This window comes from Streptomyces sp. NBC_01689 (assembly GCF_036250675.1).
Lineage (GTDB): Bacteria > Actinomycetota > Actinomycetes > Streptomycetales > Streptomycetaceae > Streptomyces.
This window is the reverse complement of the sequence record NZ_CP109592.1, coordinates 5,916,385-5,974,055: the sequence shown is the minus strand read 5'-3', so window position 1 is coordinate 5,974,055 and position 57,671 is coordinate 5,916,385. Positions and strand designations below refer to the sequence as shown.

Below are 57,671 nucleotides of genomic sequence, written 5' to 3'. Positions count from 1 at the left end.
GCTGGGCATCTTCCAGTTCCTGTGGGTGTGGAACGACATGCTGGTCGCGCTGGTGTTCTCCGACTCGGGCAGCCAGCCGATCACGGTCGCCCTGCAGACCCAGGTACGCCAGTTCGGCAACAACATCGACGTGCTGGCTCCCGGCGCGTTCATCTCGATGGTGATCCCGCTGGCCGTGTTCTTCGCGTTCCAGAGGCAGTTCGTGTCCGGCGTGATGGCGGGCGCGGTCAAGTAGCGCCGAAGCGGCGCGCCGAGGGGCGGACCGGGCACCGGTCCGCCCCTCGGCGTTCACCCGGTGTCCCCCGAATGCCACATCTGGCGTAACCAAGTCACCCCTTCGGCCGTTTCCGGGCAGTATGCCCGCGCCGACCCATGGATGTCCGTTGCCCAGGTTCAGTGTCATCGTCCCCGCGTACAAGGTTCAGGCGTACCTGCACGAATGCCTCGAATCCGTGCTGGAGCAGTCCTGTCCCGACCTCGAACTGATCGCCGTCGACGACTGTTCGCCCGACGCCTGCGGGGCGATCATCGACGAGTTCGCCGGCCGTGACACCCGCGTCCGTCCCCTGCACCTGCCGCGGAACGTGGGCCTGGGACCCGCCCGCAACGCGGGGCTCGCCGAGGCCACCGGCGACTACCTGGTCTTCCTGGACGGCGACGACACCCTCACCCCGGACGCGCTGCTCGCCATCGCCGACCGGCTGAAGGCGACCGGCGAACCGGACGTCCTGGTCTACGACTACGCGCGCACCTACTGGTCGGGCGAGGCGGTCCGCAACCAGTTCGCGGCGCTCCTCACCGAACAGGGTCCGGCACCCTTCAGGCTAGACGAGCGGCCGGGGCTGCTGAAGGTCCTGATGGTGGTGTGGAACAAGGCGTACCGGCGGGAGTTCGTCGAGCGCGCGGGCTTCAGCTTCCCGCCCGGGTACTACGAGGACACGCCGTGGACGTACCCGGTGCTGACCTCCGCCGGGACGATCGCCACCCTCGACCGGGTCTGCGTGCACTACCGCCAGCGCCGCCAGGGCAACATCCTCGGCACCAGCAGCCGCAAGCACTTCGACATCTTCGCCCAGTACGACCGGGTCTTCGCGCACCTCGACGCGCACCCGGAGCTGGAGCTCTGGCGCCCGGTCCTGTTCCGCCGCATGGTCGACCACCTCTCGACGGTGTTCACCAAGCGGGGCCGGCTGCCGCGCGGCACCCGCGCCGAGTTCCTGCGCGCGGCCCGCGCCCACTACCGCCGCCATCGCGCGCCGGGGGCCCCGGTCCCCCTCCGCACCCGGGTCCGGCACGGGCTGGTCCGGCTGGGCAACCACCGCACGTACCGGCTGCTGTCACTGGCCTCGCGCGTCCACAAGAAGACGCTGTGCCGCACCAAGGAGCTGCTGCGCCGGGTCCGCGGCGCGGCCCTCCAGTTCCACTACCGCGTGCAGCTCCGGCTCCCGCTGCGCGCCGACCGCGCCGTCTTCTCCAGCTACTGGGGGCGCGGTCACGGCTGCAACCCCGGCGCCCTGGAGTCCGCGTTCCGCGATCTCGCGCCGCACATCCGCACGGCGTGGATCGCGCATCCCGAGCACCACCACACCGTCCCGCCGTCGACGCGGCGGCTGCGCCCCGGCTCGGCCGGGTACTGGACGGCGCTGGCCCGCTCCAAGTACCTGGTCAACAACGTCAACTTCGACCGCAGGCTGGTCAAACGGCGCGGCCAGATCCTGATCCAGACCCAGCACGGCACCCCGCTCAAGCGCATGGGTCTCGATCTGCAGGACCGGCCGGCCGCCGCCCGCGGCACGGACTTCGCCGAGCTGCTGCGCAGCGCGGACAAGTGGGACTACTGCCTGTCCGGCAACCGGCACTCCACCCTGGTCTGGGAACGTGTCTTCCCGGCTGCCTTCACCACCCTGGAGTACGGCCTGCCCCGCAACGACGTCTTCCAGAAGGCGACTTCGGCGGACGTGGTGCGGCTGCGGGAGTCCCTGGGCATCCCCGAGGGCACCGTCGCGGTGCTGTACGCGCCGACGTTCCGCGACTACCGGCGCGCCCAGTGCCTCACCCTCGACCTGGAGCGCCTGCTGCGCCGGCTCGGCCCGCGCTTCGTCGTGCTGGCCCGCGCCCACCACGCGTTCGCCGGCCCTCTCACCGAGGGTCCCGGGAGCCGGCTCATCGACGTCTCCGACCATCCGAGCGTCGAGTCCCTCTGCCTCGCCTCGGACGCCCTGGTGACCGACTACTCGTCCCTGATGTTCGACTACGCGGTCCTCGACCGGCCGATCGTGATCCACGCGGACGACTGGGAGGCGTACGAGGCCTCCCGCGGCACCTACTTCGACGTGCGGGCCTTCCCGCCGGGCGAGGTCGCGGCGAGCGAGGACGAGCTGATCGACGTCTTCGCGAGCGGCCGTTGGCGCGACGCCCGTTCGGCGCGGCTGCGCGCCGCGTTCCGCGAGCGTTTCTGCCCGTACGAGGACGGGTCCGCCGCCGAGCGGGTGGTACGCCATGTCGTCCTGGGCGAGGCCGGCGGGCTGCCGCGGGCCGTCCCGCTCGCGGAGCGCCGCCCGGTCCCGTCGGCCACCAGGACCGACGCCGTGCCGCCGCACGCCACGGTGCCGGCACCGGGTTCCCCCGTCCCCGTCACCGAGACCCTCTGATCCGGAGCAGGCATGCCCTCCAGCCCCTCCCGGCCCACGCCGTCCCGGCCCGCCACCTGGCGTCCGGCCGGCCGGCCGGGGCGATGACCCCCCCCCGCCTCAGCACCCCCCTGGACCTCAGCGCCCTGTGAGAGAAAGAGCAGAATGCCCCGCTTCAGCATCATCGTCCCCACCCATGGAGTCGCCGGACGGCTGGCCCTCGCACTGGACTCGGTGCTCGGCCAGTCCTTCGGCGACTTCGAGCTGATCACGGTCTGCGACGCGCCGGACTCCCCGGCGGGCGAGCTGGTCGCCGGGTACGCCGCGCGGGACTCCCGGGTCGTCCCGGTGCACTCACCGCCGTCGGACGGGCTGAGCGGGGCACGCAACACCGGGATCGAGGCGGCGGCCGGCGCCTATCTGCTCTTCCTGGACGGGGACGACGTCCTGGTGCCGGGCGCGCTGGGGGTCCTGGACGGCGCGCTGCGCGAGGAGACCGATGTCGTGTACTTCGCGCACGAGCGGGTCCACTGGTGGGACGTCGAGACCAGCACGCCTCCGCTCCCGAGGACGCCCGACGGGGTCTTCGCGCCCGACCGGGCACCGCGGCTGACCGGTGTGCTGCTGCCGGCCTGGAGCGCGGCCTACCGGCGGGAGTTCGTGCGCGGGCACCGGCTCGTCTTCCCCCCGGGCCATTTCACGGATCTGGGCTGGGGCGGTCTGGTGAACGTCGCCGCCGAGCGGACGGCGGTGCTGCGCCCGGTCCTGGTCCGTCATCTGCTGCGCCGGCAGGGCAGCCGGCTGAACGAGCCGGGCGAGCACCAGTTCCACCTGCTCGACCAGGTCGACCTGGTACTGCGGCGGGCGGCCGGGCAAGGACTGTCCGAGGAACGGTCGAAGGCGCTGTTCGGCGACCTGTTCGCGGCGGTGCTGAAGTCGGCGGCCCACCCCAGACGGCTCCCGCTGAGCCGCCGCCGGGCCTTCTTCCGCCGTGCGGGCGGGCTCTACCGGCTCCACCGCCCGGCCGGATTCCGGCCCCCGGCGGGCCGGATCGGGGTGCAGCACCGGCTGCTGGCGGCCGGGGCGTACAGCGCGTTCCGGGCGCTGCGCGGTGTCAACCGGCGGCTGCCGCGCGTCTGGGCGAAGGTGTCGCGTCCCCGGCTGCTGCGCACCCGTACGCGGTACGCCGCGCAGCTGCGCCGCCCCCTGGACGAGAACCTCGCGGTGTACTGCGCCTACTGGGGGCGCGGCTACGCCTGCAACCCGGCCGCGATCCACGCCAAGGCCCGTGAACTCGCCCCGCACATCAAGGGGGTGTTCCTGGTGGAGGCGGACGCGGTGGACGGTCTGCCCTCGGGTGTGGACCACGCGGTGCTCGGCAGCGCCCGCTCGTGGGAGGTGCTGGCCCGCGCCAAGTACCTGATCAACAACGCCAATTTCGCGGACGGTGTCGTCAAGCGGCCCGGCAGTGTGCACCTGCAGACCCAGCACGGCACCCCGCTCAAGAAGATGGGCGTCGACCAGTCGACGTACCCGGTGGTGGCCGCGGCGACCGGCAGCTTCACCAAGCTGCTGACCCGGGTGGACCGCTGGGACTACAACCTCTCCTCCAACCGGCACTCCACGGAGATGTGGGAGCGGGCGTTCCCTGGCACGTACGAAGCCCTGGAGTACGGCTATCCACGCAACGACGTCTACTGCACGGCGACCGCCGAGGACGTGGCACGGGTGCGCGCGGAACTGGGCGTGCCCGAGGGCAGGACGGCCCTGCTCTACGCACCGACGCACCGGGACTACAGCACGGGGTTCGAGTCCCGGCTGGACCTGGAGGAGTTCTGCGAGGAGATCGGCGACTCCTTCGTCGTGCTGCTGCGCGCCCACTACTTCTACGACGGGGGCGGCCGCGCGGCCGGCGGGCGGATCATCGACGTGACCCGGCACCGCTCCTCGGAGGACGTCTGCCTGGCCGCCGACGCGCTGATCACGGACTACTCCTCGATCATGTTCGACTACGCCAACCTCGACCGTCCGATCGTCGTGTACGCGGACGACTGGGAGGTGTACCGGGAGACGCGGGGCGTCTACTTCGATCTGCTCCAGGCGCCGCCCGGGCAGGTGGCCGCCACCCCCGGGGAACTCGCCCGGGTGTTCCGGGACGGCTCCTACGCGGACGACTCCGCGCGTGCCCTGCGGACCGCCTTCCGGGAGCGGTTCTGTGCGTTCGACGACGGTCAGGCCGCCGAACGGGTCGTCCGCCGGGTGCTGCTGGGCCAGCCGCCCGAGGCGATCCCTCCGGTGATCCCGCTCGCCGAACGGCTTCCGGCCCCCGCCGCGTCCACCCTCGTAAGGAGCTGACGTGCCCCGCTTCAGCGTCATCGTCCCCGTCTTCAAGGTGCAGGGCTTTCTGCGCGAGTGCCTCGACTCGGTCCTGGAGCAGTCCTACACCGATCTGGAGGTGATCGCCGTCGACGACTGCTCCCCGGACGGCTGCGGCGCGATCCTCGACGAGTACGCGGCCCGCGACCCGCGTGTGCGGGTGCTGCACCTGCCGCAGAACGTGGGGCTCGGCCGCGCCCGGAACGCCGGAATGCCGTACGCCGAGGGGGAGTTCCTCCTCTTCCTGGACAGCGACGACACGCTCACGCCGGGCGCCCTGCGCGCCGTCGCCGACCGTCTCGACGAGACCACCGACCCCGGCCACGGCGGCCCGGACGTGCTCGTGTTCGACTACGCGCGCACCTACTGGTGGGGCGGGACCCGCCGCAACGCCCTCGCCCATGTGCTCGCCGAGGCGGGCGACGGCACCTTCCGCGCCGCCGAGCACCCGGAGATCCTCGAACTGCTGATGGTGGTGTGGAACAAGGTCTACCGCCGCGAGTTCGTCGCACGGGAGGGCTTCACCTTCCCGCCCGGCTACTACGAGGACACCCCCTGGACCTTCCCGGTCATGCTCAGCGCCGACCGGATCGCCACGCTCGACCGGATCTGTCTGAACTACCGGCAGCGGCGGCAGGGCAACATCCTGTCCACCACCAGCCGCAAGCACTTCGACATCCACGACCAGTACGAGCGGGTCTTCGCGTTCGTGGACTCCCGCCCGGAGCTGGCCCGCTGGCGCCCTTACCTGCACCGCAAGATGGGCGAGCACTGTCTCGACATCCTCGCCAAACCGGACCGCCTGCCCGCCTCCGACAAGGGCGAGTTCTTCGCGCGGACGGCCGCGCTCTTCCGTGAGCACCGCAGCGGTCCCGTGCCGCCCGAACTACGGGTCCTGACCGGCGGATACCCGCTCTACCGGGCCCGGCGGGGGGCCTCCCGCGCCGGCGGGGAACTGGCCCGGCGCGGACGGCAGGCCCGCTCGGCGGCGGTCGCCCGGACCAAGCGGGGCTGGTCCGCGGCGCACGGACTCCGGCCGCTGGACCCCGGGTTGGCGGTGTACTCGGCGTTCTCGCACCGCGGGGTGCTCGGCGACCCGGGCGCCGTCTACCGCGCGGCCCGTGAACTCGCCCCGCACATCCGGGGCGTGTGGGTGGTACGCCCGGACCAGGTGGGACAGCTGCCGCCCGGGATCGAGCACGTCGCACCGGACTCGCTCGACTACCGCCGGGTGACCGCGCGGGCGACGTACTTCGTGAACAACGTCAACTGGCCGGGGACGCTGACCAAGCGCGAGGGCAGCGTCCACATCCACACCCACCAGGGCACACCGCTGAAGTACATGGGAGCGGACCTGCTGGGCAAGCCAGGTGCCCGGCACGGCTTCGACGTGCCGCAGATGCTGCGCCGCGCGGACCGCTGGGACTTCAGCCTGGTCGCCAACCGTCACTCCGAACTGGTCTGGGACCGCGCCTACCCCTGCCACTTCACCTCGCTGCGCACCGGCAGTCCCCGCAACGACCTTCTCGTGCGGGCGCGGCCCGAGGACGGGCTGCCGGTCCGGGCGCGGCTCGGCATCCCGGCCGGCCACCGGGTGGTGCTGTACGCGCCGACGCGCCGCGACTACGTCAGGGGCGGCCACCTCGACCGTCTCGATCTCGCCCGGTTCGCCGAGGACCTGGGCGAGGGCCACACCCTCGTCGTACGGCTGCATCCCTCGCTGGCGGACGGCCCGGCGCGCGGGGCGGGTCTGTCCGAGCTGCACCGGCGCGGTGTGGTGGTCGACGCGACGGACGAACCGCACGTCGAGGAGCTGATGCTCGCCGCCGACGTACTGGTCACGGACTACTCGGCTCTGCTGTTCGACTACGCGAACCTGGACCGGCCGATCGTGGTCCACGCCGACGACTGGGGGGCGTACGCGGCGAGCCGGGGCACGTACTTCGACATCACGGCCGACGCGCCGGGTCATGTGACCCGCTCCTACCCGGACCTGGCCCGGCTGTTCGCGTCCGGGGCGTGGCAGGACGCGGAGTCGACGCGGCTGCGGGCCGGATTCCGGGCGCGGTTCTGCGCGTTCGACGACGGGCGGGCCGCCGAGCGGGTGGTGCGGACGCTGATGCTCGGTGAGGACGTCACCGGGCCGGCGGCCGCCGTCCAGGTGCCCGCGCAGGCCGGGCACGACGTGCTCACCTCGTCGTGAGCGCCCCGGGAGACGTTCTCCCGGGGGACGTTCGCCCGGGGGCCGGGCGGGCGCGGTTCCGGGTGCTCCTCCTGGCCGTCGTCTTCACGGTCCTGCAACTCGCGAACGTCACCGGCCGGGACAGCCCCGACAGCAAGAACTACCTCTCGTACGCGCTGAGCCTGGGCGGTGCGGGCAAGCACGAGGCGGCCTCGCTGACCATCGACTACGTCTGTGCCGGCAAGGCCTCCCTCGCCCGCCGTGCCCAGAGCGTCGACGTGCTGCGCTTCCACGCGCCGAGCCCCGCCCGGCGGGTCTTCGAGGAGTGCCGGCGCGAGCAGTGGCAGGGGGTGACGCAGCGGCTGCGGGCCGGGCAGACCTCGGGGCACACCGTGCCGTTCATGTCGGCGCGCTTCATGCGGATCTTCGAGGCGCGGCCCGGCTACCCGGCCCTGCTGGCGCCGTTCGTGAAGGTGCTCGGGGTGACGTGGGGGGTGTGGGCGTCGAGCGTCCTCGTCACCGCCGCCGGGGGTGTGCTCGCCTTCCTCGTACTGCGCACCCTGCGAGCCCCCGCGGTCGCGGCCCTGGCCGGACAGGCGCTCTTCTACGTCCTGCCGTGCGGCACGACCGCCATGCGCCCGATGACCGAGGGCCTGCTGCTGGATCTGACGCTGGCCGCGCTGTGGGGCTGCGCGCTGGCTCTGGAGGGCCGGGGGCGGGCCGGGACCCTGCTGGTCGGGGGCTCGCTGGCGGCGCTCTTCGCGGTGAAGCACTCGCAGGCGTTGTTCCTCGGGCTGTGCCTGGCGGGCGCGTGCGCGGTGACGGCCGTGCGGCGCGGCGGTCTGCGCCGGCCGCTGCGCGGCCTCACGCCGCCGTTCGCGGCGATCGGCGCGGTGGCGGCCGGTGCGGTCGTGGTCACGGTCCTCGCGGCGCGGGCGCTGCGCTACCCGTCCGAGTCGGAGAGTGCCCAGGACCTGCTCACGGGGCACTTCACCGTGCCGGACCGCGGCCGCCCGTGGCCGGAACTCCTGCACCTCGAAGCCGACTTCTGGGTGGAGTGGCTGCGCCGAGGGCTGTGGGAGCCGTTCGTCCTCGCGGCCCTGGCGGCCGGGGCCTGGGGGGTGGCGCGACGGCGTCCGGCGTTCGCCGTACTACTGGTCGCGGGCGCGCTCACCGGCGTCCTCAACCAGGCGGCGCATCCCGACATCACCATCTACGGGGACCGGCTGATCGTGCTGGTGTGGGTGCTGCCGGTGGTGGGACTCCCGCTGCTGCTGGAACCGGCCGTACGGCACCGGGCGCGGGGCCTGGAAACGGTGCCGGGTCCGCTGCGCACCGACGCCGGGGTCACCCCGTGAGATGAGCCCGGCGGGCGTCCGCGGACCTCGCGGGACGACCAAGCCCGGACACACCCGTGCCCCGCACCCCTCGCGGACGCGGGGCACGGGGCGGGACGACTCGGTGCGGTCCTACTCGACGACGAGCTCGACCGGGATGTTGCCGCGGGTCGCGTTGGAGTAGGGGCAGACCTGGTGGGCCTGCTCGACCAGCTTGCGGCCGGTGGCCTGGTCCACGGAGTCGGGAAGCTCGACGCGGAGCGTGACGGCGAGGCCGAAGCCCTCGCCCTGCTTGCCGATGCCGACCTCACCGGTCACCGAGGCCTCGCTGACGTCGACCTTGGCCGCACGGCCGACGAGACCGAGGGCGCTGGCGAAACAGGCGGCGTAGCCGGCGGCGAACAGCTGCTCCGGGTTGGTGCCCTGACCGCTGCCGCCCATCTCCACCGGCACGGCCAGCTGGAGGTCGAGCTTGCCGTCGGAGCTGACGGCGCGACCGTCACGGCCGTGGGTGGCGGTGGCGACAGCGGTGTAGAGCGTGTCCATGAAGACCATCCCTCTCAGGTGAATGTCCTGTCGGAGCGGCCGGTCCGGCCGCCTCACGAGGTCAATTAGAGCACACAACTTAATTGCACACAACTTAATGATGGGCGAGCGCTATCCTGGGGGTATGACCGCCATGCCGACCCCGCAGCCCCAGGCCCCGTCCGACGGGGACTACCTCCGTCTCGACCAGCAGATCTGCTTCTCCCTCAACGCGGCGTCGCGCGCCTTCGGCGGCGTCTACCGGGTGATCCTCAAGGACCTCGGGCTGACCTATCCGCAGTACCTCGTGATGCTGGTGCTGTGGGAGCACGGGGAGCTGCCCGTGAAGAAGGTCGGCGAACACCTGCGGCTCGACTCCGGGACGCTGTCGCCGCTCCTCAAACGGCTGGAGACGGCCGGCCTGGTACGGCGTGAGCGCAGCGCCCTCGACGAGCGCTCCGTGCACGTCCACCTCACGGACGAGGGAGTGGCCCTGCGCGCACGCGCCCTGCAGGTGCCCCGCCGGATCGCCGCCGCGACGGGTTTCCAGCTCGACGAGATCGTCGAACTGCAGTCCCGTCTTGACCGGTTGACGGCCGCGCTGGACCAGGCGGCCCGCGAGGAGGCACCGGACCCCGGCCCGGCCGGACACTGAGGACCGGTCACGGGCGCGCCGCGGGACGCCCACGGGACCCGTCGGGGACCCGCCGTGGGACGCCCACGGGACCCGCAGGGGACCCGACCCGCCACGGGACGCGCCGTGGGACGAGCCACGGGACCCCTCATGGGACCCGCCACCGGACCCGACGCGGGACGAGCCACGGAACCCGCCGTGGGGCCGGCCACCGGACCGCTCATGGGACCCGACGCCGGACCCGACGCGAGACGCGCTGCCGGACCCGACGCGGGACCCGGCGCGGGATGCGCTGCGGGACCAGCCACCGGACGAACCACCGGACCCGTCACGGGACACGCCACCGGGCCTCGTCACGAGCCGTCCCTCAGACCGGGCCGCGGACGGTCCGAGGGACGGCCGCGGGCAGGTGTTCCGCCGCCCGGTCGCCCACCGGCGGGTACGGATCGCCCACCGGCGGATACGGGTCGTCGATCCACGGGTCCGGGTCGTCCACCGGCTGGTCGTCCACCGGCTGGTCGTCCACCGGCAGGTCTCCCGCTCGCGGTTCCGCCACCCGCGGGTGGCGCACATACAGGCGCAGGGTGACACCCCGGCGCGTGAGTTGCTCGCGCAGGGTGAAGTCCTCGCCGATCACGGCGAGTTTGGCCCGCTCGGTCGGAGTGCGCGGGCGCCAGCCCGACCGCAGCGCGAACGGCGCGGCGACCACCCACACATGGTCGAGTCCGGCGAGCCGCCGACGCAGTTCGGCGGGACCCTCCTCCTCGCCGTACAACGTCCCGGAGGCCGTCGCCGAGGCCCGGAGCGCGACGTCCCGCGCCCCGCGGTAGCCGTCCGGATACGCCAGCGCGGACCGGCGTGCGAGCGAGGGCAGGAACAACACCGGGTCACCGGGGCGCAGTTCGCGTCCGACGGCGGCGGAGACGGCGGCGAGGTTGTCGGGGCGGCGGTCGGGCGTACGGTCCTGGTGCAGCAGCGGCAACTGGGCGGTGAGCGCGAGCGCGACCGCGAGGACCCCGGCGACGGCGGCCACCGGCACCCGCGCCCTCGTCCGCGCCCTCCAGGCGGCCCGCGGCACCGCCCACCGGTCCCACCGCCGGGCCACCGCCCGCGCCAGCCGGTCCGCCCCCGCCGCGGCCAGCAGCGGCGCGCCCGCCAGGGCGTAGAGGACGTACCGCTCGTCGTACAGCGGCCGGAAGCGGGAGACCGTGATCAGTACGGCCGGCGGAAGCACCATCAGCGGCGCGGCGACCGCCGCGAGGGTGATCTCCCCGCGCGGCACCGGCGTCAGCAGCCCGAGGACGGCGAGGACCAGGAAGGGCACGAAGACCGCCTGGGTCGGCCCGGCGAACGCCCGCAGCAGCCGGTCCACGCTCTCCCAGTCCGGCGCGGTCAGCCACGCGACCTGCCCGGACTGCCCGTGCGAGACCAGGACCAGCGGGGACAGCGCCAGCACCGCCCCTCCGGCCGCGCACCCCCAGCGCCACCAGACCCGGCGCGGCATCCGGGCCACGGCCAGCGTCGCGGCGTGCGCGAGCAGCAGGAGCACCGCGAACTCGTGCAGCAGACAGGTGACCGCGACCGTCGCGCCGTACCCCCACCACACCCCCGTACCCGCCGACCGCGCGCCCCTGACCAGGAGCAGCGTCGCCCCCGCCGCGCCCGCCGCGACCAGCGCGTACGACCGGCCCTCCTGCGCGAAGTGCCCGGCCAGCGGGGTGACGGCGTACAGCAGCCCGGCCCACAGGCCCACCCGTGGGCGGCACAGGCGGACACCGAGGGCGGCGACGAGGCCCGCGGCGGCCGCGGCGCCGCAGACCGAGGGCAGCCGGAGCGCGACCTCTCCGGGATCGGGGGCGAGGACGGCGTGCATGAAGAGGTAGTACAGGCCGTGCACCGCGTCCACGTGGTGCAGCAGATGCCAGATCTGCGGGACCGAGCGCCGCGCGACCTGGAAGGTGGCCGCCTCGTCGCGCCATATGCCGCCGCGGTCGAGCCCCCAGAGCCCGAGCGTGAGCATGACCAGCACGGGCAGCAGGACCGCCACCACCTCCGCGACGACCACCGGACGGCCGGCTCCGGACCGCTTCATCGACACCCTCACTGAGACCGATTTAGTACTATTAGCCAACCTTTATGGAGGGTTGACGGCGTATCGCCGTTCCCGAGGCATTCAGGAAGCTTACGATCCGGCATTGATGAGCGTTTACCTGAGCCCCCGACACCGCCTGCTCCCCCTCGCCCTGGTCTGGGTACTCACCCGTGCCCTGATGCTGTGGCTGCTCCAGCACGACGACCTCGCCGTGCTCGGCGGCGGCGGGGTCTCGCGCGAGGTGAGCCATCTGTACTTCCGCTGGTACGGCGTCCTGTCGCACGGCGCCTGTCCGGTGGGCGACCGGCTCTGGCAGTACCCGCCGGGCGCGGGCGCGGTCCTGCTCACGCCCGCGCTGCTGCCGGGCCTTACGTACGCGCAGGCCTTCGTCACCCTCACGCTCCTCGCGGACGCCGTGATCGCGCTGGCGCTCGTGCGCGCGGGCTCCCGGCCGGGCCGCAGCCTGCGGGGCGCGACCCTGTGGACGCTGGGCCTGCCGCTGCTGCTGCACGTGCCGCTCGCCCGTTACGACGTACAGGTCACGGCGTTCGCGGTGCTCTCCCTGCTGGCCCTGCCGCGCTCCCCGCGCGCGGGCGGCGTGCTCGCCGCGTGCGGCGCCCTGGTGAAGGTCTGGCCGGCCCTCGCCCTGCTGGGCACCCCGCGCGGCCGGACGACGCGGGAGGCCTGGACGGCGGCGGCGCTCACGGCGGCCGTCCTGCTCGCCGTCCTGACGGCGGCCTTCAGCGACCCCTTCGACTTCCTGCGCCAGCAGGGCGGCCGGGGCGTGCAGATCGAGTCGCTCGGTGGCACGCTCCTCGGCTTCGCGCGCCACGCGGGCTGGCAGGGCAGGGTGCGCTACCAGTACGGCGCGATGGAGTTCGTGGGCCCGTACGTCTCCACGGTCGCGGCGGCCTCGCTCGTCCTCACGCTCGCCTGCTTCGGGCTCCTGCTGCTGTGGCGGGTGCGCGCGCGGCGCTGGACGCTCGCCACCCCGAACGACGCGGCGCTCGCCGCCGTGCTGCTGTTCACGGTGACCAGCCGGGTGATCAGCCCCCAGTACATGGTGTGGCTGCTCGGCCTGTCCGCCGTCTGCCTGACCTCGCGTCACACCACCCAGCGCCCGGTGGCCGCGCTGATCCTGGCGGCGACCGCGGTCAGCTCCGTGGTCTACCCCGCCCTGTACGAGGAGGTCACCGGAAGCACCTGGACGGGCTGCCTGCTGATGCTCGTACGCAACGGACTGCTGGTCACGGCTGCCGCGCTGTCCCTCACCCGGCTGTGGCGTGCCGGTCTGCCCGCCGCGCCGCGGCCGGGGCCCGCCGCACCCGCCAGGGATCCACGGCCGGCTCCCGTCGTCTCCCCGACCGGGCACTGAAACACCTCTCCGCCCAAGCACTGCCGCCATTCCCACGATCCCGGCCGGAGAGCCCATGAAGCCCCAGCACGCGCAGGTCTGTGTCGTCGTCATCGGGTACAACGACGCCGCCCATGTGACGGACGCGGTGCGCTCGGCACTCGCCCAGGGCCCGGCCGTCCGGGAGGTGGTGGCGGTCGACGACCGGTCCACCGACGGGAGCGCCCGCCTGCTCGACCGCCTCGCCGCCGGCGAGCCGCGCCTGCGGGTCGTCCACCGCGGGGAGAACAGCGGGGGCTGCGGCAGCCCCCGCAACGACGGCGTCGACGCGGCGACCGCCCCGTACGTCATGTTCCTGGACAGCGACGACGTGCTGCCGCCCGGAGCGGTCGACGCGCTGCTCGGCGCGGCGCTGGAGCGGCGCGCCGAGGTCACGGCCGGCCTGTGCGTGCGCCGTGAGCTGCCCTCGGGCCGCGAGACCCCGTGGCAGCGCGCGCTCTACGCCGAACCGGCCCTGCTCCCGCACCCGTCCCGGCGTCCGCGCCTGGTCCACGACACCCTGTGCGTCAACAAGCTGTACCGCACCGACTTCCTGCGCGAGCACCGCGTCCGGTTCCCCGAGGGCCGCCACCCCTACGAGGACTTCGTGTTCACCGCGCGGGTGCTGGCCGCCGGGCCGCGCGTCGCGCTGATCCCCGACACGGTCTACGTCTGGCACGTACGGCGCGGCGCCGCACGGCTGTCGATCTCGCTCGACCGCGCCGACATCGACAACTGGCGGGCCAGGACGGAGGCCGGCCGCACCGCCCACGCGATCCTCCTCGACGCCGGCGAGAAGCGCCTCGCGCGCGCCGCCCGGGCCCGGTTCCTCGACCACGAACTACGCCTGTACGCCCGCGAGCTGGAGCTGCGCACCCCGGCGTACCGGCGTGCGTGGTGGGAGCTCACCCGTGCCCACCTCACGTCGTTCGACGCGGCCGACCTCACCGTCGACCCGACCGCGCCCGGCCGTCTGATCGCCCGGGTCGTCCTGGCCGCCCCCGGCCCCCGCGACCTCCCCCGGCTCAAGGAACTCGCCGCCCGCCCGGCCCGGCTGCGCCCGCCGTACGCGCGGGCCGCCGACGGCACACCCGTCTGGTCGCACGACCTCCCGCAGGTGACGCTCGACCACCTTCTGCTGCGCCCGGCGCGCGTGCTGCCCGCCGCCGTCGACGCCGAACTCCGGCCCCGCGCGCGTGCGGCCCTGCTGCGCCTCCGGCTGCACGACCTGTACGGCCGGATCGCACAGGCCGGACCGGCCTCGGCGGACGTCACCTTCTCGCACCGGGTGGAGGGGCGGACGGCCCCGAGCCTGCGGGTCGCCCTCGCGCCGGATCCCGACCGGAGCGGCTGGTCGGCCGAGACGCCGGTGAACCTGTCGGCACTGGGCCACGGCACCTGGGACCTGCGGCTGCGGCTCCACTTCCGCGACGGCACGCACCGTGACGTCAGCGCCCACGCGGTGGGCGGCCCAGGGCTGCTGCGCCGCCACGCGGTCCTGGACTCCCGGCACGGAGTGCTGCTGGTGCAGCCCTACCGCACCCACGCGGGGTCGCTGGCCCTGCGGCTGGCGCCCGGTTGGCGAGGAGTGACCGAGGTGGCGCGCCGTCGACTCGGCCGCCTGCTCCCGTAGAACCCGCCCTCGGCAGCCACCACCGTGCACTTTCCCCCGGACCCGGCCCGTCACCTTCCCCCGGCCCGTCACCTTCCCCCTCCGGCCCGCCCCGGTACCGGACGGGCCCGGGCGTCCGCGGTCGCCGGGCGGGGCCGGTCCGTCCTCAGCTCCCCGCCATGACCGCCCGCGGCGCCCCGGCGGACCGCGGGAAGGTGACGCCGGTCAGCTCCTCGGAGGCCTGCCACAGCCGGACCGCGGCGACCGGGTCGCTGGCCGCTGCCGACCGGCCGACGAGGGTCGGGCCGCCGCGCATCTCGGCGAACCCGTCCGGTCCGACGTAGCTGGCGCCGGGCAGGTCCTGTGTGGCCGCGTACAGCGTGGGCAGCGCCCCCGCCCTGTTGTCCTGGGCGATGAACCGGTTGCCCACCGCCATCAGGGCGCGGCGCACCGCGCTGGCGTCGTGGCCCTGGAGGCCGGTGGCGGCCCAGCCGGGGTGCGCGGCGAGCGCGCGGACCGACGATCCCTCCGCCGCGAGCCGGCTCTGCAGTTCCAGGGTGAAGAGCAGGTTGGCCAGCTTGGACTGGCCGTAGGCGGCGACGGGCGTGTACTCGCCCGCGAGGTTCAGGTTGTCGAAGTGCACGTGGTTGCCGGCGGGGAACCGGTGAGCGCCGGAGGACACCGTGACCACGCGGTCGGTGACGTACGGCAGCAGCAGGTTGGTCAGGGCGAAGTGCCCCAGATGGTTCGTCCCGAACTGCATCTCGAAGCCGTCCTTGGTGCTGGCCTCGGGGATGTTCATGACGCCCGCGTTGTTGATCAGGAGGTCGAGGTCGCCCCGCCAGGCCGCGGCGAACTCGCGGACGGAGGCGAGGTCCGCCAGGTCCAGCCGGCGCACCTCGACGCTGCCGTGGACGGTACGGGCGGCGGCCTCACCGCGCCGCGGGTCCCGTACGGCGAGGACCACATGGGCGCCCGCCCGCGCGAGGGCGTCGACCGTGGCGATGCCGAGCCCGCTGTTGGCGCCGGTGACGACGGCGGTGCGGCCGGTCTGGTCGCCGATGTCGCCCGCGCCCCACTTCTTCTTGCCCTGCTCGACAGCCGAGTCCTTGGTAGCCATGGCGCCCAATGTAGGCGTCGACAACAATGATGTCAACGACAACAATGATGGCGTTGCCAACAATGTAGTCGCCGGTCACATACCGGATAGACTGCCGCCCATGCAGACCCGCCCCCGCCCCTACCACCACGGAGACCTGCGCGCCGCGCTCCTCGCCCGCGCCGAGGAGACCCTCCGGGAGAAGGGCCCGGCCGCGCTCTCCCTGCGCGAGCTCGCCCGCGACCTGGGCGTCAGCCATGCCGCGCCCAGCCGCCACTTCAAGGACAAGCAGGCCCTGCTGGACGCGCTGGCCCTGACCGGCTTCGAGCGCCTGAGCAGCACCCTGGCCGCCTCGCAGGAGACGGCCGGCGAGTCCTTCGCCGACCGTCTCGGCGCCCTGGCCCGCAGCTACGTCGGCTTCGCCACCGCCAACGCGGAACTCCTCGACCTGATGTTCTCCACCAAGCACGACCCCGCGGCGTCCGACGCCCTCCTGAAGGCCTCCCAGGGCATGTCCGCACTCGCCACCGAACTCATCACCGAGGGCCGGCGCACCGGCGAGGTCCGTGACGCCCCGCTCGAAGCCATCGCCATACCGATGTTCAGCACCCTCCACGGCTTCGCCAGTCTCGCCGTCAGCAGCACCCTGCCCGCCGACACCCTCGACGCCAACCTCGACGACGTCATCGCCCACACGCTCCGCGGCTGCGCGCCCGACCGCCCCGCGCCACGCTGACCGGCCACCCCGGTCCCGGCCGTACGCTTCCGCGATGACGGAAACCCGTGAACTCCGCGCCCTGGGCTGCGTCCTGGGCTCCGCCGTGGGCGACGCGCTCGGCGCGCCCTTCGAGTTCGGCCCGGAGGGCGCGTTCTCGGCCCGCTTCCCGGAGCCCGGGTGCGGCGGGGAGATGTGCGGCGGCGGAGGGTGGGAGCCCGGTGAGGCGACCGACGACACCCAGATGGCCGTGCTGGTCGGGGAATCGCTGCTGGAGCGGGGCGGCCTCGAACTCCCGGACGTCTTCGGGAGGTTCCGGCGGTGGGCGGCCGCGGAACCCAAGGACATCGGGCTGCAGACCGAGGCCGTGCTGGAGAGCGGGGACCCCTGGGACCTCGCCGCCGCGGTGCACTTCCAGGTGAGCCGGCGAGGGGCGGGGAACGGTTCGCTGATGCGCGCCGCGACCTCCGCCGTCCACTTCGCGCGTCAGGGACGGGAGGCCACCATGGAGGCGGCCCGGCGCATCGCCGCGCTCACCCACGGCGACCGCGCGGCCTGGGAGGGCACGGCGGTCTTCCACGAGTTGGTCCGGGTCGCGCTGGACGGCGCCGACCCGCTCGCCGCCGTACCCCGCGCCGTACGGGCGGTGCACCCGGACCACCGGGACCGCTACGCCGCCGTTCTCGCCGAGGACTGGCATCCCGACCGGGCCACCGAGTTCAACGGCGCCGTGTGGCCGTGTCTGGGATCCGCGGTCTGGGCCCTGCGGAGCACGGACTCCTACGAGGGTGCCGTCCGCGCGGCCGTCGACCTCGGCGGGGACACGGACACCGTCGCCGCGGTCACGGGCGGCCTCGCGGGGGCCGTGTACGGAGCGGACGGCATCCCGGGACGGTGGATCGAGCCGCTGCACGTGCCGCTGCCGGGATTCGGCGGACGGGTCCTTCGTTCCCCCGAACTGGCGGCGCTCGCCCACCGGCTGACCGAGTGACACCGCCCGCGGCGCGGCCCCCGCGCGGTGGGCCGAGCCCCGCTACAGCGCCCGCAGCGCCGCCGCCGTCGACCGGGCCAGGATCGCCAGGTACCCCTTCGGCAGCTTGGGGTCGCGGACCACGACCGTGCGCCAGTACAGCGGCCCCGACATGAGGTCGAGGGCGAGTTCCAGGTCGATCCCCTCGTCCAGCTCGCCCCGCGCCGCAGCCGCCGCCACGATCCCGCTCGCCACTCCCTGCTGCCCCTCCCTCAGCGCCTTCTGCAGCGCCTCCGCGATGTCGGGGTTGCGCGCCGCCTCGGCCTGGAGGTCCGGGATGATCTGACCGGCGACGGGGTGGCGCAGCGCCCGCGAGGTGACCTCGTACAGCAGCCGCAGGTCGCCCTCCAGGGAACCCGTGTCGGGCGCGGGCAGCCCCTGCACCGCTATGGCGGAGACGAGGTCCAGGACGAGGTGCAGCTTCGAACGCCAGCGGCGGTACACGGCCGTCTTGCCGACGCCCGCGCGGCGCGCGATGCCCTCGATGGACATCCGGGCGAAACCGACGGCGGCGAGCTCCTCGAAGACGGCGCCCCGGATCGCCTCGGTCACGTCCTCCCGCAGCACGGCCGCGCCGGCCGGAGCTCTACGACGCGGAGCCTTCCCGGCAGCACTCTCCGCACCCCCGGCGGCACTCGTGGTGTCGGCGTTCGTCGTCATACCGACCAGCATAGGCCGTAGCGACGAAACGGTTGCGTTCCGACGCTCCAAAGCTCTACGCTCCCGTTGCGACGATACGGTCCCGTTCCGACGTAAGCCACTGGCAAAGACCTGGTGGGGAACACGTCAAGGACGGGACCGCGCATCCCACCCCCTGAGCGAAAGCAGCGGATGTGAGCCAGGTCCTCCACACACCGCCCCCGACGCCGGTCCCCCCGGCCGACGATCCCGCGGCGCTCGCCGCCCGGTACGGCCTCAGCGTCAGCGGCGCGCGGCCGACCCTGCGCGAGTACGTCCGTCAGCTGTGGGCGCGGCGCCACTTCATCACCGCCTTCGCCACCGCCAAGCTCACCGCCCAGTACAGCCAGGCGAAGCTCGGCCAGGTCTGGCAGGTGATGAACCCGCTCCTGAACGCGGCGGTCTACTACTTCATCTTCGGTGTGCTGCTCGGCTCCAAGAAGGGTGTGCCGGACTACATCCCGTTCCTGGTCACGGGCGTCTTCATCTGGACCTTCACCCAGAGCTCGATCATGGCGGGGACCCGGGCCATCTCCGGGAACCTCGGCCTGGTGCGCGCCCTGCACTTCCCGCGGGCCGCGCTGCCGGTCTCCTTCGCCCTCCAGCAGCTCCAGCAGCTGCTGTTCTCGATGGTCGCGCTGGTCGTCATCCTGCTCTGCTTCGGCGTTCCGGTGAGCGCGTCGTGGCTGCTCGCCGTGCCCGTCCTGGTGCTGCAGTTCACGTTCAACGCGGGTGTCGCGATGGTGATGGCGCGGATGGGCGCCAAGACCCCGGACATCGCGCAGCTCATGCCGTTCGTACTGCGTACCTGGATGTACGTCTCCGGCGTCATGTGGAGCATCGACAAGGTGCTCAGCAAGGACGATCTGCCCCGGTGGGTGATGGTCGCGCTGGAGAGCAACCCGGCCGCCGTCTACATCGACCTCATGCGCTACGCGCTGATCGACAGCTTCCACGCCCACCAGCTGCCCCCGCACGTGTGGGCGGTGGCGATCGGCTGGGCCGTGGTCGCCGGGGCCGGCGGCTTCATCTACTTCTGGAAGGCCGAGGAGACGTACGGACGTGGCTGACACCCTGACGAAGGAATCCGGGCTCCCGCAGGACGCGGCCCCCGCCGAGGCCCTCATCCCCACCGTCGTCGCCGACGGCGTCGACATCGTCTACCGGGTCAACGGCACCGGCGCCGGGCGCGGCTCGGCGACCGCCGCGCTCAACCGCATGCTGCGCCGCAAGCAGTCCGAGAAGGCCGCGGGCGTGCGCAAGGTGCACGCCGTCAAGAACGTCTCCTTCACCGCCTACCGCGGCGAGGCGATCGGCCTGATCGGGACCAACGGCTCCGGCAAGTCGACCCTGCTCAAGGCGGTCGCCGGCCTCCTCCCGGTGGAGAACGGCAAGATCTACACCGACGGCCAGCCCTCGCTGCTCGGCGTGAACGCCGCCCTGATGAGCGACCTCACAGGCGAGCGGAACGTCTACCTGGGCGGGCTCGCGATGGGCATGTCCCGCGAGCAGATCAAGGAGCGCTACCAGGAGATCGTCGACTTCTCGGGCATCAACGAGAAGGGCGACTTCATCACCCTGCCGATGCGGACCTACTCCTCCGGCATGGCGGCGCGGCTGCGCTTCTCCATCGCGGCGGCCAAGGACCACGACGTGCTGATGATCGACGAGGCGCTGGCCACCGGCGACCGCTCCTTCCAGAAGCGCTCCGAGCAGCGCATCCGCGAGCTGCGCAAGAGCGCGGGCACGGTGTTCCTGGTCAGCCACAACAACAAGTCGATCCGCGACACCTGCGACCGCGTCCTGTGGCTGGAACGCGGTGAGCTGCGGATGGACGGCCCGACCGAAGAGGTCCTCAAGGAGTACGAGAAGTTCACGGGCAAGTAGACGGCCCGGATCAGGGATTCGAGATTCGGGATTCGGCGGGGAGTCGTACACCGTCGGCCGCGGGGAGGACGCGGCCGGCGGCGGGCGGCTCCCCGCGGCCGTGCCCGGCCCGCGCCCCGGCCGCCCGGCCCTCAGCGCTCCAGAAACAGGAACAGCTCCTCCCACCTGCGGACGATCTCGTCGGTCGAGTAGCGCTGGATGTTGACGCGGGCCGCCTCCCCCATACGGTCGCGCAGCCGCTTGTCGGACATCAGGGTGTCGAGGCGGCGGGCGAGCTCCCCGGTGTTGCCCCGGGTGGCGAGCAGACCGTCCTCGCCGTCACGGACGATCTCGTGGACGCCGGGCGCGCAGTCGAAGGCGGCGCACGGCAGGGCGGTGGCCATGGCCTCCATGACGGCGAGCGGGAAGCCCTCGCCGCGTGAGGACAGCACGAAGACGGAGGCGCCGCGCAGCGCGCCCGGCACGTCCGTGGTCGCCCCCATCCACTCCACCGACGCGTCGAGCCCGAGGGACGTGCACTGCTTCCTGAGGATCTCCTCGTCCTCCCCGGAGCCGTAGATCCGCAGGCTCCAGTCGGGGTGGCGCGGCGCCACCTCGGCCCAGGTGTCGAGGAGCATGTCGATGCCCTTCTGGTCGGTCAGCCGGCCGACGCTGACGACGACGTTCGCGGTACGCGGCGAGGGCACCTCGGGCATGAACGGGAGGGGGTTCGGCATGAAGGACGCGTTGTCGAGGCCCTGCCGGATCCACAGGTCGGCGTCCTCACGGGTGAGCGTCAGCATCCGGTCCACGTTGCGGTAGTGCCGCCGTACCCGCCCGAAGCGCGAGGTCACCCGCGAGTAGGCGAAGGACTCGTGGCTCATGCCGATGACGGTCACACCGGCGGTGTCCGCCAGTTTCACCCACTCCATGGCCCACACCTGGGTGACGATCACCACGGCCCCGGGGCGCGCGGCCCGGAACAGCACGCTCAGCTTGGCGGCCTGCTCGCGCATCCCGGCCGCCCGTTCGGCCCGCAGCCTGCGCTCGGCCAGGTCGAGCCGTCCCCTGATGCCGCGCGCGGGGCCGACACGCGGCGGATGGACGTCGTACAACGTGAAGGTGGGGTAGGGGAGTTCGCCGAGTTCCTGGGCAACCTCGGGATCGGTGATGCCGATGACCTTCACCCGGTGGCCGCGTTCGGTGAACAGGCGGGCCATCTGGTGGGACCAGCTGGTCACTCCGCCCAGCTCGTCGACGCTGTTGGAGACGAAGAAGACGTCCCGTCGGGGGTCCGCGGTCACGTGCGCCTCCAGTGGGCGAAGAACTGGTCCACGACGCTCTGCGCGGCGTTCCCCCGGTCGAACTCGCTGAAGTCGGCGGCGAACCGCTCGCGCGGCGCCGCGTACCTCACCCGCTGGTCCTCCAGCGACCCGAGCACGGCGTAGAGCTCGTCCTCGGTGCGGACCACCGGCCCGGGAGCCCGTTCGAGCAGGTCGAAGTAGGTACCGCGGTTCTCGTGCACGTACTCGTCGTAGTCGTAGGTGAAGAAGAACATCGGGCGGTCGAGGAGGGAGTAGTCGAACATCACCGACGAGTAGTCGGTGATCAGGCCGTCGGCGAGGACCAGCAGCGGCGTCACGTCGTGGTGGTCCGTGACGTCGATGACGCGCCCGCGCACGGACGGCGGCAGCACGACGTGGTTGAGGTAGTGCGAGCGGACGAGCAGGACGTACCGGTCACCGAAGGCGTCGGCGAAGCGCTCCACGTCGAAGGGCAGCTCGAACCGCTTCCGCTTTCCGCCGCGTTGCCGGAAGGTCGGCGCGTAGAGCAGCACCTCCTTGTCGGCCGGGATGCCCAGTTCGGCTGCCAGCAAGACCTGTTCGCGTCGGCCGCCGGAGGCCTCCGCGCGACGTCTGGCCCTGACCAGCGCGTCGTTGCGCGGATATCCCACCCGCAACAGGGTCCGCTCCGGGAGTCTGAACGCCCGCGCGAGAGTGCGTACATCGTGTTCGGAACGGATCAGGAACCGGTCGAAGCGGTCGAGGGTGCGCTGCTGCGCGGCCTGCGCGGCACGCGATCTGACCTTCCACCCCGGTTCGTCGAAGCCCATCCGCTTCAGCGCGGACCCGTGCCAGGTCTGCAGATACGTGGTGCCCGGCCGTTTGGTCAGCTTCAGCGGGTAGCTCTGGTTGTCGACCCAGAACTCGGCCTGCGCGAGGGCCTTGAGGTAGGGGATCGACCAGCGGCGCACCAGGGTGGCGTCGGCCGGGAACCCCTCGGGGCTGCCCGCGTACGCCCATACGGCCTCGAACCGCAGCCCCTGCCTGCGCATCTCCTCGTAGATGGCCTTGGGGCTGTCGCTGTACTGCCGGCCCAGGTGGCTCTCGAAGACCACGAGCCCCTTCCGGTGCGGAAGGCGGCTGAACACCTTGTGGTAGAGCCGGAGTTTGGAGCGTCCGGAGGCGAGGTCCCGGCGCCGCGCCCTGGCCTTGCGGTAGCCGGACTTGGCACGCCGCGCGAACCTGCCGCGCATCCCGCGCCGCACGAGCTCGTCGGCCTTCTTGCCCGGCACGAGCCGGTAGGAGAGGTGGCCGCGCGCCGAGATCTCCGGCTCCATGCGGTCGGCGATCAGCCGGGTCAGGCGGGGCCGCACCGGCAGTCCGCCGGCCGGCGGTCCGGTTCCGGTGGCGGTGAGCCGGGTCGTGGTCCGCACACCGTTCACGTCGAGGTGGAGGCGTACGTCCCACACCACGTCCACGACGCCGATGGGCCGCAGCCTCTTGCTGAGCGCGGACGTGGCCTCCCAGGCGACGGCCTCGCCCTCGTGCCGCACCTCGGCCACGGGGAAACGGAAGGTCTGGAAGCGCACACCCGCGCGGCGGGCGTAGAACTCCAGCTCGGCGGAGAGCCGCGCGTCCGCCGGGATCACCCCGAGCGGGTTGGTGACCCGGCCGGCCAGCCGCACGGTGCCGGCGTGCTCCTCGTACCGGGTCAGCGCGTTGCGCAGGAACATCCGCTCGACCGGCTTGGCGTGGTGTCCGAGGTCGGTGACGTCCAGGACGTGGCGGCCGAACGGGTCGTCCTCGATGTGCCGGGCGCACCAGTACACCCGCCCGGCGCGCTCGACGAGCGGTGAGGAGATCTTGTCGCGGTTGATGAGCGTGTCCACGGCGGGCAGCAGGTTGTCCCAGTCGCTCCGGTGCAGGAGGTAGGCGCAGATCGCCTGGATCGGCTCGGTCTCGTCGAAGGCGGCCCGGTCGATCGACCCCAGGTAGGCGCGGGCGATCTCGGCGAACTCGCGCCGGTAGGCGTCGTCACGGGAGGGCAGGTCCCGCAGGTGCAGCACCAGATCGTGCTTGAGCCACTTGACGTCCTTGGCGAACTTCAGCTCGGGCAGGTCGTGCTGGGCGAGCAGCCGGTCCACGCGGCGGTGGATCTCCATGCGGTGCGCGAAGTTGGCGATCTCGTCACGCCGGTTGCTGATGGACCTCGTTCCCGTCGTCCGCGGCCCGTCCACGATCCGCCAGTCGTAGACCCGGTTGGGGATCAGGGTGATCCTGCGGGCGGCGACGTACGCCTGGGCGGAGAAGAGCAGGTCCTCGTAGTGGATACCGACCGGGAACTCCAGGCCCTTCTCCAGCAGGAACCGTCGGCGGTAGCACTTGTTGGTCGACAGGGTGTCGAAGACCAGCAGGTCCGGCAGTTCCGAGACGGACTCCAGGGTGCGGGTGCGCTCGTAGAGCCACGGGTACCACTTGACCTCCTTGCGGCTGCGCGAGTCGACGTGCACCCGCACGCACAGCCCGGAGACGAGGTCGGCGCCGGTGTTCTCGGCGGCCTCCAGCATGTTGCGGCAGGCGTTGCGCTCCAGGACGTCGTCGCTGTCGAGGAAGAGGACGTAGTCACCGCGGGCCTGCCGGATGCCGTGGTTGCGCGGGGCTCCGCAGCCGCCGCTGTTCTCCGGCAGCCGGAAGACGCGGACCCGGTCCGGGTGCGCGGCGGCCAGCCGTTGTGCCGCCGGGTACGAGCCATCGGTGCTCCGGTCGTCCACGATGACGACCTCGACGCTCCGCAGGGTCTGGTCGAGGACGGAGCGCACGGCCGTGGGCAGCCTGTGCTCGTCGTTGTAGACGATCACGATGACGGACACGGCGGGTACGGCTCCGGTTCCGGTGGGCCCGGTCCCGGATGCGTCGGGCGCGCAGCGCTGATCCACTTTCACCCTGTCAAGGGTAGACATTTCCTATCAAATTACACAGGTGGTTGCTCCGTCCGTGGGTCAGTCGGGCAGCCGTGGACCCGGGGCGGGCTCCGGGCGGTCGCCTCCCGTCCGCTCGAACACCCAGGTCCGGTAGACCAGGAACCGGAAGGCCGAGGCCAGCACGATCGACAGCGCCTTGGCCAGGTTGGAGCCGAGCGGACCCCTCATGCCGAGGCCGTGGTAGCCGACGTAGAACAGCGCGCTCTCCATGACGACGCCGATGCCGCTGAAGACGAAGAACAGGAGGATCTGCCGCCGGGTGCGCGAGGCCCGGTCGCGGTAGGCGAAGAAGCGGAAGCCGAGGTAGTTGGTGCCCATGGCCACACAGCTGGCGATGACCGTGGCGGCCATCGGGGCCCATTTCAGACCGTGCAGCAGGAGATTGAAGACGAGGAAGTTGACCGCCACGCCGCTGCCGCCGACGGCCGTGAACCTGAGTACTTCCAGGGCGACCCGACGGGTCCGCGCGAAGGGTCCGGGCGGGCGCGGAGGCGCGGCGCCCGGCGCGGTCCCACCCCTCGGAGAGATTCACAGTCATGATTGTCTCTTTTATCGGCATTAGGTGATCCGGGTCCGGTTTCTCCGTGAGGTCCACGAGAGCCCGGCAAGAAAAGACGAGGGCGCCCCCGGCCTTGTCGGCCGGGGGCGCCCGGGGATCGCGGGGGACGTACGGACTACGCGTGCGTCCGCAGCAGCGTCCGCATCGTGCGCATCGCCACCGAGAGGTTGGCGAGGTCGAACGCGTCGGATCCCTGGATCTCCTCCAGTGTGGTGCGGGCGCGGCCCAGGATCGCCGCGTTCTTCTCCTCCCAGGCCTTGAAGCGCTGCTCCGGGGTCGCGGCGCCGTCGCCGACGGCGAGGACGTCGGAGGTGAGCGAGGCGTGGGCCGCGTACAGGTCCTCACGGATCGAGGCGCGGGCCATGGACTGCCAGCGGTCGGCCCGCGGAAGCTCGATGATGCGGTCCATGAGCTGGGTGATGTTCAGACGGTCGGCGAGGTCGTAGTAGACCTCGGCGACGGCCATCGGGTCCTTGCCCGTGCGGTCGGCCACCGCGACGATGTCCAGCGTCGGGAAGGCCGAGGAGAACCCGGCCACCCGGGTGGCCAGCTCCTCCGGCACGCCCGCGCCCGACAGCTCGTCGAAGATCTGCTGGTACCACTCCAGGTCCGCGCCGCGCAGCAGCTTGGGCAGCTCGCCCCAGACCTGCGCGACCCCCTCGCGGAAGAACGAGATGTTCTCGGCGAGCTGGAGCGGCTGCGGCCGGTTGTTGAGCAGCCAGCGCGTACCGCGCTCGACGAGCCGACGGGAGTGCAGCCGGATCCGGGTCTGGACATCGGCGGCGACGACATTGTCGAGCGCCTCCACCGCGTCCCACACCGCGCTCGACCCGAAGATCGCGCGGGCCGCGGTCTGCGCCCGGACGATCTCCTCCAGGGAGGCACCGGTCTCCTCGCGCAGACGGTGCAGGAAGCTCGTACCGCCCGTGTTGACCGTGTCGTTGACCAGGAGGGTCGTCACGATCTCCCGGCTCAGCGCGTGTCCGCCGATCTGCTCGCGGAACTTCTCCCGCAGCGCCGTCGGGAAGTACTCGAACAGCAGGTTGCGCAGATACGGGTCGTCGGGCAGCGAGGTGGCGAGCAGCTCGTCGGAGACCGTGATCTTCGTGTACGCGAGCAGGACGGCCGTCTCCGGACCGGTCAGCCCCTGACCGGAGTTGAGCCGCTCGCGGATCTGCCGGTCGCTCGGCAGGAACTCCAGGGCCCGGTCGAGGTGGCCCTCCCTGACCAGATGGCGCAGGAAGCGCTGCTGGGCGTGGAGCATGCTCCCGGACTGGGCGAGCGCGTTGGAGATCGCCACGTTCTGCGCGTAGTTGTTGCGCAGCACCAGGTGGCCGACCTCGTCGGTCATCTGGGCGAGCAGCTTGTTGCGCTGCTTGACGGTCAGATCCCCGTTGGCCACCACGGCGTTGAGCAGGATCTTGATGTTCACCTCGTGGTCGGAGGTGTCCACGCCCGCGCTGTTGTCGATGGCGTCGGTGTTCATCCGGCCGCCGTGCTGCGCGAACTCGATCCGGCCGAGCTGGGTCAGGCCCAGGTTGCCGCCCTCGCCGACGACCTTGACCCGCAGGTCGGCGCCGTCGACGCGGATCGCGTCGTTGGCCTTGTCGCCGACGTCCGCGTGCGACTCGGTGGACGCCTTCACATAGGTGCCGATGCCGCCGTTCCACAGCAGGTCGACCGGTGCCTGGAGGATCGCCTTCATCAGGTCGGCGGGGGTCATCTTCGCGACCCCGGCGTCGATGCCGAGGGCCTCGCGGACATGGGAGTTGACCGGGATCGCCTTGGCGGTGCGCGGGAAGACGCCGCCGCCCGCGGAGATCAGCTCCGTGTCGTAGTCGGCCCACGAGGAGCGGGGCAGCTCGAAGAGGCGCCGGCGCTCGGCGTACGAGGTCTCCGCGACCGGGGTCGGGTCGAGGAAGATGTGCCGGTGGTCGAAGGCCGCGACCAGCCTGATGTGCTCGCTGAGCAGCATGCCGTTGCCGAACACGTCACCGGACATGTCGCCGACGCCGACGACGGTGAAGTCCTCGGTCTGGGTGTTCACCCCCAGCTCCCGGAAGTGCCGCTTGACGGACTCCCAGGCCCCGCGGGCGGTGATGCCCATCTTCTTGTGGTCGTAACCGGCCGAACCGCCGGAGGCGAAGGCGTCCCCGAGCCAGAAGTCGTAGCTCTCGGCGACCTCGTTGGCGATGTCCGAGAAGGTGGCGGTGCCCTTGTCGGCGGCGACCACCAGGTAGGTGTCGTCCTCGTCGTGCCGGACGACGTCCGCCGGGGGCACGATCTCACCGGCGACCATGTTGTCGGTGATGTCGAGCAGCGCGGAGATGAAGGTCCGGTAGCTGCGGATGCCCTCCGCGAGCCACGCGTCCCGGTCCACGGACGGGTCGGGCAGCTGCTTGGCGACGAACCCGCCCTTGGCGCCGACCGGCACGATGACGGTGTTCTTCACCATCTGCGCCTTGACCAGCCCGAGGATCTCCGTCCGGAAGTCCTCCCGCCGGTCGGACCAGCGCAGACCTCCGCGCGCGACCTTGCCGAACCGCAGGTGCACACCCTCCACCTTCGGCGAGTACACCCAGATCTCGTACGCGGGGCGCGGCGCCGGCAGGTCCGGGATGGCCTGCGGGTCGAACTTCATGGAGACGTAGCGGTGCTCCCTGCCGTCCTGCGCCTTCTGGAAGAAGTTGGTGCGCAGCGTCGCCTTGATGACGGTGAGGAAGGACCGCAGGATCCGGTCCTCGTCGAGCGAGGCGACCTGGTCCAGGGCGGCGTCCAGCTCCTCCATCAGGGCGTCCGTGAGCTCGACCCCGGCGTGCTGGCGCTCCGGGGACATCCGCGCCTCGAAGAGCGAGACGAGCAGCCGGGTGGTGTGGACGTTGTTGCGGAGGGTGTCCTCCATGTAGTCCTGGCTGAAGGTGGAACCGGCCTGGCGCAGGTACTTGGCGTACGCGCGCAGCACCATCGCCTGCCGCCAGGTCAGCCCGGCGCTCAGCACGAGGGCGTTGAAGCCGTCGTTCTCGGCCTCGCCGATCCAGGTGGCGGCGAACGCCTCCTGGAAGCGCTCGCGGCCGTCGTCGCCGAGGTAGTCGCCGTTGCCGTTGAGGGACTTCGGCAGCCGCAGCCCGAAGTCGTAGATCCACGCCGTGGTGCGGTCCGAGCAGCGCAGTTCGTAGGGGCGCTCGTCGGTGACCTCCACGCCGAGCCGGTTGAGGGCCGGCAGCACCGCGGAGAGGGAGACCTGCTCGCCGGTGCGGTAGATCTTGAAGCGGCGTTCGCCGGGAGCGGCGCCCACCGGCTCGTAGAGGCTGAGCGCGAAGTCCTTGGTGTCGTCGTCGGTGAGCTTCTCCAGGTGGACCAGGTCGGCGACGGCGGCCCGCGGGGTGTGGTCGGCCTTGTAGCCCTCGGGGAAGGCGGCGCCGTAGCGGCGCAGCAGCTCGGCCGCGCGCTCCTCACCGCACTCGGCGTTCAGCGCGTCGGCGAATCCGTCGGCCCAGGACCGGGCGGCCTCGACGAGCCGCACCTCGAGCCTGTCCTTGTCGGCTTCGCTGAGCTGCGCGAGCTCGGTGCCCTGCGGCACCCGGACCACGAAGTGCAGCCGGGAGAGGATCGACTCGGTGTTCCAGGCCGTGAAGTCGACGCTGCTGCCGCCGAGTTCCTCCTTCAGGATGTCGATGATCCGAAGGCGTACGCCGGTGGTGTAGCGGTCGCGCGGGAGGTAGACGAGCGCCGAGTAGTAGCGCCCGTACTCGTCCTGGCGCAGGTAGAGCCGCAGCCGCCGCCGCTCCTGGAGGTAGAGCACGGAGGTGACGATGGAGCGCAGCTCGTCCGGGGGCGTCTGGAAGAGCTCGTCGCGGGGGTACGTCTCCAGGATCTGCAGCAGGTCGCGGCCGTCGTGGCTGTTGGGCGAGAAGCCCGCGCCCCGGAGGACCTCCTCGACCTTGCGGCGGACGACGGGGACGCGCCGTACGGACTCGGTGTAGGCGGCCGAGGAGAACAGGCCGAGGAAGCGCCGCTCGCCGACCACGTTGCCGTCGGCGTCGAACTTCTTCACACCGATGTAGTCGAGGTAGGACGGCCGGTGCACGGTGGCGCGGCTGTTGGCCTTGGTGAGCACCAGGAGCTTGTGCTCGCGGGCCTTGGCGCGGGCGTCGGCGGGCAGCCGCTCGAAGGAGGGGCTCACGGGATGGCTGTCGTCGCCGCCGTGCTGCGGGTCGGAGCGCAGGATGCCGAGCCCGGTCCCGGGCACCGCCGCCAGCACGTCGTCGTCGCGCAGCTCGTACTCGCGGTACCCGAGGAAGGTGAAGTGGTCGTCCGAGAGCCAGCGCAGCAGCTCACGGGCCTCTTCGACCTCCCGGTCGCGCAGGTCGCCCGCGGTCGGCTCGGACGGCAGCTCCTCGGCGATGCGCAGCGAGGCGTCGCGCATCTTCTCCCAGTCCTCGACGGCCTCGCGGACGTCGGACAGCACCCGCAGCAGATCGGCGGTGATCTGCTTCAGGTCGGCCCGGTCGGTCTCGCGGTCGATCTCGACGTGGATCCAGGACTCGACGTACGCGTCGTGCGACAGTTCCTCGGCGACGGGCCGGCCGGGCAGCACCTCGATGAGCTCACCGGTCAGGTCACGTCGTACGGCGAACTGCGGGTGGATGACGAGGTGGATGCCGCGGCCCTGCCGGGACAGCTCGTTGGTGACCGAGTCGACGAGGAAGGGCATGTCGTCGGTCACGACCTCGACGACGGAGTGGCTGGAGGTCCAGCCGTTCTCCTCGACGGTGGGCGTGTGCACGCGGACGCTGGCCGTGCCCTGGGGGCGGTTCTCGGCCAGTCGGTAGTGCGAGAAGGCGGCTCCGAAGACGTCGACCGGGTCGCGGTCGGTCATGTCCTCCGGGGCTGTGTGCAGGTAGTAGCGCTGGAGGAACGCGAGCACGGTCTCCCGGTCGGGGGTGCTCGTGCCCGTCTTCACGGTCGGTAGGTGCCCCCCGACCGGACTGTTCTCAGCTACCCGGGCGGCCCGTTCGAGCAGCTCGGCCTTTGCTTCGTCCAGCTTGGTCTGCATTGTCCTCTGGCTCCTGTCGCGCGCCGTTGCGTGACGTAGAAGGAAGTACGGTCTCTTCTCCGACGTGTCGCCCTGACGCGGGGTGTCCGGTCTGGTCCGACGCTATGCCGCATGGAGAGATGAGCGGGGGGATATCGGCCATGTTCGGCACCCCTGGGGACTGTGACGCTGCTCTCGGCGACGTCCGTCCACGGGGTGTCATCGGCACACGGGGTCCGCTTGCCGCTCCGTCCCGCCCGCGAAGGTCAGCGACTGACGCCCGGTCACGGATGTCGTCCGTGGTCTCCGGGCGCGGGGCAGGGGCGACGGCGCCCCCGCGAGATATCGCGCTGATCACGCCACCAGGCTATCGCTCCTCACCCCGGACTCGTCATGAGCCGTATGTGTACAAAAGCGGGGGGCGAACTTTGACACTCTGCACAGGGGCGAAAGGGGCGGTAACCTGCATTGCGGGCCATGGGGGCGGCTCGCGCGGCCCCCGGTGAGGCGCTGGACGCGGCCCGCACGGCCCCTGACGGGCCCGGGGAGCCGCCCGTGCGGCAGGACCGGCCGCTCGTCCGCGCACCGCCCGCGGCGCCCCGTGAACGGCCGCTCCGGCGACCGCGTGCCGCACGCCCCCTTGGCAAGTCCCTCCCGCGGGAGCACGTTGCCCAGGACGGCTGACGGAACGCACCCACGGCTGACAGAGCGGAGCGACATGGCAGCGAAGATCCTGATCGTCACCGGTGACGCGGCGGAGTCGCTGGAGGTCCTGTACCCCTACCAGCGTCTGCGCGAGGAGGGCTACGAGGTCGACATCGCGGCCCCCACCCGCAAGAAGCTCCAGTTCGTGGTCCACGACTTCGAACCCGGTTTCGACACGTACACCGAGAAGCCCGGTTACACCTGGCCCGCCGATCTCGCCTTCAGCGAGGTCGACCCCGGCCAGTACGTCGCCCTCGTGATCCCGGGCGGCCGCGCACCCGAGTACCTGCGGGGCGACCCCGAACTCCGCAAGATCCTCAGGTCCTTCTTCGAGACGGACAAGCCCGTGGCCCAGATCTGCCACGGACCGCTGCTCACGGCCTCCGTGGACGCCCTGCGCGGGCGCCGGGTCACGGCCTATCCGGCGCTGGAGCCGGACATGCAGACGGCCGGCGCGACCTTCCAGGACGCGGAGGCGGTGGTCGACGGCACGCTCGTCTCGGCCCGCGCCTGGCCGGACCACCCGGGCTGGATGCGGGAGTTCCTCACGGTCCTGCGCGCGAAGGCGCCGGTGACCTGAGTCCGGCGCGGCGACCGGACCGGCGACGCCGGGGCTGTGCGTACGGGGTGCGCGGCGAGCCCGTACGGGGTGTGCGGGCGGCCCGTACGGTCCCCTGGCTGTGGGCGGCGGCATGCCGCTCGCCGTGGCGTCCGGGCGGCCCGGCTTCCCCGTCGTCAAGCCTCCCCGCGGTCGGGCCTCCCCGGTGGGGCCCCGTCGTCAGGCCGCCTGCCGTGCCAGGCGCTCGGCTTCCTCGACCGCCTCGGCCAGGCTGTCCACCACGGGCACGCCCACCTCTTCGAGGCTGACACGGCCGTGCGATCCGCCGGTGTACAGGACGGCCTGCGCCCCCACGTGCCGGGCGGCGACCGCGTCGTCGGCCGCGTCCCCGATCACGACCGTGCGCCGCGGATCGACCCCGGCGAGCGCGCCGATGTGGCGCACCATGTGCTCCGCCTTGCTGCCTCCGGAGGGGCCCGTCCGGCCGTCCACCCGTACGAAGTGCGGCTCGATCCCGAACCCTCTGACCAGCGGGACCAGCTCGTCGTGGACGTACATGCTCAGCAGCGACTGGCTGTGCCCGGCCGACCGCCAGCCGGCCAGCAGCGTCGCCGCGCCCTCGGTCAGCTCACAGGCCGTACGGTGCTGCGCGTAGTACCGGTGGAAGGTCTCGTCCATGATCTCCCACTCGGCGTCCGTAGGCAGCCTCCCCATCAGCCGCTCGTAGAACTTGGGCACCGGGACGCAGTACAGCGCCCGGTACCGCTCCAGCGTGATCGGTGCCAGCCCGAGCTCGGCGAACGCCGCGTTCGTCGCGCCGATGATCGCGGCGTTGTCGTGGAACAGGGTCCCGTTCCAGTCCCACACGATGTGCGCTGCTGCTTCCTGCTTCCCCATACGAAGAACGTACCCGCCTCCACCGACAGCGCCGCGCCGGGCCCGACCGTACGGGGAACGGCCCGCGCGGACGCCGGACGGCTCCGGGAGGGGGCGCCGCGACGACGGTCCCCTCAGTCGCCGAGTCCCACCAGGTTGGGGATCTCCTGCGTCGCGAACCACAGCAGCTCGTGGTCCTCGGCGCCGTCCACGACGAACTGCGCGTCGTCGTCCCCGTGGTCCGCCGCCCCGAGCGCCCGCACGGCCGCGGACACGTCCTCCTCGGCGTCGTCGGCGTCGACATGCACCGCCGCCGCCTTGGCCAGGGGAACCGCTTCCGCCACCCGCACCTCGCCGAGCGCCACCGGGTCGAGCCCCCGGTCAGGATCGGCGACCGCGGCACGGTCGGGCACGTCGACGGCGACGACCACCCGGCGCCGCGCGGTGTCCCGCTCCCCGGCGAGCAGCCGGAGCGAGGCCAGCGCGGCCCGGTTCAGCGCCGCGTACTCGAGCTCCTCGATGTCGTCGGAGACGTACCACTCCCGCAGGGCGGGCGTGACCGCGTACGCCACGACCGGCCCCGGTCCCAATTCCCCCGTCTTGTGCGCCTCGGCGAGGCCGGAGAGGGTCAGGGGGACGTAGACGCGCATGACTGGCCGCTTTCGTAGTCGGGGAGCCCCTGGTCGGCCGGGGCGCCCCCTGGGAGGGTTTCCCGCGCCTCCCGGGAGGGCCTTCAGGATACGTGCGGGCGTCCTCTTTCGGGTCCCGGCCCCGCCCGCCCTCGGCGTCCACGCCCGTCCCCCGATTCACCCGGCGCACCCCTTCCACCGCAAGGCCACCGCGCCCTTGCGTCACCCTGATAAGTGAATCCCCGGAGCCGTCGCCACGCGCGGCGGCCTTCCTTGCGAGCCCCCGCTCCCGCCTCGTACAAGATCTCCGACACGAAAGTTACCGCCCGGTACCGATCGGGCCGCAGCGAGCGGGGACGACGCATGAACAAGGTGATGACCAGGACACAGCGCCGCCCGGGCACCCGCCCGCCCGGCCGCCAGGACTCACGCGGGCCCGGCACCGCCCCGCCCCGCACCCCGGGCGGCGCTCCCCGCAGGGCCCCCGCGGGCAGCCCGCCCCCGCCGCCGCGTACGACCCCGGCACCCTGTCCGCGCGGAACCCTGCGGAGCCCCGCTCCGCGGCCCCGGCCGACCGACCTCTTCGCCGACCTCCTGCTCGCCGTGCTGAGCGGTCAGCGGCCCGTCCACTGCATGCTGCGCCACACCGCGGGCCGCGCCTACGACGAGCTCGCCTGGCTCGCCGAACACGGCCGGCTGCGTACCCGCGGCACCCGGCCGGTCGTCCGCGACATCGGCTACTACGTCCCCCGCCCCGGTGCGATCGAGGCCTTCGCCCGTATCGGCGCGGGCGACCGGACCCGCGCCATGGCCTTCCGCCTGGAACAGGGCCCCGACCTGCGCTGGCGGTGCACGGCGGTGGAGCTGGGCGGCCCCCGCATGCCCCGCGCCGCCGACGACGGCTGAACGCCGCGAAGGGCCGGACACCCAGAGGTGTCCGGCCCTTCGGTCCGTCAGCGCGTCAGGGCGCCGCCGTCACTTCTTGCGGCGGCGGCCGCTGCTCTTCTGCTGCTTGCGGCGCTCCGCGCGGGTGAGGCCGTCGGCCTCGGAGCGCACGGGCTCGTCGTCGTTGTGGAAGTCGCCCTCGACCACGCCGCCCTCACCGTCCACGGTGGGCGCGGAGAAGTGCAGGCGGTCGGGACGCTGCGGAGCGTCGAGCCCCTTGGCGCGGATCTCGGGACGCGCGCCCGCGGGGACGACGTCCTCCTTCTCCAGCGACGGCGCGGCGTCCGCGACCGGGACCTCCTCGACCTGCTGCTCGACCTGGACCTCCAGGTTGAACAGGTAGCCGACCGACTCCTCCTTGATGCCGTCCATCATGGCGCCGAACATGTCGAAGCCCTCGCGCTGGTACTCGACCAGGGGGTCCTTCTGCGCCATGGCGCGCAGACCGATGCCCTCCTGGAGGTAGTCCATCTCGTAGAGGTGCTCACGCCACTTGCGGTCCAGGACGGAGAGCACGACCCGGCGCTCCAGCTCGCGCATGATCTCCGAGCCGAGCTGCTCCTCGCGCGCCGCGTACTGCTCGTGGATGTCGTCCTTCACGGACTCGGAGATGAACTCGGCGGTCAGACCGGCGCGGTCACCGGCCGCCTCCTCCAGCTCGTCGACGGTGGCCTTCACCGGGTAGAGCTGCCGGAAGGCGCCCCACAGACGGTCGAGGTCCCACTCCTCCGCGAAGCCCTCGGCGGTCTCGGCCGCGATGTACGCGTCGATCGTGTCGTCCATGAAGTGCTGGATCTGCTCCTGCAGGTCCTCGCCCTCCAGGACACGGCGGCGCTCGCCGTAGATGACCTCGCGCTGGCGGTTGAGCACCTCGTCGTACTTCAGGACGTTCTTGCGGGTCTCGAAGTTCTGCTGCTCGACCTGCGACTGGGCGGACGCGATCGCGCGGGTGACCATCTTGTTCTCGATCGGCACGTCGTCCGGCACGTTCGCCATCGACATCACGCGCTCGACCATCTGGGCCTTGAAGAGGCGCATCAGGTCGTCGCCGAGGGAGAGGTAGAAGCGCGACTCGCCCGGGTCGCCCTGACGGCCGGAGCGACCGCGCAGCTGGTTGTCGATGCGCCGGGACTCGTGGCGCTCGGTGCCCAGGACGTAGAGCCCGCCGAGGTCCTTGACCTCGTCGTTCTCCGCCTTGACGGCCTGTTCGGCCTTCTCCAGGGCGGCGGGCAGCGCGGCGGCCCACTCCTCGATGTGCTCCTCGGGGTCGAGACCGCGCTGGCGCAGCTCGGCCTCGGCGAGGTCCTCGGGGTTGCCGCCGAGCTTGATGTCGGTGCCTCGGCCGGCCATGTTCGTGGCGACCGTCACCGCGCCCCGGCGGCCCGCCTGGGCGACGATCGTGGCCTCACGGTCGTGCTGCTTGGCGTTCAGCACCTCGTGCTGGATGCCGCGCTTGGAGAGCTGCTGCGAGAGGTACTCGGACTTCTCGACCGACGTCGTGCCGACGAGGATCGGCTGGCCCTTCTCGTGCTTCTCCGCGATGTCGTCGACCACCGCGTCGAACTTGGCCACCTCGGTGCGGTAGATCAGGTCCGACTGGTCCTTGCGGACCATGGGCTTGTTGGTCGGGATCGGGACGACGCCGAGCTTGTAGATCTGGTGGAACTCGGCGGCCTCGGTCATCGCCGTACCGGTCATGCCGGACAGCTTGCCGTAGAGGCGGAAGAAGTTCTGCAGGGTGATCGTGGCGAGGGTCTGGTTCTCGTCCTTGATGTCCACCCCTTCCTTCGCCTCGATCGCCTGGTGCATGCCCTCGTTGTAACGGCGGCCGGCGAGGATACGGCCGGTGTGCTCGTCGACGATCATGACTTCGCCGTCGATGACGACGTAGTCCTTGTCCTTCTTGAAGAGTTCCTTGGCCTTGATGGCGTTGTTCAGGTAACCGACGAGCGGGGTGTTCACCGACTCGTACAGGTTGTCGATACCCAGCCAGTCCTCGACCTTGGCCACACCGGGCTCGTGGATGGCGACGGTGCGCTTCTTCTCGTCGACCTCGTAGTCGCCGGTCTCCTCGATGCCCTTGAGCGGGTTGCCGGCCTCGCCCTTCTTCAGGCGGGTGACCAGCTTGGCGAAGTCGCCGTACCACTTGGTGGCCTGGTCGGCCGGGCCGGAGATGATCAGCGGCGTACGGGCCTCGTCGACGAGGATGGAGTCGACCTCGTCGACGATCGCGAAGTTGTGACCGCGCTGGACGAGTTCGTCCTGGGCCCACGCCATGTTGTCGCGCAGGTAGTCGAAGCCGAACTCGTTGTTCGTGCCGTAGGTGATGTCGCACGCGTACTGCTCGCGGCGCTCGGCCGGCGTCATGTTGGCCAGGATGCAGCCGACGGTCAGGCCCAGGAACTTGTGGACCCGGCCCATCATTTCGGAGTCGCGCTCGGCCAGGTAGTCGTTGACCGTGATGAGGTGGACGCCGTCTCCGGAGAGGGCGTTCAGATACGCGGGCAGCGTGCCGACGAGGGTCTTGCCCTCACCGGTCTTCATCTCCGCGACATAGCCGAGGTGGAGCGCGGCGCCACCCATCATCTGCACGTCGTAGTGACGCTGTCCGAGGACGCGCTTGGCGGCCTCGCGGACCGTGGCGAACGCCTCGGGCAGCAGGTCGTCGAGGCTCTCGCCGTCGGCGTACCGCTGCTTGTACTCATCGGTGAGGGCCCGCAGCTCGGCGTCGGAGAGGTCGACGAAGTCCTCTTCGATGGAGTTGACCTGGTCCGCGATGCGGTGCAGCTTGCGCAGGATCTTGCCTTCGCCTGCACGCATGATCTTCGAGAGGACGGACACGGGGGTTTGTCTCCTTGCCGGTCGGGCCTGGGACGGTCGGTTTCAATGGCGGTGTCAAGAGCAGCTTGAGCAACGGCCATCGTAAGCGAGGACCCCACCGCGCCGGGAGGTCTGCCCACGACAGCCACTAGGACAACGGACGGAGGTCGCGGAAGGTGCCGCGCCCACGCAGCGAAAAGTAACCGAAGCATCACCCACGGCAAAGGAATGGCGCCCTCGCGGCAGCCCGAGCAGAATCGGCCGATGGACCCCGTCACGCTCACCACCGACCGCCTGCTCCTGCGCACCGTGGGCGCGCACGACACCGACGCCGTGTTCGACGCCGTCCAGGATGCCGACATCCAGCGCTGGACCACCATCCCCTCGCCCTACCTCCGCGAGCACGCGGAGGGGTTCACGGGCCAGATGGTGCCCGAGGGCTGGGCCGACGGCTCCATGTTCACCTTCGGCGTCTTCCTCCCCTCCGGCGAGCTGGTGGGCATGCTCGGCATCACGATGCGCTCCCTGGGCGTCGGCGAGGTCGGGTTCTGGGCCGCGAAGCAGCACCGCGGCAACGGCTACCTCACCGAGGCCACCGTCGCCGCCTCCCGCTGGGCGTTCACCAGCCTCGCCGTCGACCGTGTCGAATGGCGCGCCGAGGTCGGCAACCGCGCCTCGCGCGGCGTGGCCGAACGCGCCGGCTTCACCGTGGAGGGCACCCTCCGCTCCGCCCTCAACAACAAGGGCGTACGCCGGGACTGCTGGATCGGCTCCCTGCTCCCCTCGGACCTGGGCCTGCCCTCGACGGCGCCGTACCTCCCGGCACCCCCCGACCCCTCGGACACCTGAAATCCGCCCCGATCGGCGGGGGCCTCGCTGGGACCGGTAGGGCCGGTGAGCCTGGTGAAAGGCTGGTGCGGACGACGCCCGCGGCAGACCGAGGCGGGCTCCGCGGCCCACGGACCAGAGGCGGGCTCCGCGGCCCACGGACACGGGTCCGATCCCGGCTGTCAGTGCCACCGCCTATCGTGCGGGCATGACGAGTCTCCCGCGTCCCGCCACCGACCTCTCCGCCGACGAGGCCCGCCGCATCGCCCTGCGCGCCCAGGGTTTCCTGGGCGCCCCGGACCGCAGGTCCGGCGTCCGCGGCGTCCTGCGGCACCTGGGCGCGGTCCAGCTCGACACGATCTCGGTCCTCGCCCGCTCCCACGAGCTCATCCCGTACGCCCGGCTGGGCGCGGTGGGCCGCAGGACGGTGGACGAGGCGTACTGGACCCCGGCCGCCGCCGGCGCGCCGCACGCCTTCGAGTACTGGTCCCACGCGGCCTGCATCCTGCCCATCGAGGAGTGGCCCCACTTCGCCTTCCGCCGCCGCGCGTACCGCGCCCGCCCGCACTGGAACCACGACCTGCCGGACGGTGTCTACGAGCAGGTCGTCAAGCAGCTCCGTACCGAAGGCCCCCTCACGGCCACGGACTTGGGCGGCGCGAAGAGGACCAGCGAGTGGTGGGACTGGTCGGGCACGAAGGTCGCCGTGGAGCGCGCGCTGATGTACGGCGAGGTGGTGTGCACCGAGCGCCGCGGCTGGAAGCGGGTCTACGACCTCGCGGAGCGCGCCGTGCCCGACGCCCTGCTCCACGACGAGCTGGACGACGCGGAGTGCCTGCGCCGTCTGGTCGGCCTGGCGGGCCGTTCCCTGGGTGTCGGCACCCGCGCGGACATCGCCGACTACCACCGCCTCAAGGGCGAGCAGGTCGACGCGGTGATCGCGGACTCGGGGCTGGTGCCGGTGACCGTGGAGGGCTGGGGCAAACCGGCGTGGGCCGATCCGGCGGCCCTGGAGACATCCCCGCGCGGCCGTCACCGTACGACGCTCCTGTCGCCGTTCGACTCACTCGTCTGGGAGCGGGCCCGGACGGAGCGCATCTTCGGCTTCACCCACCGCCTGGAGGCGTACACCCCCAAGCCGAAGCGGATCCACGGCTATTTCGCGATGCCGGTCCTGGCCGGCGGCCGGCTCGTCGGCCGGGTGGATCCCGCCCGGGAGGGGCGCACCCTGGTCGCCAAGCAGGTGACCGTGGACGGCGCCAAGGCGGTCCCCGCGGTGGCCCAGGCCCTGGTGGAGGCGGCGAGCTGGGTGGACTGCACGAACGTGCGCGTGGAGCGGGTGGACGCGCCCGAGCTGCGCGACCCGCTGACGAGAGAGCTGACGCGCGCCCTCGGATGACGGCACCGGCGCGGCGGCGGACCCCGGGGTCCCGGTCACCGGCGCGGCCCGGGGCCCGGGCGGGACGCCGCCGGTCAGCGGATCTCGAGGATCTTCTCCCGCATCGCGTACACCACCGCTTCCATCCTGGAGTGCAGCTGCAGCTTCTCCAGGATGTTGCGCACGTGGTTCTTCACCGTGTTCTCGGAGATGAACAACTCCTTGGCGATGTCCCGGTTGTTCATTCCGGTCGCCACGAGCTTGAGGACTTCCAGTTCACGATCGGTGAGCCGCGGCGCGGGCACCAGCCGGCGCTCGTCGGTCCGCTGGATCATCGACTTGAACTCGGTGAGGAGTTTCGACGCCATCGAAGGGCTGATCTGCGACTGTCCGTCGGCCACCGCACGAATGGCCGTGGCCACCTCGTCGGTGGAGATCTCCTTGAGGAGGTATCCGGTCGCACCGGCCTTGATCGCGTCGTAGAGGTCGGCCTCCTCGTCGCTGATCGTCAGCATGATGATCTTCGCGCTGGGGGCCACCTCCTTGATGGAGGTGCACGCCTCGATGCCGCCCCGTTTCGGCATGCGTACGTCCATCAGGACGATGTCCGGGAGCAGGTCGGCCGCCTTGTCGACCGCCTCCGCCCCGTCGCCCGCCTCGCCGACGACCTGGATGTCCTCCTCGGCCGCGAGCACGATCTCCAGACCGCGGCGGAAGAGGGCGTGGTCGTCCACGACGAGGACACGGATGGGCTCCTTGCGTGAGGCACCCGCGTCCGGGCCCATGCCGGCCCCGCCGTCGGCATCCTCGACACGCATCGGTCCGAAGCTGTCCGCCATCGTTCCTCCCCCTGAAGGCCGTGGCCCGTGTTCCTGTGCCATCGCCAACCCAAGGCAACGGCCCCCCGGTTGGGGCCGGTTCGGCCATGATTCCATGCCCGGGCGACAGCGGGGTGACAGAGCGGGTCGCGAAGTGGTCGCACACCGGTGCCCCTGGGGGCGCACGCGCGCACCAGGGGCACCGGCTCAGTCGTCATCAGGGCGGGTCTAGCCGCCGAGCGCACCACCCGGCGCGTCCGATCCGGCCTGGGTGACCATCGGGTCCGTACTGAGGTGGATCACGCCGTAGTCGTACGCGTGCCGCCGATAGACGACACTCGGCTCCTTGGTCTCGGAGTCGACGAACAGATAGAAGTCGTGCCCGACCAGCTCCATCTCGTAGAGCGCCTGGTCGAGCGTCATCGGGGCGGCCACGTGGGTCTTCTCCCGGACGACGAGGGGCCCTTCTCCCATGACCTCCAGGGAGCCGATCTTCTTGGTCGGCACGCCGTCGGGCTCGTCCTCGCGGACGACCGTCCCGTTCCCGTTCAGAGTCGCGGCGCCCGGGACGTGGTCGGCGACCTCGGCTGCCGAGAGCCGGCCGTTGCCACGGCGGGTGTAGCGCTTGTCGTGCTGCTTGCGCAGCCGGGCTTCGAGCTTGTCCGCCGCCAGGTCGAGTGCTGCGTACGGGTCGCTCGCCGCCGCCTCCGCCCGGATCACCGGACCGCGGGAGCGGAGCGTGATCTCCACTCGGTCACAACGGTCGGCCTGCCGGGGGTTGGGCTCCTTGGACACCTCGACGTCGAGGCTGATCACCTTGCCATCGAGCTTCTGGATCTTCTCCAGCTTCAGCTTCTCGGCCACGTGCTTGCGGAACCGCTCTGGCACCTCGGTCTTGCGGCCCTTGACGACGATGTCCACGCAGAACTCCGTTCCCGGATAGCCCCGCTCCACAGGCGGAGCATCTCCCTTTTGCACCAGATCCCGGTGAGCCCCGGGACCTCGGACTCGGTGACTTTCACCTCCTCCTCCCCCATGGGCAAGATCTACACCCCATGGCGGGCGGGTGATTCAGAAACCCGCAGCACGGCATTCGGATATACGAGGTGTGGCCGGCGCCATTGCCTCTCAACCCGAACATATCTCGCCCGGACGGATGTCGTCACCCTCTACTGCGGCGTACCTCCGTTCAGGTGAATTGACCTGGTCATTACCAGCAACGATGGAAGTTCCCAGTCAGTTCCGGTTGATTTCGAAACCATCCGGTGAAGCGGCGACCACGGCCGCGCGGATCAAGACGCCGGCTCCACTTCTGTCCGTCCTTTCGGGGGCTGCCGGTTTCCGGTCCTCGCGCTCTTCCGTTGCCTCGGTCATCCGTTTCCCCGCTCGTCTCCTGATCCGTTCCCCCGTTGCTTCCCCGGGTTCCGTCCTGTATGCCTCGACGTCCGTCATCGCCACCCGTACGGCGCGCGCCGCCTCCGCCAGGGAGGCTCCCGTCGTCATCAGGTCGTCCACCAGCACCACCCGTCCGGCGCCCGCGAGCAGCCGGCCGCCGCCGGTGGCGACCTCCAGCGCACCCGCGAGATTGCTCATCCGCTGGCGGGAGTTGAGGCCCGCCTGGTCGGCCACGACACGTCGCTGCCGCAGTACCGCCAGCACCCGGACCGGCGCTCCCGCGCGCCGCAGCTCCCCGGCGGCGGCGAGGGCGATCCGGCGTGCCGGGTCGTGACCGCGCGCCCGCACCGACCGCCGCGAGGAGGGCACCGGAATCAGCAGCACGGGGCCCCGCCCGCCGCCGGGCGCCGGCGGTCCGCCCTTCCCCTTCAGGGGCCCGTCCGAGCCCGCCCCGTGCGGGAGCGGGGCCGGGAGGCGCCGGTGTCCCAGAGCCGCCCTCACAGCCCCCGCCAGGGCCGTTCCCAGTGGTGTCGCCAGTGTCAGTACCCCCCGTTCCTTGTGCGCGAGGAGTGCCGCGCGCACCTCGTCCTCGTACGGGGCCGCCGCGTGCACGACCGGCAGCCCGCGCGGAGCCGGATCCGGGCGCACCCGGCGCGGCGCGGCGCCGCTCAGGGCTGCACGGCACTCCGGGCAGAGCACCGTGCGAGGTCTCCCGCAGCCTCCGCACTCGGCCGGCAGCACCAGGTCGGTGAGGTCCTGCCACCACGCCCGCATGTCCCCCACTGTGCCAACACCGCGGCCGACCGGCCACCCCTGTGGACAACCGCCTGTGGACAACCGGACACCCGTCACTCGCGGGGCTGACCGCCGCCCGACACGGCCGGAGCACCGGCCGTGTCGGCGGCACCAGCCGGCGGCGCCCCGGAGAACCCGGAGAACCCGGAGAACCCGGAGAACGCAGAGAACGCAGAGAACGCAGAGAACGCAGAGAACACGGACGGGGCCGCCCCGGAGATCCCGGAGGCGGCCCCGTCCCGGCCGGAGTACGGCCACGACATCCGGGGGACCGGCCTACCCGGGGTACACCGGCGCCGTGCCGTTCTTGACGACCTTCTGCCACTGCTCCCCGGAGGACAGCCGCACGATCCCGTCCTCCTCCGAGTGCGCCACCAGCGGCAGCCGCTCGTCCTCGGACGCGGCGATCTCCTTCACGCCCGTCAGCGCGGAGGGCGCGGCGCCGACCGGAGTGGACCCGTCGACCTGGACGTACCGCATCTGCAGCACCCCCTCGGACTCCCGCCCGACCACCACGAGCCGGCTGTCCCCGGCCCAGGACATGGCCGTGACCTCCTCCAACTGCGGTGCGACCGAGTGCAGTTCGAAGACCGAGACGCTGGGCCGCTGACCGGACTCGATGTCCCGGTCGATACGCCCGATCTGCAGGGAACTCTTGCCGTCCTTCTCGACGATCAGCGCGATCCGCACCCCGTCCGCGGCCACCCGGACCGCCTTGATACGCCCGTCGAGTCTGGGCGTCGAGACCTGCAGCGGTTCGCCCCCGCCCTTCTCCAGCAGCAGCAACCGGGGGTGCGCGGGGTCGCGGTCCGCCACCCACAGGTCGCCGCGCGCGTCCCAACTGGGCGTCGTCAGCCGGTCCTGCACCGTCCTGCCCTGGCTGTGGAGCACCGCGTCCCCGAGCGAGGCGCCCGACACGAAGGACCCCACGTACAGCGAACTCCCGTCCGCCGACACACCCGCCGCGCTCTCCTCGTCCCGCGCCACCGCGGCGGACCGCAGCTTCCTGTCGCCCTCGCCCAGCGCGCCGGGTACCGGCTCGGGGTCCTTGCCGCCGTTGCCGCTGGACAGCCGTACGAGGCGCTGCTTGCCGTCGATGAAGTACTCGTAGCCGGGGTGTTCGGTCGTACGGTGCGCGGCGATGATCTCGGCGCGGTCCTCACTGAGATCGCACAGCCGTGAACCGTTCGACCGCTGCAGCTCCACCTCGTCGACCCCGGTGGGCGTCAGATCCCGGAAGGTGAGCAGGAGCTGGGCGGCCATCTTGTCGCACTGGGTGTCACTGACCTGGTCGGCCCGGTGGTTCAGCGGGACCGTCACCTTGTTGCGGTCGTCGGGCGACAGCGAGGTGACGCCCTCCTTCAGTTCGGTACCGGTCGGGAAGCTCGACGTCACCACCGGATCGAGCCAGCGCGTGGGTCCCTTCAGCAGCGCCCGGACCATCTCCGTCATCGGGTCGACCTTCTCGCGCACGTAGACCGGATCCGCGACGGTCGCCGGCTGCCCGCCCGACCCCGTAGGCATGTTCGACGCGAAGTAGTACTTGTTGACGGACACGTAGTTGCGCTGGAAGTCGGAGTTGCCCATCACGACGCCCTGCGGCAGTCCGTCGATGCGCCACTGCTTGGTGTCCTTCTGCCGCGTGAGGTGGACCGTCGCGCGGTACGCGGCCGAGTCCGGCGCGTACGCGTGCTGGTCGTTGACCGTGGCGACCTTCGTCCCGGCCAGCACGTACGCGTAGGTGTTGTCGCCGCCCTGGTCGTTCACCCGCTGCTCGGGCCGGGCGTCGGGCCCGTCGGTGAGGACGGTCGTGGAGCTGAACGGGTCCCAGGTCTTGCGCGCGGCCGTCGTCAGATACTTGAGCGCCGTCTTGTACTGCGCGTCGTCACTGGTCAGCGCCTCCAGGAACCCCTGCACGATCTCGGCGGGCCGGGCGTCGTCGCGCGGCGGCAGCGCGAAGACGCGGACCTGTGAGTCCTGCCTCGGCGTGGACTCGACACCCCGCAGGTCACCGCTGTCCGGCATCGACGCGCATCCCGTCAGCAGCAGCGCACCACAGCCGAGGTACACCCCCACGCGTACGGGACGCAGCCTGCCGCTCCCCTCCCGGTCAGCGCCCACGAAATGTCTCCCCTTGCCGTCCGGGCCCCTCGTACTGCCCGAGCTCCTCGTGCTCGCCGCGGTCCTCCGCGGTCCGCTCCCCACCCGCCGCGGGCGTTCCCTCCGGCCGCCGGACGGCCCCCGCGGGCCGCGGCACGACGCGCGCGCCGTTGCCCGGCAGCGCCGTCGGGTCGGCCGGGGGCGACACCCCGGCCATGCGCGACTCCATGGACGTGCGCGGCGGCATCGGGGGCGGCGCGTGTCCGCCTGTGGACTGTGCCGGAACGGTGGCGCGTTTCCCGCCGTCGCCGGACGGCAGTCCCGCCTCGCCGAGTCCGCGGTTGCGCCGCGAGTCCTTGGGCTCCAGGGGTATCGGTGACCCCCGCAGCGGCTCGTCCGCCGTCCGCGGCAGCGTCAGCCGGAACTGCGAACCACCGCCCGGTTCGCCCCACGCCTGGAGCCAGCCGCCGTGCAGCCGGGCGTCCTCCAGGGCGATCGACAGTCCGAGCCCGGTGCCGCCGGTGGTCCGCGCACGCGCCGGGTCCGCGCGCCAGAAGCGGCTGAAGACCCGGGTCGCCTCGCCCGGCTTGAGACCCACTCCGTAGTCGCGCACCGCGATGGCGACCGCTCCGCCCGCGGCGGCCAGCTTGACCACGACCTCCTTGCCGTCGCCGTGCTCCACGGCGTTGACGACGAGGTTGCGGAGCACCCGCTCCACCCGGCGGGCGTCCGCCTCGGCGATCACGGGCTGGGCGTCGCCGACGATCCGGATCGGGGATCCCTTGCGCTCTGCGAGCGGCTCGGCACCGCTGACCACCCTGCGTACGACCTCACGGAGGTCGATCGCGTCGGCCTCCAGCGCCGCCGCGCCCGCGTCGAACCGGCTGATCTCCAGCAGGTCCGCGAGCAGCGTCTCGAACCGGTCCAGCTGATCGGCGAGCAGTTCGGCCGACCGGGCGGTCATCGGATCGAAGTCCACGCGCGCGTCATGGATGACGTCGGCCGCCATCCGCACGGTCGTCAGCGGCGTCCGTAGTTCGTGCGACACGTCCGACACGAAGCGGCGCTGCATCCGCGACAGGTCCTCCAACTGCTGGATCTTCAGCTGGAGGTTCTGCGCCATCTTGTTGAAGGCCTCGCCGAGCCGCGCGATGTCGTCCTCGCCGGTGACCTTCATACGTTCCTGCAGATGCCCGGCGGACAGCCGCTCGGCGATCCCCGCCGCCATCCGCACCGGCGTGACGACCTGGCGCACCACGAGCCAGGCGATGGCCCCCAGCAGCACCACGACGAACAGCCCGGCCGTCGCGAGCGTCCCCTTGACCAGGCTCAGCGACTTCTCCTCCTGCGTCAGCGGGAAGAGGTAGTACAGCTGGTACGGGTCTCCGTTGGGATCGTTGACCTGCTTGCCGACGACCAGCGCGGGCTGCGACTGGCTGCCGTCCTTGTAGACGACCCGGGTGTAGCTCTGGGCCGCGAGCGTGCTGCTGTCGACGCGGGTCCGCAGGTTCTCCGGCACGCTCAGCGTCGGATCGACGTCGCCCGAGGAGCGCGGCCCGAGGCCGGCCCCACCGGAACCGGCCGCGCCGGAACTGAGCGTCACCACGTCGAAGGCACCCTGGCCACCGCTGGAGAGGGACACCACGAGGTCGCTCATCCACTGGCTGACGTTCTTGGAGGGGCGGTCGTCCGGGCCGGACCCGGCGTCACCGCCATTGGCCGTGGCGGTCGCGTCCGCCTTCTGCTTGGCCACCGAGAAACCGCCGGTCGCCTGGCTCTGCGAGGCCCTCACCTTGGCGTCCAGCAGACCGTTGCGCACCTGCCCGATCACGACGAACCCGAGCAGCAGGACGACGCCCAGCGACATCAGGAGCGTCGTGACGACGATCTTGAGCTGGATGTTGCGCCGCCACAGCCGCATCACGGGCAGCAGCGGACGGCGCACCCAGCGTATGAACAGCCGGAGCACCGGGCTGCCCTTAACTCCGCCCTGGAGCAGCCCGCCCGCCGTGAAGCGCTCCCAGCGGGAGCCCGTCATGGTCCGGCCGACAGGCCGCTCCGCGCGGTTCCCCGGCTGTCCGGGCGCCGAAGCGGCACTGTCCCTGGACACGTCAGCTCGGCCCCGCCTTGTAGCCGACACCGCGGACGGTCACCACGATCTCCGGCCGCTCCGGGTCCTTCTCGACCTTGGAGCGCAGCCGCTGGACGTGGACGTTCACCAGACGGGTGTCCGCCGCGTGCCGGTAGCCCCACACCTGCTCCAGGAGCACCTCACGGGTGAACACCTGCCAGGGCTTGCGGGCCAGCGCCACCAGGAGATCGAACTCCAGCGGGGTCAGCGCGATGGACTGCCCCTCCCGCTTCACGGAGTGCCCGGCGACGTCGATCACGAGGTCGCCGATGGCCAGCTGCTCCGGCGCCGGCTCCTCGGAGCGGCGCAGCCGCGCCCTGATCCGGGCCACCAGCTCCTTCGGCTTGAACGGCTTCACGATGTAGTCGTCGGCGCCCGATTCGAGGCCCACCACGACATCGACGGTGTCGCTCTTCGCCGTGAGCATCACGATCGGCACCCCGGACTCCGCCCTGATCAGGCGGCACACCTCGATGCCGTCCCGGCCGGGAAGCATCAGGTCCAGAAGCACAAGATCGGGCTTGGTCTCACGGAAAGCGGCCAGCGCCTTGTCGCCGTCGGCTACGAAAGACGGCTCAAAACCTTCACCACGCAGCACGATGCCGAGCATCTCGGCCAGTGCGGTGTCGTCATCGACGACAAGGACTCGTCCCTTCATAAACGACATCATCCCATTCTCATAACGGTGAAGGAGGTGCAGGTGAGCAGGCTCACTGGCCTGTGACGATAGTCGGACGGGGCCGTCACTGTCTGCCCCTGTCCGTCGGCGTCGAGGTCGGCGGGGGACGCGGGCCCGCCGTACGAGGGAGCGCGCGGTCTCCCGGCCGGAACGCGTCGGGGCGCGGTACACCGACCCGGCGCCCGCTGCCGCCAGGGACCGGAGCGCGTTTTCCTCGGGTGCACCCTCGATGATCCCCGCGGTGTACGCCGACAATCCGCGCTCTCCGGCATGCCGCCCCCTCTGGGCGCGCACCCTACAGCCCGGTGGGCACGGCGGCCGACCGGACTCCGGCGCGGACGGCCCACCCGCGGGACGACGTCACGGCTCCTCCCCCACCGATCCCGGGAGGAAGAGGAGCCGGTCCGTCGGTCAGCGCGACACCGCCCGCGCCGCCGGGTCGTGTCCGCGAAGTCTCGCCCGCCCGGCGACGCCCGGCACGCGCTCTCGCCGCACCGGGCGGACGACGCGACTTCGCGGACATGACCTAGATCGTCACCCGGCGCGACCTCGCGCACAGCTCGGCGAGCGCCTCGGCCGTCACGGGCGACACCACGCCCTCCTCCGTCACGATCGCCGTCACCAGCTCCGGAGGCGTCACGTCGAACGCCGGGTTGTACGCCTGGGTGCCCAGGGGTGCCACCGGTATCCCGCCGCCCGCTTCCGTTCCCGCCACCGGCACCTGCGGTGCCGACAGCTCGGTCACCTCGTGCCCGGGGCGCTGCTCGACCTCGATCGACGCCCCGTCCGGGGTGTCCGGATCCACCGTCGTCACCGGCGCCACCACGATGAACGGCACATGGTGATACCGCGCCAGCACCGCGAGCGGATAGCTCCCCACCTTGTTCGCCACCGAGCCGTCGGCGGCGATCCGGTCGGCCCCGACGAGCACCGCGTCCACCTCGCCCGCCGCGAACAGCGATCCCGCCGCGTTGTCCGTGAGCAGGGTGTACGCCATCCCGTTGCGCGCCGCCTCGTACGCCGTCAGGCGCGCCCCCTGCAGCAACGGGCGCGTCTCGTCCACCCACAACCGCCGCAACTGGCCCGCCCGGTGCGCCGCGAGGGCCACCGCGAACGCCGTGCCCTCCCCTCCCGACACCAGCGCCCCGCTGTTGCAGTGGGTCAGGATCCGGTGGCCGCCGCCCGGCAGCAGCTCGTCCAGCAGCGCCCGCCCGTGCACCGCCATCCGGGCACTGGCCCGGGCGTCCTCCTCGTGCAGTGCCCGCGCGGCGGCGAGCGCCGCCTGCCCGGCCGCCTGCTGGTCACCGCCCCCGGCGAGCACTTCACGGTACGCCGCCTGTGCCCGGCCCACACCCAGCGCGAGGTTCACCGCCGTCGGCCGGGCACCGGCCAGCGCACCGGCGGCGTCCTCGACGTCGAAACCGCGCACCGCGGCGAGCGCGACACCGTACGCCCCGGCGATGCCCAGCAGCGGCGCTCCCCGCACGGCCAGCGTGCGGATCGCCTCCACCAGCGCCGGGGCGTCCGTGCACACCAGCTCGACCTCCTCGGCCGGCAGCCGCGTCTGGTCGAGAAGGACCACCACGGGCCCTTCGGGGGGTTCCTCCCAGCGGATCGCCGGTATCTCCATCGGCCCGTCGTGCTCGCGGTTTTGCGCGTACTGATCAGCCATCCGCCCAGTCTGCCCCGTACCCGGCGGACAATTGAAGATGTCCAGCCCATACGGCGGCCGGTCCCCCGCCGGGCACACCGTGGCACGATGGCTGCCAACCTGCCGCCGCGCACCGCGGACGGGCACCGTGAAGGAGCGACGATGAACGACTCTCCGGGCTGGGCCTCGCCCGGATCCGCCCCCTCCGACGGGCAGGAGCCGAACGGCTCCGGCACCGCGCGGCCCCCGGAGCGTCCCGCGGACCAGGGCGGCACCGACCGGCCGGAGCCGCCGTCGAAGTGGTCCAAGGCGCAGCCCCCCGCCGGCCAGTGGTCCGCGCCCGGCCCCCAGGGCCCCGGCCCCACCCCGCCACCCCCGCCCGGCTCCGGCTGGGGCGGCGGCCGCCCGCCCGGCCCCGGCGGCCCGACGGGACCCGGCGGACACGGCGCCTGGGGCGGCCCAGGAGGCCCAGGGGGCCCCGCCGGCTGGGGCGGCAACTGGGGCGGTCCGCCGCCCGCCGCCAAGCCCGGTGTCATCCCCCTGCGCCCGCTCGGCGTCGGCGAGATCCTCGACGGCGCGGTCTCCACGATGCGCACCTACTGGCGCACGGTGCTGGGCATCTCGCTGACCGTCGCCGTCGTCACACAGATCGCGGTCATCCTGCTCCAGGGCTTCTTCCTCGACGACGCCGCCGGCACCGACGCCCTCGACGACCCGAGTGCCACCGTCGGCGAACTGACCCATGCCCTCGGGGACGTGGCACTCGGCTCGGGCGTCGTCCTGCTCATCACCCTGCTCGGGACCATCGTCGCGACGGCGCTGCTCACCTCCGTCACCAGCCGCGCGGTGCTCGGCAAGTCCGTGACCGCCTCCGAGGCCTGGCGGGACGCCCGCCCCCGGCTGCTGAGACTCTTCGGACTGACCTTCCTGCTGCCCCTCCTCGCCGGCGCGATCATCGGCGTCGGTGTCCTGCCCGGTGTACTCGTCGCGATCGCCGGTTCGAGCGACGGCGGCGCCGCGCTCGCCGTCCTGGGCGGACTCGGCGCGGGTGTCGTCGCCCTCTGGCTGATGGTCCGCTTCTCGCTCGCCTCGCCCGCGCTGATGCTGGAGAAGCAGGGCGTCCTCAAGTCGATGACCCGCTCCGCGAAGCTCGTACGCGGCTCCTGGTGGCGGATCTTCGGCATCCAGCTGCTCGCCACGATCATCGCGAACATCGTCGCGTCGATCGTCGTCATCCCGTTCTCCGTCCTCGCCGCGGCCCTCAGCGGCGACGGCATCAGCGGATTCCTCAACAGCACCGACGGCAGCCTCGGCTGGACGTTCCTCGTCATCAGCGGGATCGGCTCGGTCATCGGGTCCATGCTCACCTTCCCGATCACCGCGGGCGTCACCGTGCTCCTCTACATCGACCAGCGCATCCGCCGGGAGGCCCTCGACCTCGACCTGGCCCGCGCCGCCGGCGTATCGGACTACGGCTCCCACGCCCCCGGCACCACCGCGGGGAGCTGACGGAGTGAGCGCGGCGGGGGGAGTCGCCACAGCACTGCGCGCGCTGCCGCACACCGGCACCCGGACCGTCCTCGCGCTGCCGCGCGGCGGCGACGAGCCACCGGTGACGATCCCGCGCGACCCCGCGCGGAAGGCCGCCGAACGCGAACTGTCCAAACGGATCTACCACGAGAACGACCCCAGCCTGCTCCGCCGCGCCCTGGACGCCTTCTGGGACTGGGTCGACAAACTGTTCGGAGCCGCGTCCTCCGCGACCCCCGGCGGCGCCCTCGGACTCCTGGTGATCGTGCTGGCCGTACTCGCCGTCGCCGCCGCCCTGTGGTGGCGCCTGGGCACCCCGCACCGCACCCCCGCCTCCTCCCCCGCGCTCTTCGACGACCGCCCCCGCAGCGCCGCGGAACACCGCGCGGCGGCCGAGGCCCACGCCGCCCAGGGCCACTGGAACCAGGCGGTCCAGGAACGCATGCGCGCCGTCGTCCGCTCCCTGGAGGAGCGCGCGCTCCTCGACCCGCGCCCCGGCCGCACGGCGGACGAGGCGGCCGCCGAGGCGGGCCGTACCCTGCCCGCGCACACCGGCCGACTGCGCGCCGCGGCCGCCGACTTCGACGCCGTCACCTACGGCGGACGGGCCGCCGACCCGGGCACGTACGACCGCCTCGCCCAGCTCGACCGCGACCTGGACCACAGCAGACCCGTGCTCACCGGCGGCGCAGGCCCCACCGGCCACGGAGCCGCCTCATGACCGGGGCCGCCCGCACCCCCGCCACCACCTCCGTCTCGCCCACCGCCCGCGGGCTGTGGACGCGTGCCCGGGGCATCACCCTCGCGGTCGTGGTCCTGCTGGCGGCCGCCGTGGCGATCGCCGCGGTCCGCTCCGGAGACCGGCACGGCCGCCTCGACCCCCGCTCCGCCGACCCCTACGGCAGCCGCGCCACCGCCGAACTCCTCAGCGACCGCGGCGTCTCCACCCGCGTGGTCACCACCCTGGACGAGGCACGCGCCGCGGCCGGCCCCGACACCACCCTGCTCGTCGCCGCCCCCGACCTGCTCACCGACAGCCAGCAGACCGGCCTGCGCCGGGCCACCGCCACCTCCGGCGGCCGCACCGTCCTGATCGCCCCCGAAGCCCCCTCGCTCCACACCCTCGCCCCCGGCGTCACCGCCGACCCCGCGATCAGCTTCGACTCGACGCTCCCGCCCGACTGCGACCTGCCGGCCGCCCGACGCGCGGGCAGCGCCGACACCGGCGGCATCCGCTACACCACCACCGGCCTCGACGCCGACACCTGCTACCCCAGCGACGGCCTGCCCACCCTGCTGCGCATCCCCGCCGCCTCCGGAAACGGCGACACCGTCGTCGTCGGCGCCCCCGACATCCTCTACAACAACCGTCTCGACCGGCAGGGCAACGCCTCGCTCGCCCTCCAACTGCTCGGTTCCCGCCCCCATCTGGTCTGGTACCTCCCCTCGCTCTCCGACACCTCGGCGACCGACGCGGGCGACAAGACCTTCTTCGACCTGCTGCCCTCCGGCTGGCTCTGGGGCACACTGCAGCTCTTCATCGCGGCGGCCCTGGCCGCCCTCTGGCGAGGGCGCCGGCTCGGCCCCCTCGTACCCGAACGCCTGCCCGTCGCGATCCGCGCCTCCGAGACCGTCGAGGGCCGCGCCCGCCTCTACCGCAAGGCCGACGCCCGCGACCGCGCCGCCGACGCCCTGCGCTCCGCCACCCGCACCCGCCTCGCTCCCCTCGTCGGCGTGTCCCCCGCCCAGGCGCACGCGCCCGAGGCCCTGCTCCCCGCCCTGTCCGCCCACCTCCACGGCGACGGACAGCCCACCCTGCACACCCTCCTCTTCGGCCCGCCGCCCCGCGACGACGCGGCCCTCGTCTCCCTCGCCGACCGCCTAGACGCCCTCGAAAGAGAGGTACGCCGTTCATGATGGATCCGACCACTGACAACGCCGGGTACGCCGGGGATCCGGGCGCAGCCCGCTCCTCCCTGGAAGCCCTGCGCGCCGAGATCGCCAAAGCCGTGGTCGGCCAGGACCCCGCCGTGACCGGCCTCGTCGTCGCCCTCCTGTGCCGCGGACACGTACTCCTCGAAGGAGTCCCCGGAGTCGCCAAGACCCTGCTCGTCCGCGCCCTGGCCTCGGCGCTGGAACTCGACACCAAACGCGTCCAGTTCACGCCCGACCTGATGCCGAGCGACATCACCGGCTCCCTCGTCTACGACGCCCGCACCGCCGAGTTCTCCTTCCAGCCCGGCCCGGTCTTCACCAACCTGCTGCTGGCCGACGAGATCAACCGCACCCCGCCCAAGACGCAGTCGTCCCTCCTCGAAGCGATGGAGGAACGTCAGGTCACGGTCGACGGCACACCCCGCCCGCTCCCTGAGCCCTTCCTCGTCGCCGCCACCCAGAACCCGGTCGAGTACGAGGGAACGTATCCCCTGCCCGAAGCCCAGCTGGACCGCTTCCTGCTCAAGCTGACGATCCCGCTCCCCTCCCGCCAGGACGAGATCGACGTCCTCACCCGGCACGCCGAGGGATTCAACCCGCGCGACCTGCGCGCCGCCGGCGTACGCCCCGTGGCCGGCCCGGCCGACCTGGAAGCCGCACGCGCCGCCGTCGCCAAGACCACGGTCTCCCCCGAGATCACCGGCTATGTGGTGGACCTCTGCCGTGCCACCCGCGAATCACCGTCCCTGAGCCTCGGTGTCTCCCCGCGCGGCGCCACCGCCCTCCTCGCCACGGCCCGCGCCTGGGCCTGGCTGACCGGCCGCGACTACGTCATCCCCGACGACGTGAAGGCCCTGGCCCTCCCCACGCTCCGCCATCGCATCCAGCTCCGCCCGGAGGCCGAGATGGAGGGCGTGACCACCGACTCGGTCATCAACGCGATCCTCGCCCACGTCCCCGTCCCCCGCTGATGGCACTCACCGGCCGCGCCGCCCTCCTGGCGGCCCTCGGCACTCTCCCCGTCGGCATCTGGGAACCGAGTTGGACGGGCATCCTCGCCGTGAACGCGCCCCTGGCGCTGGCCTGCGCCTGCGACGCCGCTCTGGCCGCGCCCGTACGCCGTCTCGGCCTCGCCCGCTCCGGCGACACGTCGGTACGCCTGGGCGGGACCGCCGACGTCACCCTCACCGTCACCAACCCCTCGGGCCGCCCGCTGCGCGCCCGCCTGCGCGACGCCTGGCCCCCGAGCAGCTGGGAACCGGGCACCGAGACGGCCGCGTCCCGCCACCGTCTGACGGTCCCGCCCGGTGAACGCCGCCGCCTGACGACCCGCCTGCGCCCGACCCGCCGCGGCGACCGGCACGCGGACCGCGTCACGATCCGCTCGTACGGTCCTCTCGGTCTCTTCTCCCGCCAGGGCAGCCACAGGGTCCCGTGGACGGTGCGCGTCCTGCCCCCGTTCACCAGCCGCAAGCACCTCCCGTCGAAGCTGGCCCGGCTGCGTGAGCTCGACGGCCGCACCAGCGTCCTGACCCGCGGAGAGGGCACCGAGTTCGACAGCCTGCGCGAGTACGTCGCCGGCGACGACACCCGTTCCATCGACTGGCGTGCCACGGCCCGCCGGTCCACGGTCGCGGTCCGCACCTGGCGGCCCGAACGGGACCGCCACATCCTGCTGGTCCTCGACACGGGCCGCACCTCGGCCGGCCGTGTGGGCGACGCCCCGCGCCTGGACGCCTCCCTGGACGCGGCCCTCCTCCTCGCGGCCCTGGCCTCCCGGGCCGGCGATCGCGTGGACCTGCTCGCCTACGACCGCCGGGTCCGCGCTCTCGTCCAGGGCCGCTCGGCGGGCGACGTCCTGCCGTCCCTGGTCGCCGCGATGGCCACCCTGGAGCCGGAGCTCGTCGAGACCGACGCACGCGGCCTGACGGCCACCGCCCTCCGCACCGCCCCGCGCCGCTCCCTGATCGTCCTCCTGACGGCCCTCGACGCCGCCCCGGTGGAGGAGGGCCTGCTCCCCGTCCTCTCCCGCCTCACCCGCCGCCATACGGTCCTGGTGGCCTCGGTCGCCGATCCGTACATCGCCCGTATGGCGGAGGCCCGAGGGGATGCCGAGGCCGTGTACGAGGCTGCGGCAGCGGCTCACGCCCAGGCGGAACGCCGCCGTACGGCCGCCCAGTTGACGCGCCATGGAGTCACCGTCGTGGATGCGACACCGGACGACCTGCCCCCCGCCCTCGCGGACGCCTACCTCGCTCTCAAGGCAGCAGGCCGCCTGTAAGCCGGCACAAAAAAAGGGGCCTCTTGTCCCAAGAGGCCCCTCGAAGAAAAGGACTTTGAATGCAGAAAACCCCCGTACCGATTTCCCGGTACGGGGGTCTCCTCAATATTTGTTCGGCGGCGTCCTACTCTCCCACAGGGTCCCCCCTGCAGTACCATCGGCGCTGTAAGGCTTAGCTTCCGGGTTCGGAATGTAACCGGGCGTTTCCCTCACGCTATGACCACCGAAACACTATGAAACACAACCGGAGCCACAGCCAAAACGGCTACGACGGTTGTTCGTGGTTTCAGAACCAACACAGTGGACGCGAGCAACTGAGGACAAGCCCTCGGCCTATTAGTACCGGTCACCTCCAGCGGTTACCCGCCTTCCAGATCCGGCCTATCAACCCAGTCGTCTACTGGGAGCCTTAACCCCTCAAAGGGGGTGGGAATACTCATCTCGAAGCAGGCTTCCCGCTTAGATGCTTTCAGCGGTTATCCCTCCCGAACGTAGCCAACCAGCCATGCCCTTGGCAGGACAACTGGCACACCAGAGGTTCGTCCGTCCCGGTCCTCTCGTACTAGGGACAGCCCTTCTCAATATTCCTACGCGCACAGCGGATAGGGACCGAACTGTCTCACGACGTTCTAAACCCAGCTCGCGTACCGCTTTAATGGGCGAACAGCCCAACCCTTGGGACCGACTCCAGCCCCAGGATGCGACGAGCCGACATCGAGGTGCCAAACCATCCCGTCGATATGGACTCTTGGGGAAGATCAGCCTGTTATCCCCGGGGTACCTTTTATCCGTTGAGCGACGGCGCTTCCACAAGCCACCGCCGGATCACTAGTCCCGACTTTCGTCCCTGCTCGACCCGTCGGTCTCACAGTCAAGCTCCCTTGTGCACTTACACTCAACACCTGATTACCAACCAGGCTGAGGGAACCTTTGGGCGCCTCCGTTACTCTTTAGGAGGCAACCGCCCCAGTTAAACTACCCATCAGACACTGTCCCTGATCCGGATCACGGACCCAGGTTAGACATCCAGCACGACCAGACTGGTATTTCAACGACGACTCCACCCACACTGGCGTGCGAGCTTCAAAGTCTCCCAGCTATCCTACACAAGCCGAACCGAACACCAATATCAAACTGTAGTAAAGGTCCCGGGGTCTTTCCGTCCTGCTGCGCGAAACGAGCATCTTTACTCGTAGTGCAATTTCACCGGGCCTATGGTTGAGACAGTCGAGAAGTCGTTACGCCATTCGTGCAGGTCGGAACTTACCCGACAAGGAATTTCGCTACCTTAGGATGGTTATAGTTACCACCGCCGTTTACTGGCGCTTAAGTTCTCAGCTTCGCCACCCCGAAGAGTGACTAACCGGTCCCCTTAACGTTCCAGCACCGGGCAGGCGTCAGTCCGTATACATCGCCTTACGGCTTCGCACGGACCTGTGTTTTTAGTAAACAGTCGCTTCTCGCTGGTCTCTGCGGCCACCCCCAGCTCAGAGTGCAAGACTCATCACCGGTGATGGCCCCCTTCTCCCGAAGTTACGGGGGCATTTTGCCGAGTTCCTTAACCATAGTTCACCCGAACGCCTCGGTATTCTCTACCTGACCACCTGAGTCGGTTTAGGGTACGGGCCGCCATGAAACTCGCTAGAGGCTTTTCTCGACAGCATAGGATCATCCACTTCACCACAATCGGCTCGGCATCAGGTCTCAGCCTCAATGTGTGACGGATTTACCTATCACACGGCCTACACCCTTACCCCGGGACAACCACCGCCCGGGATGGACTACCTTCCTGCGTCACCCCATCACTCACCTACTACAGGTCTGGTCCGTCGGCTCCACCACTCCCCTTCGCCCGAAGGCTCCAGGGCGGCTTCACGGACTTAGCATCGCCTGGTTCAATGTTTGACGCTTCACAGCGGGTACCGGAATATCAACCGGTTATCCATCGACTACGCCTGTCGGCCTCGCCTTAGGTCCCGACTTACCCTGGGCAGATCAGCTTGACCCAGGAACCCTTAGTCAATCGGCGCACACGTTTCTCACGTGTGTATCGCTACTCATGCCTGCATTCTCACTCGTGAACCGTCCACCACTGCCTTCCGGCGCGGCTTCACCCGGCACACGACGCTCCCCTACCCATCACAGCGGGCGTTGGCCCTATTGCTGCAATGACACGACTTCGGCGGTACGCTTGAGCCCCGCTACATTGTCGGCGCGGAATCACTAGACCAGTGAGCTATTACGCACTCTTTCAAGGGTGGCTGCTTCTAAGCCAACCTCCTGGTTGTCTGTGCGACTCCACATCCTTTCCCACTTAGCGTACGCTTAGGGGCCTTAGTCGATGCTCTGGGCTGTTTCCCTCTCGACCATGGAGCTTATCCCCCACAGTCTCACTGCCGCGCTCTCACTTACCGGCATTCGGAGTTTGGCTAAGGTCAGTAACCCGGTAGGGCCCATCGCCTATCCAGTGCTCTACCTCCGGCAAGAAACACACGACGCTGCACCTAAATGCATTTCGGGGAGAACCAGCTATCACGGAGTTTGATTGGCCTTTCACCCCTAACCACAGGTCATCCCCCAGGTTTTCAACCCTGGTGGGTTCGGTCCTCCACGACCTCTTACAGCCGCTTCAACCTGCCCATGGCTAGATCACTCCGCTTCGGGTCTTGAGCGCGCTACTAAATCGCCCTATTCGGACTCGCTTTCGCTACGGCTTCCCCACACGGGTTAACCTCGCAACACACCGCAAACTCGCAGGCTCATTCTTCAAAAGGCACGCAGTCACGAGACATGTGCAAGCACACATCCGACGCTCCCACGGCTTGTAGGCACACGGTTTCAGGTACTATTTCACTCCGCTCCCGCGGTACTTTTCACCATTCCCTCACGGTACTATCCGCTATCGGTCACCAGGGAATATTTAGGCTTAGCGGGTGGTCCCGCCAGATTCACACGGGATTTCTCGGGCCCCGTGCTACTTGGGTGTTTCTCAAACGAGCCGCTGATGTTTCGACTACGGGGGTCTTACCCTCTACGCCGGACCTTTCGCATGTCCTTCGCCTACATCAACGGTTTCTGACTCGTCTCACGGCCGGCAGACCGTGAAAGAGAAATCCCACAACCCCACATACGCAACCCCTGCCGGGTCTCACACGCATATGGTTTGGCCTCATCCAGTTTCGCTCGCCACTACTCCCGGAATCACGGTTGTTTTCTCTTCCTGCGGGTACTGAGATGTTTCACTTCCCCGCGTTCCCTCCACATACCCTATGTGTTCAGGTATGGGTGACAGCCCATGACGACTGCCGGGTTTCCCCATTCGGAAACCCCCGGATCAAAGCCTGGTTGACGACTCCCCGGGGACTATCGTGGCCTCCCACGTCCTTCATCGGTTCCTGGTGCCAAGGCATCCACCGTGCGCCCTTAAAAACTTGGCCACAGATGCTCGCGTCCACTGTGCAGTTCTCAAACAACGACCAACCACCCATCACCCCCGGCTACAACCGGAGTTCACTGGGGCCGGCACTGAAGGCAGCCTTTCGGCCGTACCCTCAGACACCCAACAACGTGCCCGACACCCTCGCCACTC

39 protein-coding genes and 2 rRNA genes (1 of these 41 running past the window's edge) are annotated in these 57,671 nt (G+C 71.3%); 21 read left to right on the top strand and 20 right to left on the bottom strand.

Annotated elements, in window-relative coordinates; all coding sequences use genetic code 11:
* The 5 genes from OG776_RS25445 to OG776_RS25425 form a co-directional block, all read left to right on the top strand.
* Positions 1-235, top strand: the final stretch of a protein-coding gene (locus tag OG776_RS25445; protein ID WP_329322575.1) for a carbohydrate ABC transporter permease. It extends 677 nt beyond the left edge of the window; 235 of the gene's 912 nt are visible here — the last part of the coding sequence; its start codon lies off the left edge, out of view; it ends in the stop codon at positions 233-235.
* 148 nt (positions 236-383) lie between these two features.
* The gene (locus OG776_RS25440; protein WP_148008669.1) at positions 384-2,651 is read left to right on the top strand and encodes a bifunctional glycosyltransferase/CDP-glycerol:glycerophosphate glycerophosphotransferase; all 2,268 of its coding nucleotides are present in this window, start codon (positions 384-386) and stop codon (positions 2,649-2,651) included.
* 144 nt (positions 2,652-2,795) lie between these two features.
* Positions 2,796-4,985, top strand: a complete 2,190-nt coding sequence (locus OG776_RS25435; RefSeq protein ID WP_329322574.1) for a bifunctional glycosyltransferase/CDP-glycerol:glycerophosphate glycerophosphotransferase — start codon at positions 2,796-2,798, stop codon at positions 4,983-4,985.
* Between the two features lies 1 nt (position 4,986).
* The gene (locus OG776_RS25430) at positions 4,987-7,209 is read left to right on the top strand and encodes a bifunctional glycosyltransferase/CDP-glycerol:glycerophosphate glycerophosphotransferase (protein ID WP_148008671.1); all 2,223 of its coding nucleotides are present in this window, start codon (positions 4,987-4,989) and stop codon (positions 7,207-7,209) included.
* A gap of 62 nt (positions 7,210-7,271) precedes the next feature.
* Positions 7,272-8,546: a hypothetical protein gene (locus OG776_RS25425; protein ID WP_329322573.1), complete on the top strand. Its 1,275-nt coding sequence runs from the start codon at positions 7,272-7,274 to the stop codon at positions 8,544-8,546.
* Between the two features lie 111 nt (positions 8,547-8,657).
* Here OG776_RS25425 and OG776_RS25420 read toward each other — a convergent pair whose 3' ends face one another.
* Entirely contained in the window at positions 8,658-9,071 is a 414-nt protein-coding gene (locus OG776_RS25420) for an organic hydroperoxide resistance protein (protein ID WP_148008673.1), read from the bottom strand.
* Between the two features lie 124 nt (positions 9,072-9,195).
* Between OG776_RS25420 and OG776_RS25415 the strand changes: the two genes are divergently transcribed.
* Entirely contained in the window at positions 9,196-9,705 is a 510-nt protein-coding gene (locus OG776_RS25415; protein WP_148008674.1) for a MarR family winged helix-turn-helix transcriptional regulator, read from the top strand.
* Between the two features lie 346 nt (positions 9,706-10,051).
* On the opposite strand, the gene OG776_RS25410 is transcribed toward OG776_RS25415, so the two are convergent.
* Positions 10,052-11,776, bottom strand: coding sequence for a glycosyltransferase family 39 protein (locus tag OG776_RS25410; protein ID WP_329322572.1), 1,725 nt, complete (start codon positions 11,774-11,776; stop codon positions 10,052-10,054).
* Positions 11,777-11,882: 106 nt separating this feature from the next.
* Between OG776_RS25410 and OG776_RS25405 the strand changes: the two genes are divergently transcribed.
* Complete coding sequence (locus OG776_RS25405; protein WP_329322571.1) at positions 11,883-13,151, top strand: glycosyltransferase 87 family protein; 1,269 nt, start codon at positions 11,883-11,885, stop codon at positions 13,149-13,151.
* 55 nt (positions 13,152-13,206) lie between these two features.
* The gene (locus OG776_RS25400) at positions 13,207-14,802 is read left to right on the top strand and encodes a glycosyltransferase family 2 protein (RefSeq protein ID WP_329322570.1); all 1,596 of its coding nucleotides are present in this window, start codon (positions 13,207-13,209) and stop codon (positions 14,800-14,802) included.
* Between the two features lie 145 nt (positions 14,803-14,947).
* Here the strand turns inward: OG776_RS25400 and OG776_RS25395 are convergent, their stop codons facing one another.
* Complete coding sequence (locus OG776_RS25395) at positions 14,948-15,901, bottom strand: oxidoreductase (RefSeq protein ID WP_148008675.1); 954 nt, start codon at positions 15,899-15,901, stop codon at positions 14,948-14,950.
* A 100-nt stretch (positions 15,902-16,001) separates the two neighbouring features.
* Between OG776_RS25395 and OG776_RS25390 the strand changes: the two genes are divergently transcribed.
* Together OG776_RS25390 and OG776_RS25385 are read left to right on the top strand one after the other, a co-directional pair.
* Positions 16,002-16,616, top strand: coding sequence for a TetR/AcrR family transcriptional regulator (locus OG776_RS25390; RefSeq protein ID WP_148008676.1), 615 nt, complete (start codon positions 16,002-16,004; stop codon positions 16,614-16,616).
* 34 nt (positions 16,617-16,650) lie between these two features.
* On the top strand, positions 16,651-17,586 hold the full coding sequence (locus OG776_RS25385; protein WP_148008677.1) for an ADP-ribosylglycohydrolase family protein: 936 nt from the start codon (positions 16,651-16,653) through the stop codon (positions 17,584-17,586).
* Positions 17,587-17,628: 42 nt separating this feature from the next.
* Here OG776_RS25385 and OG776_RS25380 read toward each other — a convergent pair whose 3' ends face one another.
* On the bottom strand, positions 17,629-18,297 hold the full coding sequence (locus OG776_RS25380) for a TetR/AcrR family transcriptional regulator (protein WP_148008678.1): 669 nt from the start codon (positions 18,295-18,297) through the stop codon (positions 17,629-17,631).
* Positions 18,298-18,458: 161 nt separating this feature from the next.
* Between OG776_RS25380 and OG776_RS25375 the strand changes: the two genes are divergently transcribed.
* Positions 18,459-19,373 carry an ABC transporter permease gene (locus OG776_RS25375; RefSeq protein ID WP_148008679.1) on the top strand — a complete coding sequence of 305 codons (915 nt, stop codon included), beginning with the start codon at positions 18,459-18,461 and terminating at the stop codon, positions 19,371-19,373.
* A 4-nt stretch (positions 19,374-19,377) separates the two neighbouring features.
* Positions 19,378-20,190: an ABC transporter ATP-binding protein gene (locus tag OG776_RS25370; protein WP_329323761.1), complete on the top strand. Its 813-nt coding sequence runs from the start codon at positions 19,378-19,380 to the stop codon at positions 20,188-20,190.
* Positions 20,191-20,321: 131 nt separating this feature from the next.
* Here OG776_RS25370 and OG776_RS25365 read toward each other — a convergent pair whose 3' ends face one another.
* From OG776_RS25365 to OG776_RS25350, 4 genes are all read right to left on the bottom strand, one after another.
* On the bottom strand, positions 20,322-21,473 hold the full coding sequence (locus OG776_RS25365) for a glycosyltransferase (protein ID WP_261994485.1): 1,152 nt from the start codon (positions 21,471-21,473) through the stop codon (positions 20,322-20,324).
* Positions 21,470-24,322, bottom strand: a complete 2,853-nt coding sequence (locus OG776_RS25360; protein WP_329326522.1) for a bifunctional glycosyltransferase/CDP-glycerol:glycerophosphate glycerophosphotransferase — start codon at positions 24,320-24,322, stop codon at positions 21,470-21,472. The genes OG776_RS25365 and OG776_RS25360 overlap by 4 nt, the downstream gene beginning before the upstream one ends.
* Positions 24,323-24,451: 129 nt before the next feature.
* On the bottom strand, positions 24,452-24,841 hold the full coding sequence (locus OG776_RS25355) for a GtrA family protein (RefSeq protein ID WP_329322569.1): 390 nt from the start codon (positions 24,839-24,841) through the stop codon (positions 24,452-24,454).
* Between the two features lie 266 nt (positions 24,842-25,107).
* The gene (locus tag OG776_RS25350; protein ID WP_148008682.1) at positions 25,108-30,048 is read right to left on the bottom strand and encodes an NAD-glutamate dehydrogenase; all 4,941 of its coding nucleotides are present in this window, start codon (positions 30,046-30,048) and stop codon (positions 25,108-25,110) included.
* A 697-nt stretch (positions 30,049-30,745) separates the two neighbouring features.
* Between OG776_RS25350 and OG776_RS25345 the strand changes: the two genes are divergently transcribed.
* Positions 30,746-31,312 carry a DJ-1/PfpI family protein gene (locus OG776_RS25345; RefSeq protein WP_148008683.1) on the top strand — a complete coding sequence of 189 codons (567 nt, stop codon included), beginning with the start codon at positions 30,746-30,748 and terminating at the stop codon, positions 31,310-31,312.
* 198 nt (positions 31,313-31,510) lie between these two features.
* Here OG776_RS25345 and OG776_RS25340 read toward each other — a convergent pair whose 3' ends face one another.
* Both OG776_RS25340 and OG776_RS25335 read right to left on the bottom strand, forming a co-directional pair.
* Positions 31,511-32,188, bottom strand: coding sequence for an HAD family hydrolase (locus OG776_RS25340; protein WP_329322568.1), 678 nt, complete (start codon positions 32,186-32,188; stop codon positions 31,511-31,513).
* 113 nt (positions 32,189-32,301) lie between these two features.
* Positions 32,302-32,817, bottom strand: a complete 516-nt coding sequence (locus OG776_RS25335) for a DUF6912 family protein (RefSeq protein ID WP_148008685.1) — start codon at positions 32,815-32,817, stop codon at positions 32,302-32,304.
* A 342-nt stretch (positions 32,818-33,159) separates the two neighbouring features.
* On the opposite strand from OG776_RS25335, the gene OG776_RS25330 reads away from it, so the two are divergent.
* Complete coding sequence (locus OG776_RS25330; RefSeq protein ID WP_329322567.1) at positions 33,160-33,702, top strand: Rv3235 family protein; 543 nt, start codon at positions 33,160-33,162, stop codon at positions 33,700-33,702.
* Between the two features lie 69 nt (positions 33,703-33,771).
* Here OG776_RS25330 and secA read toward each other — a convergent pair whose 3' ends face one another.
* The gene (gene secA / locus OG776_RS25325) at positions 33,772-36,582 is read right to left on the bottom strand and encodes a preprotein translocase subunit SecA (protein ID WP_148008686.1); all 2,811 of its coding nucleotides are present in this window, start codon (positions 36,580-36,582) and stop codon (positions 33,772-33,774) included.
* Positions 36,583-36,825: 243 nt separating this feature from the next.
* On the opposite strand from secA, the gene OG776_RS25320 reads away from it, so the two are divergent.
* Together OG776_RS25320 and OG776_RS25315 are read left to right on the top strand one after the other, a co-directional pair.
* Entirely contained in the window at positions 36,826-37,410 is a 585-nt protein-coding gene (locus OG776_RS25320; RefSeq protein WP_148008687.1) for a GNAT family N-acetyltransferase, read from the top strand.
* A gap of 187 nt (positions 37,411-37,597) precedes the next feature.
* Complete coding sequence (locus tag OG776_RS25315) at positions 37,598-38,788, top strand: winged helix-turn-helix domain-containing protein (RefSeq protein ID WP_148008688.1); 1,191 nt, start codon at positions 37,598-37,600, stop codon at positions 38,786-38,788.
* 74 nt (positions 38,789-38,862) lie between these two features.
* Here OG776_RS25315 and OG776_RS25310 read toward each other — a convergent pair whose 3' ends face one another.
* The 7 genes from OG776_RS25310 to mtnA all read right to left on the bottom strand — a co-directional run bounded on the left by OG776_RS25310 (position 38,863) and on the right by mtnA (position 48,357).
* Positions 38,863-39,606, bottom strand: coding sequence for a response regulator (locus OG776_RS25310; protein ID WP_148008689.1), 744 nt, complete (start codon positions 39,604-39,606; stop codon positions 38,863-38,865).
* Positions 39,607-39,813: 207 nt separating this feature from the next.
* A complete protein-coding gene (gene hpf / locus OG776_RS25305; protein WP_382650765.1) occupies positions 39,814-40,506 on the bottom strand; it encodes a ribosome hibernation-promoting factor, HPF/YfiA family in 693 nt (230 codons plus the stop codon).
* 315 nt (positions 40,507-40,821) lie between these two features.
* Positions 40,822-41,754 carry a ComF family protein gene (locus tag OG776_RS25300; protein ID WP_329322566.1) on the bottom strand — a complete coding sequence of 311 codons (933 nt, stop codon included), beginning with the start codon at positions 41,752-41,754 and terminating at the stop codon, positions 40,822-40,824.
* A gap of 297 nt (positions 41,755-42,051) precedes the next feature.
* Positions 42,052-43,896 carry an LpqB family beta-propeller domain-containing protein gene (locus OG776_RS25295; protein ID WP_148008692.1) on the bottom strand — a complete coding sequence of 615 codons (1,845 nt, stop codon included), beginning with the start codon at positions 43,894-43,896 and terminating at the stop codon, positions 42,052-42,054.
* The gene (gene mtrB, locus OG776_RS25290) at positions 43,886-45,985 is read right to left on the bottom strand and encodes an MtrAB system histidine kinase MtrB (protein WP_148008693.1); all 2,100 of its coding nucleotides are present in this window, start codon (positions 45,983-45,985) and stop codon (positions 43,886-43,888) included. The genes OG776_RS25295 and mtrB overlap by 11 nt, the downstream gene beginning before the upstream one ends.
* A gap of 1 nt (position 45,986) precedes the next feature.
* Positions 45,987-46,676 (bottom strand): two-component system response regulator MtrA, encoded by a 690-nt coding sequence (gene mtrA, locus OG776_RS25285; protein ID WP_150136091.1) that lies wholly within the window; start codon positions 46,674-46,676, stop codon positions 45,987-45,989.
* Between the two features lie 535 nt (positions 46,677-47,211).
* Positions 47,212-48,357, bottom strand: coding sequence for an S-methyl-5-thioribose-1-phosphate isomerase (gene mtnA / locus OG776_RS25280; protein ID WP_148008694.1), 1,146 nt, complete (start codon positions 48,355-48,357; stop codon positions 47,212-47,214).
* Between the two features lie 141 nt (positions 48,358-48,498).
* Here mtnA and OG776_RS25275 point away from each other — a divergent pair, with 141 nt between their 5' ends.
* The 5 genes from OG776_RS25275 to OG776_RS25255 are packed head-to-tail and all read left to right on the top strand — an operon-like array spanning position 48,499 to position 54,082.
* Positions 48,499-49,845, top strand: coding sequence for a DUF7544 domain-containing protein (locus OG776_RS25275; protein ID WP_329322565.1), 1,347 nt, complete (start codon positions 48,499-48,501; stop codon positions 49,843-49,845).
* A 4-nt stretch (positions 49,846-49,849) separates the two neighbouring features.
* Entirely contained in the window at positions 49,850-50,587 is a 738-nt protein-coding gene (locus OG776_RS25270) for a DUF4129 domain-containing protein (protein WP_148009597.1), read from the top strand.
* Positions 50,584-51,783, top strand: a complete 1,200-nt coding sequence (locus OG776_RS25265) for a DUF4350 domain-containing protein (RefSeq protein ID WP_329322564.1) — start codon at positions 50,584-50,586, stop codon at positions 51,781-51,783. Before OG776_RS25270 ends, OG776_RS25265 begins: the two co-directional genes overlap by 4 nt.
* Positions 51,783-52,772 carry an AAA family ATPase gene (locus OG776_RS25260; RefSeq protein WP_329322563.1) on the top strand — a complete coding sequence of 330 codons (990 nt, stop codon included), beginning with the start codon at positions 51,783-51,785 and terminating at the stop codon, positions 52,770-52,772. Before OG776_RS25265 ends, OG776_RS25260 begins: the two co-directional genes overlap by 1 nt.
* Positions 52,772-54,082 carry a DUF58 domain-containing protein gene (locus OG776_RS25255; protein WP_329322562.1) on the top strand — a complete coding sequence of 437 codons (1,311 nt, stop codon included), beginning with the start codon at positions 52,772-52,774 and terminating at the stop codon, positions 54,080-54,082. The genes OG776_RS25260 and OG776_RS25255 overlap by 1 nt, the downstream gene beginning before the upstream one ends.
* A gap of 111 nt (positions 54,083-54,193) precedes the next feature.
* Here OG776_RS25255 and rrf read toward each other — a convergent pair.
* Both rrf and OG776_RS25245 read right to left on the bottom strand, forming a co-directional pair.
* A 5S ribosomal RNA gene (gene rrf, locus OG776_RS25250) occupies positions 54,194-54,310 on the bottom strand.
* A gap of 88 nt (positions 54,311-54,398) precedes the next feature.
* Positions 54,399-57,519 (bottom strand): 23S ribosomal RNA (locus OG776_RS25245).
* Positions 57,520-57,671: the final 152 nt, after the last annotated feature.

Excerpts from the sequence above, each read along its gene's own strand:
- OG776_RS25300 (WP_329322566.1), bottom strand. The coding sequence starts at position 41,754 with ATGCGGGCGTGGTGGCAGGACCTCACCGACCTGGTGCTGCCGGCCGAG.
- OG776_RS25275 (WP_329322565.1), top strand. The coding sequence starts at position 48,499 with ATGAACGACTCTCCGGGCTGGGCCTCGCCCGGATCCGCCCCCTCCGAC.
- OG776_RS25405 (WP_329322571.1), top strand. The coding sequence starts at position 11,883 with ATGAGCGTTTACCTGAGCCCCCGACACCGCCTGCTCCCCCTCGCCCTG.
- OG776_RS25380 (WP_148008678.1), bottom strand. The coding sequence starts at position 18,297 with ATGCTGGTCGGTATGACGACGAACGCCGACACCACGAGTGCCGCCGGG.
- OG776_RS25330 (WP_329322567.1), top strand. The coding sequence starts at position 33,160 with ATGAACAAGGTGATGACCAGGACACAGCGCCGCCCGGGCACCCGCCCG.
- OG776_RS25315 (WP_148008688.1), top strand. The coding sequence starts at position 37,598 with ATGACGAGTCTCCCGCGTCCCGCCACCGACCTCTCCGCCGACGAGGCC.
- OG776_RS25260 (WP_329322563.1), top strand. The coding sequence starts at position 51,783 with ATGGATCCGACCACTGACAACGCCGGGTACGCCGGGGATCCGGGCGCA.
- OG776_RS25310 (WP_148008689.1), bottom strand. The coding sequence starts at position 39,606 with ATGGCGGACAGCTTCGGACCGATGCGTGTCGAGGATGCCGACGGCGGG.
- OG776_RS25335 (WP_148008685.1), bottom strand. The coding sequence starts at position 32,817 with ATGCGCGTCTACGTCCCCCTGACCCTCTCCGGCCTCGCCGAGGCGCAC.
- OG776_RS25400 (WP_329322570.1), top strand. The coding sequence starts at position 13,207 with ATGAAGCCCCAGCACGCGCAGGTCTGTGTCGTCGTCATCGGGTACAAC.
- OG776_RS25265 (WP_329322564.1), top strand. The coding sequence starts at position 50,584 with ATGACCGGGGCCGCCCGCACCCCCGCCACCACCTCCGTCTCGCCCACC.
- OG776_RS25340 (WP_329322568.1), bottom strand. The coding sequence starts at position 32,188 with ATGGGGAAGCAGGAAGCAGCAGCGCACATCGTGTGGGACTGGAACGGG.
- OG776_RS25435 (WP_329322574.1), top strand. The coding sequence starts at position 2,796 with ATGCCCCGCTTCAGCATCATCGTCCCCACCCATGGAGTCGCCGGACGG.
- mtnA (WP_148008694.1), bottom strand. The coding sequence starts at position 48,357 with ATGGCTGATCAGTACGCGCAAAACCGCGAGCACGACGGGCCGATGGAG.
- mtrA (WP_150136091.1), bottom strand. The coding sequence starts at position 46,676 with ATGATGTCGTTTATGAAGGGACGAGTCCTTGTCGTCGATGACGACACC.
- OG776_RS25255 (WP_329322562.1), top strand. The coding sequence starts at position 52,772 with ATGGCACTCACCGGCCGCGCCGCCCTCCTGGCGGCCCTCGGCACTCTC.
- OG776_RS25350 (WP_148008682.1), bottom strand. The coding sequence starts at position 30,048 with ATGCAGACCAAGCTGGACGAAGCAAAGGCCGAGCTGCTCGAACGGGCC.
- OG776_RS25415 (WP_148008674.1), top strand. The coding sequence starts at position 9,196 with ATGACCGCCATGCCGACCCCGCAGCCCCAGGCCCCGTCCGACGGGGAC.
- OG776_RS25320 (WP_148008687.1), top strand. The coding sequence starts at position 36,826 with ATGGACCCCGTCACGCTCACCACCGACCGCCTGCTCCTGCGCACCGTG.
- OG776_RS25395 (WP_148008675.1), bottom strand. The coding sequence starts at position 15,901 with ATGGCTACCAAGGACTCGGCTGTCGAGCAGGGCAAGAAGAAGTGGGGC.
- OG776_RS25390 (WP_148008676.1), top strand. The coding sequence starts at position 16,002 with ATGCAGACCCGCCCCCGCCCCTACCACCACGGAGACCTGCGCGCCGCG.
- OG776_RS25410 (WP_329322572.1), bottom strand. The coding sequence starts at position 11,776 with ATGAAGCGGTCCGGAGCCGGCCGTCCGGTGGTCGTCGCGGAGGTGGTG.
- OG776_RS25385 (WP_148008677.1), top strand. The coding sequence starts at position 16,651 with ATGACGGAAACCCGTGAACTCCGCGCCCTGGGCTGCGTCCTGGGCTCC.
- OG776_RS25345 (WP_148008683.1), top strand. The coding sequence starts at position 30,746 with ATGGCAGCGAAGATCCTGATCGTCACCGGTGACGCGGCGGAGTCGCTG.
- OG776_RS25420 (WP_148008673.1), bottom strand. The coding sequence starts at position 9,071 with ATGGACACGCTCTACACCGCTGTCGCCACCGCCACCCACGGCCGTGAC.